41 protein-coding genes and 4 tRNA genes are annotated in these 43,904 nt (G+C 58.5%); 28 read left to right on the forward strand and 17 right to left on the reverse strand.

The features are described 5' to 3' along the window. The first annotated feature begins 225 nt into the window (after positions 1–225). The 17 genes from mltB (at position 226) to luxS (ending at position 13,771) form a co-directional block, all read left to right on the forward strand. Complete coding sequence (mltB, locus tag HX884_RS10935; RefSeq protein WP_178328146.1) at positions 226–1,326, forward strand: lytic murein transglycosylase B; 1,101 nt, start codon at positions 226–228, stop codon at positions 1,324–1,326. Positions 1,327–1,568: 242 nt separating this feature from the next. Next, on the forward strand, positions 1,569–2,222 hold the full coding sequence (locus HX884_RS10940; RefSeq protein ID WP_013098442.1) for a metal ABC transporter ATP-binding protein: 654 nt from the start codon (positions 1,569–1,571) through the stop codon (positions 2,220–2,222). Beyond that, a complete protein-coding gene (locus HX884_RS10945; RefSeq protein ID WP_178328147.1) occupies positions 2,219–3,079 on the forward strand; it encodes a metal ABC transporter permease in 861 nt (286 codons plus the stop codon). Before HX884_RS10940 ends, HX884_RS10945 begins: the two co-directional genes overlap by 4 nt. A 14-nt stretch (positions 3,080–3,093) precedes the next feature. After that, positions 3,094–3,972, forward strand: a complete 879-nt coding sequence (locus HX884_RS10950) for a metal ABC transporter substrate-binding protein (RefSeq protein ID WP_178328158.1) — start codon at positions 3,094–3,096, stop codon at positions 3,970–3,972. Positions 3,973–4,101: 129 nt separating this feature from the next. Continuing rightward, on the forward strand, positions 4,102–4,599 hold the full coding sequence (gene pncC / locus HX884_RS10955; RefSeq protein ID WP_013098439.1) for a nicotinamide-nucleotide amidase: 498 nt from the start codon (positions 4,102–4,104) through the stop codon (positions 4,597–4,599). Between the two features lie 89 nt (positions 4,600–4,688). Continuing rightward, complete coding sequence (gene recA / locus HX884_RS10960) at positions 4,689–5,747, forward strand: recombinase RecA (RefSeq protein ID WP_013098438.1); 1,059 nt, start codon at positions 4,689–4,691, stop codon at positions 5,745–5,747. A 68-nt stretch (positions 5,748–5,815) separates the two neighbouring features. After that, on the forward strand, positions 5,816–6,316 hold the full coding sequence (recX, locus tag HX884_RS10965) for a recombination regulator RecX (RefSeq protein ID WP_013098437.1): 501 nt from the start codon (positions 5,816–5,818) through the stop codon (positions 6,314–6,316). Between the two features lie 131 nt (positions 6,317–6,447). Then, on the forward strand, positions 6,448–9,075 hold the full coding sequence (alaS, locus tag HX884_RS10970; protein ID WP_047024439.1) for an alanine--tRNA ligase: 2,628 nt from the start codon (positions 6,448–6,450) through the stop codon (positions 9,073–9,075). 241 nt (positions 9,076–9,316) lie between these two features. Further along, positions 9,317–9,502: a carbon storage regulator CsrA gene (csrA, locus tag HX884_RS10975; protein WP_000906486.1), complete on the forward strand. Its 186-nt coding sequence runs from the start codon at positions 9,317–9,319 to the stop codon at positions 9,500–9,502. 343 nt (positions 9,503–9,845) lie between these two features. Next, positions 9,846–9,938: transfer RNA gene (locus HX884_RS10980), tRNA-Ser, on the forward strand. Positions 9,939–9,942: 4 nt separating this feature from the next. Further along, positions 9,943–10,021, forward strand: a tRNA-Arg gene (locus HX884_RS10985). A 29-nt stretch (positions 10,022–10,050) separates the two neighbouring features. Then, positions 10,051–10,127: transfer RNA gene (locus tag HX884_RS10990), tRNA-Arg, on the forward strand. A 161-nt stretch (positions 10,128–10,288) separates the two neighbouring features. After that, positions 10,289–10,365: transfer RNA gene (locus HX884_RS10995), tRNA-Arg, on the forward strand. Positions 10,366–10,482: 117 nt separating this feature from the next. Beyond that, positions 10,483–11,049 carry a fructose-1-phosphate/6-phosphogluconate phosphatase gene (gene yqaB, locus HX884_RS11000; protein WP_038420473.1) on the forward strand — a complete coding sequence of 189 codons (567 nt, stop codon included), beginning with the start codon at positions 10,483–10,485 and terminating at the stop codon, positions 11,047–11,049. Next, a complete protein-coding gene (locus HX884_RS11005; protein WP_014833021.1) occupies positions 11,046–11,474 on the forward strand; it encodes a YqaA family protein in 429 nt (142 codons plus the stop codon). Before yqaB ends, HX884_RS11005 begins: the two co-directional genes overlap by 4 nt. Before the next feature lie 83 nt (positions 11,475–11,557). Then, positions 11,558–13,102, forward strand: a complete 1,545-nt coding sequence (gene gshA, locus HX884_RS11010) for a glutamate--cysteine ligase (RefSeq protein ID WP_013098433.1) — start codon at positions 11,558–11,560, stop codon at positions 13,100–13,102. 153 nt (positions 13,103–13,255) lie between these two features. Continuing rightward, entirely contained in the window at positions 13,256–13,771 is a 516-nt protein-coding gene (luxS, locus tag HX884_RS11015) for an S-ribosylhomocysteine lyase (RefSeq protein ID WP_013098432.1), read from the forward strand. Positions 13,772–14,328: 557 nt separating this feature from the next. Here luxS and HX884_RS11020 read toward each other — a convergent pair. From HX884_RS11020 to HX884_RS11035, 4 genes are all read right to left on the reverse strand, one after another. Beyond that, positions 14,329–15,024, reverse strand: coding sequence for a helix-turn-helix transcriptional regulator (locus HX884_RS11020; protein ID WP_038418621.1), 696 nt, complete (start codon positions 15,022–15,024; stop codon positions 14,329–14,331). Further along, positions 14,996–15,394: a hypothetical protein gene (locus HX884_RS11025; protein ID WP_029882197.1), complete on the reverse strand. Its 399-nt coding sequence runs from the start codon at positions 15,392–15,394 to the stop codon at positions 14,996–14,998. Before HX884_RS11025 ends, HX884_RS11020 begins: the two co-directional genes overlap by 29 nt. Further along, entirely contained in the window at positions 15,387–15,710 is a 324-nt protein-coding gene (locus tag HX884_RS11030) for an antibiotic biosynthesis monooxygenase (protein ID WP_045295459.1), read from the reverse strand. Before HX884_RS11030 ends, HX884_RS11025 begins: the two co-directional genes overlap by 8 nt. 151 nt (positions 15,711–15,861) lie before the next feature. Further along, entirely contained in the window at positions 15,862–17,277 is a 1,416-nt protein-coding gene (locus HX884_RS11035; RefSeq protein ID WP_178328148.1) for an aldehyde dehydrogenase family protein, read from the reverse strand. Between the two features lie 100 nt (positions 17,278–17,377). Here HX884_RS11035 and HX884_RS11040 point away from each other — a divergent pair, with 100 nt between their 5' ends. After that, positions 17,378–18,280, forward strand: a complete 903-nt coding sequence (locus HX884_RS11040; RefSeq protein ID WP_023620661.1) for a LysR family transcriptional regulator — start codon at positions 17,378–17,380, stop codon at positions 18,278–18,280. Here HX884_RS11040 and HX884_RS11045 read toward each other — a convergent pair. Next, the gene (locus HX884_RS11045) at positions 18,267–18,746 is read right to left on the reverse strand and encodes a carboxymuconolactone decarboxylase family protein (protein ID WP_013095424.1); all 480 of its coding nucleotides are present in this window, start codon (positions 18,744–18,746) and stop codon (positions 18,267–18,269) included. The two genes, HX884_RS11040 and HX884_RS11045, sit on opposite strands and share 14 nt — an antisense overlap. 102 nt (positions 18,747–18,848) lie before the next feature. Here HX884_RS11045 and HX884_RS11050 point away from each other — a divergent pair, with 102 nt between their 5' ends. After that, on the forward strand, positions 18,849–20,237 hold the full coding sequence (locus HX884_RS11050; protein ID WP_023620662.1) for a PLP-dependent aminotransferase family protein: 1,389 nt from the start codon (positions 18,849–18,851) through the stop codon (positions 20,235–20,237). 86 nt (positions 20,238–20,323) lie between these two features. On the opposite strand, the gene HX884_RS11055 is transcribed toward HX884_RS11050, so the two are convergent. After that, positions 20,324–20,485 carry a DUF1127 domain-containing protein gene (locus HX884_RS11055; RefSeq protein WP_020687816.1) on the reverse strand — a complete coding sequence of 54 codons (162 nt, stop codon included), beginning with the start codon at positions 20,483–20,485 and terminating at the stop codon, positions 20,324–20,326. 176 nt (positions 20,486–20,661) lie between these two features. Here HX884_RS11055 and HX884_RS11060 point away from each other — a divergent pair, with 176 nt between their 5' ends. Beyond that, positions 20,662–22,080 carry a PLP-dependent aminotransferase family protein gene (locus tag HX884_RS11060; protein WP_038981738.1) on the forward strand — a complete coding sequence of 473 codons (1,419 nt, stop codon included), beginning with the start codon at positions 20,662–20,664 and terminating at the stop codon, positions 22,078–22,080. Positions 22,081–22,180: 100 nt separating this feature from the next. Here HX884_RS11060 and HX884_RS11065 read toward each other — a convergent pair whose 3' ends face one another. The 3 genes from HX884_RS11065 to HX884_RS11075 form a co-directional block, all read right to left on the reverse strand. Next, positions 22,181–23,302 (reverse strand): cupin domain-containing protein, encoded by a 1,122-nt coding sequence (locus tag HX884_RS11065; protein ID WP_013095420.1) that lies wholly within the window; start codon positions 23,300–23,302, stop codon positions 22,181–22,183. A 136-nt stretch (positions 23,303–23,438) separates the two neighbouring features. Next, the gene (locus HX884_RS11070; RefSeq protein ID WP_178328149.1) at positions 23,439–24,035 is read right to left on the reverse strand and encodes an ATP-dependent Clp protease proteolytic subunit; all 597 of its coding nucleotides are present in this window, start codon (positions 24,033–24,035) and stop codon (positions 23,439–23,441) included. Between the two features lie 63 nt (positions 24,036–24,098). Continuing rightward, complete coding sequence (locus HX884_RS11075; protein WP_178328150.1) at positions 24,099–24,869, reverse strand: DeoR/GlpR family DNA-binding transcription regulator; 771 nt, start codon at positions 24,867–24,869, stop codon at positions 24,099–24,101. An 81-nt stretch (positions 24,870–24,950) separates the two neighbouring features. Here HX884_RS11075 and HX884_RS11080 point away from each other — a divergent pair, with 81 nt between their 5' ends. Both HX884_RS11080 and HX884_RS11085 read left to right on the forward strand, forming a co-directional pair. After that, positions 24,951–25,337 (forward strand): VOC family protein, encoded by a 387-nt coding sequence (locus tag HX884_RS11080; protein ID WP_029882203.1) that lies wholly within the window; start codon positions 24,951–24,953, stop codon positions 25,335–25,337. A 179-nt stretch (positions 25,338–25,516) separates the two neighbouring features. After that, on the forward strand, positions 25,517–26,134 hold the full coding sequence (locus HX884_RS11085) for a response regulator transcription factor (RefSeq protein WP_023620669.1): 618 nt from the start codon (positions 25,517–25,519) through the stop codon (positions 26,132–26,134). Positions 26,135–26,137: 3 nt separating this feature from the next. On the opposite strand, the gene HX884_RS11090 is transcribed toward HX884_RS11085, so the two are convergent. Genes HX884_RS11090 through HX884_RS11110 form a run of 5 tightly spaced genes read right to left on the reverse strand, consistent with a single transcriptional unit; the run spans position 26,138 to position 33,349 of the window. Further along, on the reverse strand, positions 26,138–31,720 hold the full coding sequence (locus HX884_RS11090; protein WP_178328151.1) for an ATP-binding sensor histidine kinase: 5,583 nt from the start codon (positions 31,718–31,720) through the stop codon (positions 26,138–26,140). Between the two features lie 9 nt (positions 31,721–31,729). After that, on the reverse strand, positions 31,730–32,110 hold the full coding sequence (locus tag HX884_RS11095; RefSeq protein WP_013095414.1) for a response regulator transcription factor: 381 nt from the start codon (positions 32,108–32,110) through the stop codon (positions 31,730–31,732). 22 nt (positions 32,111–32,132) lie between these two features. Then, positions 32,133–32,393: a XapX domain-containing protein gene (locus HX884_RS11100; RefSeq protein ID WP_013095413.1), complete on the reverse strand. Its 261-nt coding sequence runs from the start codon at positions 32,391–32,393 to the stop codon at positions 32,133–32,135. Beyond that, the gene (locus HX884_RS11105; RefSeq protein WP_029882206.1) at positions 32,390–32,602 is read right to left on the reverse strand and encodes a DUF1427 family protein; all 213 of its coding nucleotides are present in this window, start codon (positions 32,600–32,602) and stop codon (positions 32,390–32,392) included. The genes HX884_RS11100 and HX884_RS11105 overlap by 4 nt, the downstream gene beginning before the upstream one ends. Positions 32,603–32,662: 60 nt before the next feature. Next, entirely contained in the window at positions 32,663–33,349 is a 687-nt protein-coding gene (locus HX884_RS11110; protein ID WP_013095411.1) for a hydrolase, read from the reverse strand. 217 nt (positions 33,350–33,566) lie between these two features. Here HX884_RS11110 and HX884_RS11115 point away from each other — a divergent pair, with 217 nt between their 5' ends. The 4 genes from HX884_RS11115 to HX884_RS11130 are packed head-to-tail and all read left to right on the forward strand — an operon-like array spanning position 33,567 to position 38,313. Continuing rightward, positions 33,567–35,438, forward strand: a complete 1,872-nt coding sequence (locus HX884_RS11115) for an amidohydrolase (protein ID WP_178328152.1) — start codon at positions 33,567–33,569, stop codon at positions 35,436–35,438. Next, a complete protein-coding gene (locus HX884_RS11120; RefSeq protein ID WP_020687449.1) occupies positions 35,438–35,845 on the forward strand; it encodes a DoxX family protein in 408 nt (135 codons plus the stop codon). Before HX884_RS11115 ends, HX884_RS11120 begins: the two co-directional genes overlap by 1 nt. Next, entirely contained in the window at positions 35,842–37,461 is a 1,620-nt protein-coding gene (locus HX884_RS11125; RefSeq protein WP_178328153.1) for an MFS transporter, read from the forward strand. The genes HX884_RS11120 and HX884_RS11125 overlap by 4 nt, the downstream gene beginning before the upstream one ends. Positions 37,462–37,491: 30 nt before the next feature. Beyond that, positions 37,492–38,313 carry an alpha/beta fold hydrolase gene (locus HX884_RS11130; protein WP_014830493.1) on the forward strand — a complete coding sequence of 274 codons (822 nt, stop codon included), beginning with the start codon at positions 37,492–37,494 and terminating at the stop codon, positions 38,311–38,313. Here the strand turns inward: HX884_RS11130 and HX884_RS11135 are convergent. After that, complete coding sequence (locus tag HX884_RS11135) at positions 38,276–39,697, reverse strand: MFS transporter (RefSeq protein WP_058679386.1); 1,422 nt, start codon at positions 39,695–39,697, stop codon at positions 38,276–38,278. The two genes, HX884_RS11130 and HX884_RS11135, sit on opposite strands and share 38 nt — an antisense overlap. A 50-nt stretch (positions 39,698–39,747) precedes the next feature. Continuing rightward, on the reverse strand, positions 39,748–40,836 hold the full coding sequence (locus tag HX884_RS11140; protein WP_178328154.1) for a cellulase family glycosylhydrolase: 1,089 nt from the start codon (positions 40,834–40,836) through the stop codon (positions 39,748–39,750). Positions 40,837–41,021: 185 nt separating this feature from the next. Here HX884_RS11140 and HX884_RS11145 point away from each other — a divergent pair, with 185 nt between their 5' ends. After that, positions 41,022–42,029, forward strand: coding sequence for a LacI family DNA-binding transcriptional regulator (locus HX884_RS11145; RefSeq protein WP_178328155.1), 1,008 nt, complete (start codon positions 41,022–41,024; stop codon positions 42,027–42,029). On the opposite strand, the gene fosA is transcribed toward HX884_RS11145, so the two are convergent. After that, on the reverse strand, positions 42,015–42,440 hold the full coding sequence (gene fosA / locus HX884_RS11150) for a FosA/FosA2 family fosfomycin resistance glutathione transferase (RefSeq protein WP_178328156.1): 426 nt from the start codon (positions 42,438–42,440) through the stop codon (positions 42,015–42,017). The two genes, HX884_RS11145 and fosA, sit on opposite strands and share 15 nt — an antisense overlap. Positions 42,441–42,639: 199 nt before the next feature. Here fosA and trpS point away from each other — a divergent pair, with 199 nt between their 5' ends. Next, complete coding sequence (gene trpS, locus HX884_RS11155; protein WP_178328157.1) at positions 42,640–43,641, forward strand: tryptophan--tRNA ligase; 1,002 nt, start codon at positions 42,640–42,642, stop codon at positions 43,639–43,641. Positions 43,642–43,904 lie beyond the last annotated feature (263 nt).

The raw sequence follows: 43,904 nt of genomic DNA on the forward strand, positions 1-43,904 counted from the left end.
TAATCACTTTGAAAGGTTTTAAAGTGTTAATTAGATCTCACAATGAAAGAAAAATGGGTTGTTTTGAAAGTTAATGGGTAGGGGAGACGCATTTTGGTTGAAAAAAGCGCAGATTTGCGTTGAGGAGCGTAAAGATTTGGTGGGTAAGGCGCGTACCGCTTCCTTGAGGTGTTGCGGATGCTTTACCATACAGGGTTCTTATCGAACCCGTTAAATGGATGTCCCATGTTCAAGCGTCGTTATGCAGCGTTGTTACCTGCGCTTATTCTGCTGTCCGCCTGTAGTAGTAAACCCAAGACTGAAGCCGCTGTGCAGACGGCTGGCGCGCCTTCAGGAGGATTCCTGCTGGAGCCGCAGCACAATATGATGCAGATGGGGGGCGACTTCGCGAATAACCCGGCGGCCGAACAGTTCATCGATAAAATGGTGAGCAAACACGGCTTTGACAGACAGCAACTGCATGAAATCTTGTCGCAGGCGAAACGTCTGGACTACGTGCTGCGCCTGATGGACAGGCAGGCACCGTCAGCGCAGGTGCCAACCGGGCCAAACGGTGCGTGGTTGCGCTATCGCAAACAGTTTATTACCCCGGACAACGTGCAAAATGGCGGGGTGTTCTGGAATCAGTATGAAGATGCCCTCAATCGCGCGTGGCAGGTCTACGGCGTGCCGCCTGAAATCATCGTCGGCATTATTGGCGTGGAAACGCGCTGGGGCCGCGTGATGGGCAAAACACGCATTCTTGATGCGCTGGCCACGCTCTCGTTTAACTATCCGCGTCGTGCCGAGTACTTCTCTTCCGAGCTGGAAACCTTCCTGCTGATGGCGCGTAACGAACAGGATGACCCGCTCGATCTGAAAGGGTCGTTTGCCGGAGCGATGGGCTACGGCCAGTTTATGCCCTCTTCCTACAAACAGTATGCCGTCGACTTTAACGGAGATGGTCACATCAACCTGTGGGATCCGGTGGATGCCATCGGCAGCGTGGCGAACTACTTCAAGGCACACGGCTGGACGCCGGGTGGGCAGGTTGCCGTGCAGGCTAACGGCGAAGCGTTTGGTCTGGAAAACGGCTTCAAAACCAAATACAGCGTTGCGCAGCTGACGGCGGCAGGTTTAACGCCAACGCAGCCGCTGGGTAATGTCGATCAGGTGAGCCTGCTGCGTCTGGATGTAGGAACCGGGTATCAGTACTGGTACGGTATGCCAAACTTCTACACCATTACCCGCTATAACCACAGCACGCACTATGCGATGGCCGTGTGGCAGCTGGGCCTGGCGGTATCGCAGGCGCGTGTCCCTGCGGCGTCACCGTTCAGTCAGTAAGTCGCTTTATTCCTCCCTCTCCCACGGGAGAGGGGAGTTTTACAGAAACATTTCGCCACACTCCCTTTGCAAACGCGCCATTTACATCTCAATCGCCTTTCATTATTGTTACGTTATAACATATAATGTGGTGTCAACATGTCAACATCCCTTTTCTCTTTGTCTGCGGCAGTTAGGTTTCTGCTGGCGCTGGTGATTGTCGTGTTTATCGGGCTGGCCGTGCGCTGGGCGGTGGCATTGCCATGATTGTCATGGATGAACTGGTTGCGGGTTACGACCGCATGCCCGTTACGCGCGCCTTGTCGGGCGTGATTGAACGCGGAAGTATGACCGCCATTATCGGGGCCAACGGATGTGGAAAATCCACGCTGCTCAAAACGCTCGCCGGGTTTATTCCGCCGGTGAGCGGCCGTTTTCGCTGGCAGGAGAAACGCCCGGTGATTGGCTGGCTGGCACAGCGTCACGCGCTGGAGGCGCAGTTTCCGCTGACGGTGCAGGATGTGGTGAGTATGGGCTGCTGGCCGCGTGTGTCGCTCTTTTCCGGCTTTCGTCGGGAAACACGCTCGCGCATTGCCAGCGCGCTGGAGCGTGTCGGGCTGGACGCCATGGCGTTATCTACCATCGATGCACTCTCCGGCGGCCAGTTTCAGCGCATGCTGTTTGCGCGGATCCTGGTGCAACAGGCGCCGCTGGTGATGCTGGATGAACCTTTTACCGGCGTCGATGAAGCTACCTGTAACGTGCTGATGGACCTGATGCTCGAGATGTACATGCAGGGCCAGACCCTGCTTGCGGTATTGCATGACAGCGAGCGCGTATCGCGTCATTTTCCGCAAACACTACGGCTGGATACGGCTATTCCGCACTGGAAAACCGAGCGGGTGAGGGTGGCATGATCTGGCATCTCTTCTTTCAGCCGTTTATCGAATACGGCTTTATGCGTCGCGCGCTGGTGGTGTGCCTTGCGTTGTCCGTCAGCACCACGGCACTGGGCGTATTTCTTCAGCTGCGCCGGATGAGCCTGATGGGCGATGCCCTTTCACACGCCATTTTACCCGGCGTTGCGGTGGGCTACCTGCTGAGCGGTATGTCACTGCTGGCGATGAGCATCGGCGGGTTTATCGCCGGGATCGCCGTGGCACTGGTGGCCGGGTTGGTCAGTCGACGTACGCCGCTCAAAGAGGATGCCAGTTTTGCCGGGTTCTATCTCGGCTCGCTGGCGCTGGGCGTGACGCTGGTGTCGCTGCGCGGTTCGAACGTCGATCTGCTGCACCTGCTGTTTGGCTCCATTCTGGCGGTGGATAACGACGCCGCGCTGTTTGTGGCTGGCGTATGCATCTTCACGCTGGTGACGCTGGCAGTTTTCTATCGTGGGCTGGTGAACGAGGCGTTCGATACCGCCTGGCTACAGGTTAACGCCCGCTGGCTGCCCGGCCTGTTGCACGGGCTGTTTCTGGCGCTGCTGGTGCTTAACCTGGTGGCCGGATTTCAGGTTCTCGGCACGCTTATGGCCGTCGGGCTGATGATGTTGCCGGCGGTGGCGGCACGCTGCTGGGTGCGCACCCTGCCAGGGTTGCTCTGCCTGGCGGGCATCAGCGGCGTTTTTTGCGCATGGCTGGGGTTAAGCCTCTCCTGGGCGGTAAGTTTACCCGCCGGGCCGTCCATCGTGCTGACCGCCAGCGCGCTGTTCTTTATTTCTGTTTTATTTGGCACACGAAGCCACCTGGCTGGCAGCCTGCGTGCGCTTTTTTAACGCAAGGGGAAATGATGAAACGTACAGGGTTAATAATGGCGTTCGCGCTCGGGATGTTGTCACAGGGCGTAATGGCGAAAACGCTTAATGTGGTCACCAGTTTTTCCATTCTGGGAGACATTACGCGTGAGGTAGGGGGCGACCGGGTCAATGTGACCACGCTGGTGGGGCCGGACGGCGATCCGCATACCTTTGAACCGTCGCCGAAAGACAGTGCGGCGCTCAGCAAGGCCGATGTAGTGGTGGTGAACGGTCTGGGGCTGGAGGGCTGGCTCGACCGTCTGGTGAAGGCCTCCGGATTTAAGGGCCAGCTGGTGGTGGCTTCGACCGGGGTGAAAACCCACACGCTTGAAGAGGACGGGAAAACCGTGACCGATCCGCATGCCTGGAACAGCGCGGCGAACGGGGCACTGTATGCGCAAAATATCCTTGCCGGTCTGGTAAAAGCCGATCCTGAAGATAAGGCGGCGCTGGAGGCCACCGGTCAACCCTATATCGCGCAGCTTATGCAACTGGACAGCTGGGCCAAAACGCAGTTCAGCCAGATCCCGCAGGTGAAACGTAAAGTCCTCACCAGCCATGACGCCTTCGGCTACTTCAGCCGCGCCTATGGCGTGACCTTTATTGCGCCGCAGGGCTTGTCGTCAGAGAGCGAAGCCAGCGCAGCGCAGGTGGCTGAGATTATCAATCAGATTAAAGCGGACGGGGTGAAAACCTGGTTTATGGAAAACCAGCTCGACCCGCGCCTGGTTAAACAAATTGCCACGGCCACCGGTGCGCAGCCGGGGGGCGAACTTTACCCGGAGGCGCTGTCGGCCAAAGGCGGCGTGGCGGATACCTACGTTAAGGCGTTTCGCCATAACGTAAATACCCTCGCCAGGAGCATGAAGTAACCTTTTCTTAGCCGGTGCATTCGCATCGGCTTTTTTCTGAACCCCCCTCGTAAAACATGATCCTCATCTCCATATCTGACGAGAAAGTGCTATCTTGTGCTGCACGTTTTTCTGATGCCCGGAGCGAGAATGACTGACCATGAATTGATGCAGCTTAGCGAAGTCGTAGGACTGGCGCTTAAGCAACGTGGCGCGACTATTACGACTGCCGAATCCTGTACCGGCGGCTGGGTTGCTAAAGCCATTACCGATATTGCAGGCAGTTCCGCCTGGTTTGAACGCGGCTTTGTGACCTACAGTAACGAAGCTAAAGCGCAAATGATTGGCGTGCATGAATCCACGCTTGAACAGCATGGCGCGGTCAGCGAACCGGTGGTGATTGAGATGGCAATTGGTGCGCTAAAAGCGGCGCGTGCAGATTATGCCATCTCTATTAGCGGTATCGCCGGCCCGGACGGCGGCAGTGACGTGAAGCCTGTCGGCACCGTCTGGTTTGGTTTTGCCACCTCTAAAGGTGAAGGGATCACGCGTCGCGAGTGCTTTAGCGGCGATCGTGAAAGCGTGCGTCGTCAGGCCACCGTTTATGCGTTAAAAACGCTCTGGCAACAATTTCTACAAAACACTTGATACTGTATGACCATACAGTATAATTGCACCAACAGAACAGAAATCCACGGTGAAGCACAGTCGCTTCTCCCGGCATGACAGGAGTAATAATGGCTATCGACGAAAACAAACAGAAAGCGTTGGCGGCAGCACTGGGCCAGATCGAAAAGCAATTCGGTAAAGGCTCCATCATGCGCCTGGGTGAAGACCGTACCATGGATGTGGAAACGATCTCCACCGGTTCGCTTTCTCTGGATATCGCGCTGGGCGCGGGCGGCCTGCCAATGGGCCGTATCGTAGAGATCTACGGGCCAGAATCCTCCGGTAAAACCACCCTGACGCTGCAGGTGATTGCCGCGGCGCAGCGCGAAGGTAAAACCTGTGCCTTTATCGATGCCGAGCACGCGCTGGACCCTGTTTATGCTCGTAAGCTGGGCGTGGATATCGATAACCTGCTGTGTTCTCAGCCAGATACAGGTGAACAGGCTCTGGAGATTTGTGACGCGCTGGCGCGTTCCGGTGCGGTTGACGTTATCGTGGTCGACTCCGTTGCTGCGCTGACGCCAAAAGCGGAAATCGAAGGCGAAATCGGCGACTCTCACATGGGCCTCGCGGCACGTATGATGAGCCAGGCAATGCGTAAGCTGGCCGGTAACCTGAAGCAGTCCAATACGCTGCTGATCTTCATCAACCAGATCCGTATGAAAATTGGCGTAATGTTCGGTAACCCGGAAACCACCACCGGTGGTAACGCGCTGAAATTCTATGCTTCTGTCCGTCTGGATATCCGCCGTATCGGCGCGGTGAAAGAGGGTGAGAACGTAGTGGGGAGTGAAACCCGCGTGAAGGTCGTGAAGAACAAGATCGCCGCGCCGTTCAAACAGGCTGAATTCCAGATCCTCTACGGTGAAGGTATCAACTTCTTCGGCGAACTGGTTGACCTGGGCGTGAAAGAGAAGCTGATCGAAAAAGCGGGCGCATGGTACAGCTACAACGGCGATAAAATTGGTCAGGGTAAAGCGAATGCGATCTCCTGGCTGAAAGAGAACCCGGCTGCAGCGAAAGAGATCGAGAAGAAAGTGCGTGAGCTTCTGCTGAACAACCAGGACTCTAAACCTGATTTTGTGGTTGATGGTGCGGATGCTGAAGAAACTAACGAAGACTTTTAAGGCTTTCGTTTAAAAATGAAGGGCTGCTGATGCGGCCCTTTTTGCATTTCTGAACCAGCAGGTTTTTTATGAGCGAATCCACAACGCGTCGACCCGCTTATGCGCGATTACTAGACCGCGCGGTGCGGATCCTTGCCGTGCGTGACCACAGTGAACAAGAGCTGCGGCGTAAACTGTCGGCCCCGGTGATGAGTAAAAATGGGCCGGAAGAGATTGATGCCACCGCGGAAGATTATGACCGGGTGATTGCCTGGTGCTATGAGCATCACTACCTGGATGACGACCGTTTTGCTTCCCGGTTCCTGGCCAGCCGTGGCCGCAAGGGATACGGTCCGGCGCGTATCCGTCAGGAGCTGAACCAGAAGGGCGTTGCCCGTGAGTCCATCGAAAAAGCGATGCGCGACTGTGACACCGACTGGTGTGCGCTGGCAAAAGAGCAGGCGATTCGTAAATACGGTGAACCGCTGCCGCGTGAATTTTCAGAAAAAGTCAAAATCCAGCGCTTTTTGCTCTACCGCGGCTTTCTGATGGAAGATATTCAGGATATCTGGCGTAATTTTGCCGATTGAACGCATGCGGGATTTTACTTCCCACCAAAGAAAACTTATCTTATTCCCACTTTTTCCAGTAGCAGGTCTGTCCAGGGGTTTACCGATACCGGCTTGCTACGACATTTCGTTAGCTTGATTTCAGGATAATTATGAGCAAGAGCACCGCTGAGATCCGTCAGGCGTTTCTCGATTTTTTCCATAGTAAGGGACACCAGGTTGTTGCCAGCAGCTCCCTGGTACCGAACAACGACCCAACTCTGCTGTTTACCAACGCCGGGATGAACCAGTTCAAGGATGTGTTCCTTGGTCTCGACAAGCGTAATTATTCCCGCGCCACAACCTCACAGCGTTGCGTGCGTGCGGGCGGTAAACACAACGACCTGGAAAACGTCGGTTACACCGCGCGCCACCATACCTTCTTCGAAATGCTGGGTAACTTCAGCTTCGGCGACTATTTCAAACATGATGCTATTCAATACGCGTGGGAACTGCTGACCGGTGAAAACTGGTTCAACCTGCCGAAAGAGCGTCTGTGGGTTACCGTCTATGAAACCGATGACGAGGCCTACGAAATCTGGGAAAAAGAAGTCGGTATCCCGCGCGAACGTATTATTCGCATCGGTGACAACAAAGGCGCACCGTACGCGTCTGACAACTTCTGGCAGATGGGTGATACCGGCCCTTGCGGTCCATGCACCGAGATCTTCTACGATCACGGCGACCACATCTGGGGTGGCCCTCCAGGCAGCCCGGAAGAAGACGGCGATCGCTACATTGAGATCTGGAACATCGTCTTCATGCAGTTCAACCGTCAGGCCGACGGCACCATGGAGCCGCTGCCAAAACCGTCCGTTGATACCGGTATGGGCCTGGAGCGTATTGCGGCTGTTCTGCAGCACGTTAACTCCAACTACGAAATTGATCTGTTCAGCACCCTGATCAAAGCCGTTGCAGAAGTGACTGGCGCGACCGATCTGAACAACAAATCACTGCGCGTAATCGCAGACCATATCCGTTCCTGTGCGTTCCTGATTGCTGACGGTGTTATTCCGTCGAATGAAAACCGTGGCTATGTGCTGCGTCGTATCATTCGTCGTGCTATCCGTCACGGCAACATGCTGGGCGCGAAGGACACCTTCTTCTATAAGCTCGTTGGGCCACTGGTTGGCGTAATGGGTTCAGCGGGTGATGAGCTGAAACGCCAGCAGGCGCAGGTTGAGCAAGTACTGAAAACTGAAGAAGAGCAGTTTGCCCGTACGCTGGAGCGTGGTCTGGCGCTGCTGGATGAAGAACTCGCTAAGCTTAAGGGCGACACGCTGGATGGCGAAACCGCCTTCCGCCTGTACGACACTTACGGCTTCCCGGTTGACCTGACGGCGGACGTTTGCCGTGAGCGCAACATCAAAGTGGACGAAGCGGGCTTCGAAGCAGCGATGGAAGAGCAGCGTCGTCGTGCGCGTGAGTCCAGCGGTTTTGGCGCAGACTACAACGCGATGATCCGCGTGGATAGCGCGTCTGAATTCAAAGGTTATGAAGCGCTGGAACTGACTGGCAAAGTGACCGCCCTGTTTGTTGACGGCAAAGCCGTAGACAGTATTAGTGCAGGTCAGGATGCAGTTGTCATTCTGGATAAAACCCCGTTCTATGCGGAATCCGGTGGTCAGGTTGGCGATAAAGGCGAACTGAAAGGCAACGGTTTCAGCTTCAGTGTGAACGACACTCAGAAATACGGCCAGGCGATTGGTCATCTGGGTAAACTGGTTTCAGGCTCCCTGAAAGTGGGCGAGGGCGTTCAGGCTAATGTTGACGAAGCGCGCCGCGCACGCATCCGTCTGAACCACTCGGCAACGCATCTGATGCACGCTGCACTGCGTGAGGTTCTGGGAACGCATGTTGCACAGAAAGGTTCTCTGGTTAACGACAAAGTGCTGCGTTTCGACTTCTCGCATTTTGAAGCGATGAAACCGTCTGAGATCCGTGCGGTGGAAGATCTGGTGAACGCGCAAATCCGTCGTAACCTGCCAATCGAAACCCACATTATGGATCTCGACGCGGCGAAGAAAAAAGGTGCGATGGCCCTGTTTGGTGAGAAATATGACGACCGTGTTCGCGTATTGAGCATGGGCGACTTCTCTACCGAGCTGTGCGGTGGTACACACGCATCGCGTACCGGTGATATCGGTCTGTTCCGCATCGTTTCTGAATCCGGTACGGCGGCAGGTGTGCGTCGTATTGAAGCGGTGACCGGTGAAGGCGCGATTGCCAGCCTGCATGCGCAGAGCGACCAGTTGCACGATATCGCGCAGCTGTTGAAAGGCGATACCCAGAATCTGGGCGAGAAAGTGCGTGTTGCGCTGGATCGTACTCGCCAACTGGAAAAAGAGCTGCAGCAGCTGAAAGAGCAGGCTGCGGCGCAGGAGAGTGCAAACCTCTCCAGCAAAGCTGTAGACATTAAGGGCGTCAAACTGCTTGTCAGCGATCTGGCAGGTGTAGAGCCTAAGATGCTGCGTACCATGGTCGACGATCTCAAGAACCAGCTTGGTTCGACGGTTATCGTACTGGCGACGGTAGCAGAAGGTAAGGTTTCTCTGATTGCGGGCGTCTCTAAGGATGTGACCGACCGCGTTAAAGCAGGGGAACTGATTGGCATGGTTGCCCAGCAGGTGGGTGGCAAAGGTGGCGGTCGTCCGGACATGGCGCAAGCCGGTGGTACGGATGCGGCGGCACTTCCTGCGGCATTGGCCAGCGTTGAAAGCTGGGTAAGCGCGAAACTGTAATAACTACAAAGCACAAACAGACGCCATAGCGGTAACGTTATGGCGTCTTGTTCACTGCACTATCGATAACGATAAAGTCAGGTTGAGTTTGTGTATATCGGCTAAACTTACGTTTAACAGAATGTGATGCCGTGACTGCTTACACTTTACGTGTTTGTCATCGCTTACTTTTTGGCGTTATATGATGGATAATGCCGGGATACAAGAGACCCGACTCTTTTAATCTTTCAAGGAGCAAAGAATGCTGATTCTGACTCGTCGAGTTGGTGAGACCCTCATGATTGGGGATGAGGTCACCGTGACAGTTTTAGGGGTAAAGGGTAACCAGGTACGTATTGGTGTTAACGCTCCTAAAGAAGTATCTGTCCACCGTGAAGAGATCTACCAGCGTATCCAGGCTGAAAAATCCCAGCAGTCCAGTTACTGATATTGTCGCGTCTCGCTGTCGGGCGAGACGCAACCCCTCCTGTTATTTTTCCTGCTTAAAGTTACCGTTCGATTTCAATCGCTCTGTTTTTAACCACTCTCGCCAGCTTATCTCGTCCAAACCACACGCTTCTCTTCATAGATTTCTGTGAGGATACCTGCAAAATCCGCTTATAAAACACTCTCTTTGCGGCTTTTACATGCGAATTGTCTGTGATTTGTGCAAACGATAAAAGCTTTTGGAAAATTGTTTGACTTATAAGTCCCAGAAAGTAATATATGCGCCACGCAGCGACGAGAAGCTCTTAACGAGTGGCTCGAAGCACTCGAAAGAGGCGTTGTGTGGTGAGGTGGCCGAGAGGCTGAAGGCGCTCCCCTGCTAAGGGAGTATGCGGTCAAAAGCTGCATCCGGGGTTCGAATCCCCGCCTCACCGCCAATTTGCATCCGTAGCTCAGCTGGATAGAGAGTACTCGGCTACGAACCGAGCGGTCGGAGGTTCGAATCCTCCCGGATGCACCATTTACTATTTCTGAAAGCAGTACCCTGATGCATCCGTAGCTCAGCTGGATAGAGTACTCGGCTACGAACCGAGCGGTCGGAGGTTCGAATCCTCCCGGATGCACCATATTCTCCGAGATAACAGCGATACTGTTGTTACAAGGTCTGCGAGTTAATCGCAAGCACCAGGGAGGATAACGTTGCTTTAGCAACGGCCCGAAGGGCGAGGCGCAGCCGAGTAATCCTCCCGGATGCACCATTTACTGTTTCTAAAAGCATTTCCCCGATGCATCCGTAGCTCAGCTGGATAGAGTACTCGGCTACGAACCGGGCGGTCGGAGGTTCGAATCCTCCCGGATGCACCATCTTCTCCTGGTTTGTTTATTCCTTCGACGTTCCGTCAGCAATCACACTCTCTGTCAGCGACAAAAACGCCCGTTTACGATAAAGTAACCCTTTGTTAATCGGTTAGCGAGAGCATGATGTACGCACAGTATGACGGTTTGATCTTCGATATGGATGGCACGCTTCTGGATACCGAACCCACGCATCGCCAGGCCTGGACGGACGTTCTTGGACGTTACGGTATGCGCTTCGATCTCCAGGCGATGATAGCCCTCAACGGATCTCCTACCTGGCGTATCGCACAGGCCGTGATTGAACTTAATCAGGCCGATCTCGATCCGCACCAGCTCGCGCGTGAAAAAACCGATGCAGTCAAAGCTATCCTGCTGGATACCGTGCGTCCTCTGCCGCTTATTGACGTGGTAAAAGAGTGGCACGGACGTCGCCCGATGTCGGTCGGCACGGGCAGCGAAAGCGCCATCGCCGAAGCGCTGCTCAATCATCTTGGCCTGCGCCACTATTTTTCTGCTGTGGTTGCCGCCGACCATGTTAACAATCACAAACCCGCACCGGACACCTTCCTGCTTTGTGCAGAACGAATGGGTGTGCCGGCGGCAAAATGCGTTGTCTTTGAAGATGCCGACTTTGGCATTCAGGCCGCGCGTGCTGCCGGAATGGATGCGGTGGATGTTCGCTTACTGTGAGTGACGCGCTGTCACTTTTATCATTATTCGCCAGCAGTTTTTTAAGTGCTACGCTCTTACCGGGTAATTCGGAAGTGGTGCTGGTGGCGATGCTGTTGTCTGGCGTGAGTCAGCCCTGGTTGCTTGTGTTAATAGCAACAATGGGTAATAGCCTTGGAGGGCTGACTAACGTTATTCTTGGGCGTTTCTTTCCGCTGCGTGAAAAATCGCGCTGGCAGGAAAAGGCAGTCGGCTGGCTAAAACGCTATGGCGCTGCCACGCTGTTATTAAGCTGGATGCCTGTAATAGGCGATTTACTGTGTCTGCTGGCGGGATGGATGCGCATCTCCTGGGGGCCGGTGCTCTTTTTTTTGTGCCTTGGCAAGGCGTTGCGCTATGTTCTTGTGGCGTGGGCAACACTACAGGGTATGACGTGGTGGCACTAATTGGTGGAATGAATACGCGACCTTCAATCGTCAACCATTACAATTATGCTGAGTAACATTACTTTGACAGGCGGGAGGTCAATTTGATCCCGGACGTATCACAGGCGCTGGCCTGGCTGGAAAACCACCCTCAGGCACTGAAGGGTATTCAGCGTGGCCTTGAGCGTGAAACGCTGCGCGTAAACGCGGATGGTAGCTTAGCGACGACGGGTCACCCGAAGACGTTAGGCTCGGCGCTGACACATAAATGGATCACTACCGATTTCGCTGAAGCACTGCTGGAGTTTATCACTCCGGTGGACGGTGATATTGATCATATGCTGACGATCTTGCGCGACATCCATCGCTACACCGCCCGAAATATGGGCGATGAGCGTATGTGGCCGCTCAGCATGCCCTGCTATATCGAGCAGGGGCAGGAGATTGAACTGGCGCAATACGGCACGTCGAATATCGGTCGACTGAAAACGCTGTATCGCGAGGGGCTGAAAAACCGCTACGGCGCGTTGATGCAGACGATCTCAGGCGTACATTACAACTTCTCTTTGCCGATGGCTTTCTGGCAGGCGAAATGCGGTGAAACGGATAAGGACGCGATCTCCGCGGGTTACTTCCGCCTGATCCGCAACTATTACCGTTTTGGCTGGGTTATTCCTTACCTGTTTGGTGCGTCTCCGGCTATATGCTCCTCGTTCCTGCAGGGGAAACCGACGACGCTGCCGTTCGAGAAGACCGCGTGCGGAATGTACTACCTGCCGTATGCCACCTCGCTGCGTCTGAGCGACCTTGGCTATACCAATAAATCGCAAAGCAATCTCGGTATTACGTTTAACGAATTGCACGAATATGTGGCAGGATTGAAGCGGGCGATCAAAACCCCGTCGGAAGAGTACGAGAAAATCGGCCTCGAAAAAGACGGCAAACGTCTGCAAATCAACAGCAATGTGCTGCAGATTGAAAACGAACTGTACGCACCGATTCGTCCGAAGCGCGTGACGCGCAGCGGTGAAACCCCGTCGGATGCGCTGCAGCGCGGCGGGATCGAATACATTGAAGTGCGCTCACTGGATATCAACCCGTTCTCACCGGTCGGTGTTGATGAGCAGCAGGTTCGCTTCCTGGATCTGTTTATGGTCTGGTGTGTGCTGGCCGATGCGCCGGAAATGAGTTCAGACGAACTGCTCTGTACCCGCACTAACTGGAACCGCGTGATCCTGGAAGGGCGCAAACCGGGCCTGACGCTGGGTATCGGCTGTGAAACGGCGCAGTTCCCGCTGCCGAAAGTGGGTAAAGATCTCTTCCGCGACCTGAAGCGCGTTGCCCAGACAATGGACAGCCTTTACGGTGGCGAAGCGTATCAACAGGTCTGCGACCAGTTAGTGGAATGCTTTGATAACCCGGAACTGACATTCTCGGCGCGTATTCTGCGTTCTATGATTGATCAGGGCATCGGCGGAACAGGGCGTGCACTCTCCGCGGAGTACCGTGAAATGCTGATGCAGGAGCCTTTAGAGATCCTGAGCGAAGCGGATTTTGCGGCGGAGCGCGATGCGTCTGTCGTACGTCAGAAAGAGGTCGAAGCGGCGGATACGGAGTCGTTTGAGGCGTTTCTGGCGAAGCAGGCTTAAGCAGAAAAGAAAAAGGCCACATCGCTGTGGCCAAAATATACATCTCTGAATTCAGGGATGATGATAACAAATGCGCGTCTTTCATATACTCAGACGTGCATTCTGTAGAAGAGTTCAGTTTATTTTAAAAAAAATCACTATCGGAGGTGACGTATGCCGTTATTAGATAGCTTTACTGTCGACCATACCCGTATGGAAGCACCTGCAGTCCGCGTGGCGAAGACCATGAACACCCCGCACGGCGACACGATCACCGTTTTCGATCTGCGCTTCTGCGTGCCGAATAAAGAAGTGATGCCGGAGAAAGGCATTCATACGCTGGAACACCTGTTTGCTGGTTTTATGCGTGACCACCTGAACGGTAACGGCGTGGAGATTATCGATATTTCTCCGATGGGCTGCCGTACCGGTTTTTACATGAGCCTGATCGGCCAGCCTGAAGAGAAGCGTGTTGCTGATGCCTGGAAAGCGGCCATGCAGGACGTGCTGAAGGTAAAAGAGCAGAACCAGATCCCCGAGCTGAACGTCTACCAGTGCGGCACATACCAGATGCACTCTCTGGAAGAAGCCCAGGAGATCGCGCGTCACATCATCGAGCGTGATGTTCGCGTCAACAGCAACGAAGAGCTGGCCCTGCCAAAAGAAAAACTGCAGGAACTGCACATCTAGTGCACCTTTTCCCTCTCCCGACGGGCTGAGGGTTCCCCAGTAATTTTTTAACCATAAGCGATAACGCTGCTCTCAGAATGACTGAGAACATTCAGCGATGCCCTGGTCCGGCTGTAAATCGCTGAGGCGTTTCCTGCAGGCCGGGGCGAGGCGCATGGATGCGCCGAGAGGGCGGCTTTACAGGGACGTTACATCCGCCCGTCCCCGATAAGCCGGAAGGAATAAGCCGAAGACAAAATTGCCGGGAGCAATTTTGGACAGCGCTTGCGCTGGCCCCAAAGGGGTGAGCCCCAGGGATGGGGCGAACAATCCGCGGAGCGGCGATTTACCGCCGGGAGCCCGGGTCGCCAGGGTGGTGGCGACTGAGCCACCCTGGCACGTTCACAAGTCATGCCGTTACAGAGTAGCAAGGAACATAAAGTGAACGGAATGACCTCCACAGCCGTATGTTCCCCCTCACCCCCGCCCTCTCCCAAAGGGAGAGGGGGCCGTCTGTGCAGGCATTATTTATGGGGATCCCTCAGCCCGGCGGGAGAGGGCACAGCCCGCAGCGGAGTTTAGCGGCTAAAATGTCGGGTAATGGCGCCCTTCCCCGAAGCCGTAAGCACCACTTCCCGATACCCCGCTACCCGCTGGATCCAGCCCTTGCTTTCCAGATGCATGAGCAGCGCCGCACCGGCTTCACCGCCCAGATGAAACCGCCGCTCGCTCCAGTCCAGACAGGCGCAACAGGCCTTTCGCCGGGGATGGGTGCTTAACGGGATACCGAGTTTTAGAAACTGCTCCCGGCCATACAGCGTCAATGCTGAACCGTCTGGCTCCAGCCAACTTTCGGCCTGCATGAAATCGTAGATCTGCACCGCCACCGCGCCCGCCAGATGGTCGTAGCAGGTGCGGGCTTCACGCAGGGCTTTTGGCGCGCTGGTTTCCGGCGGAGAAATGCGGTGCCACGACAGCCCCATCATCTGCTCCACCAGCTCCGCTACGTCATGCCCTGCCAGGCGATAATAGCGATGGCGCCCCTGCGACAGGCAGGTAATGAGCTTTCCGTCCAGCAGTCGCGCAAGGTGCCCGCTGGCGGTAGACGGCGCCACATCCGCCGCCGCACTCAGCTCGGTGGCCGTCCACGCCCGCCCGTCCATCAGCGCACAAAGCATTTTCACGCGCGACGGATCGGCCATTGCGGCTGCTACTGCGGCAATGGCCTGCTCCAGCGCTGCGCTGTTATCTGGCGGTAAGCTCGTCTTTAACATAGGTTGCCCAGGGTTCGGTGATTGCTGCGGCCAGCTTATCATTATCCGTCAGCAGAATGAGGTGATTCGCGTGGTCGCTGTACTGGGTAAGAATAGACACCCCGCGAGCCGCCAGTGCAGCAGCTATCTCCCCCAGTTCGCCGGGGCGTTCCTGCCGCAGTTTTCTGATGATGGGCCGACGAACCGCTTTCAGGTTAAATCCGGCCTCAAGCAGAACATGGCGGGCTTTTTCGCCGTCTTCCACCAGAAAATGTGCCTCAACGCCGAATACACCACCGCCTTCCAGCCCAATCCCCTTACTGCCCAACAGCTGACCAAAGCGTGCCAGTTCACCCGGCGTATCGTTAAAAATCACATGAACATCATACATCCGCGTGCCCTCCGTTTTCGGTGCTGTATTCCCGCACCAGCTGTGCCACCCGAATGCGGTAGTACGTAAAAATCGACTCCCGCCCCTCGGCCTGCGCGGCCTGATGAAAAACGTTCTGCTTCCAGTTGCGGATAGCCTCTTCGTCCCGCCACCAGGAGAGCGAGAGAATTTTGCCGTCGGTGGTCAGGCTCTGGAAACGTTCGATATCGATAAAACCGTCAATATCCGCCAGCAGGGGTTTAAGTTCGGCCGCGAGCTGCAGGTAGCGCGCCTGATGCGCCGGCGCGGCTTTGGCTTCGAAAATGACTGCGATCATGAAGGTCTCTCCGTTGTGATGGTGTGAAGAGAATGCAGGACAGATGACAAGGATGCTTCGGTATGGAGCGAAGTGTTGTGCCGGATGGCGCTGCGCTTATCCGGCCTACGGTTTTTGTAGGCCCGGTAAGCGTAGCGCCACCGGGCAGGGTTTAACCCACAATCGACTTCGGCTCCATAAACGCCCCAATTCCCCATTCGCCCATCTCGCGTCCCACGCCGGAGTGTTTAAACCCGCCAAACGGGGCTTTTGGCTCATGCGCGAGGGTGTTTACCAGCACGCGCCCGGAAACAATCTGCTGCGCCACGCGACGCGCACGCCCGGTGTCACGCCCCAGCACCATCGCGCTCAGGCCGTACTCGGTATCGTTGGCAATCGCGACAGCCTCCGCCTCGTCCTGATAAGGAATAATGCACAGCACCGGGCCAAAAATTTCCTCACGCGCGATGGTCATCTGGTTGTTCACATCAGTAAACAGCGTCGGGCGCACAAACCAACCGTCCCGCGTCCCGTCCGGTCGCCCTTCGCCGCCCGCCAGCAGTCGCGCGCCTTCGTCGAGCCCTTTGCGAATATGTCCCTGCACCCGCAGCCACTGCTTTTCGCTGACCATCGGGCCAATCTCTGTCGCGCTTTCGCGCGGGTCGCCGGATTTCACCGCCGCCACCGCCTGCGCCAGGGCGATTTCCATCTCGGCCTTGCGCGACTGCGGCACCAGAATACGCGTGCCGGCCACGCACGCCTGACCGCTGTTCATAAACCCGGCCTGAATCACCAGCGGGATCGCCCTTGCAAGATCGACATCATCCAGCAAAATCGTCGGCGATTTACCGCCTAACTCCAGCGTGACGCGCTTAAAACCCTCCGCTGCGTTACGCAGGATCGCTTTGCCGGTATTCGTCGACCCCGTAAACGAGATTTTTGCCACGTCCGGGTGGCGGCTAATGGTCTCCCCCACCGTCTCGCCGCGCCCGGTGATGATATTAAACACGCCCGCTGGCAATGCGGCATCACGCAGCGCCTCGGTAATAATCTGCGTTTGCAGGGCGCTCATTTCACTGGGTTTGATCACCGCCGTGCAGCCCGCCGCGAGCGCCGCCGCCAGTTTGCCGCAGATAAACCCCGCATCGCTGTTCCACGGCGTGATCAGGCCCGCTACGCCTAGCGGCGTCATCTGCACCGATGCCGCCCCCGCTGAAAATGAAAATTCAAACGCCTCCAGGGCCTCAATCGCCTGGGCAATGACATCGGCCGGATAACTGGCCATCCACGCCGAACGTGCGGCCGGTGCGCCGTACTCTTCGATTATCGCCTCCAGCAGCTGATCATGACGGGCGGCAACAGCGGCATGCATATGTGTTAACGCAGCAATCCGTTCCTGTTTTGTGGTTTGCGACCACGCCGGAAACGCCGCTTTGGCGGCCGCAATGGCGCGTTCAGCGTCGACCTCATCTGCCAGACGCACCTGCCCTATGACCTGTGCCGTCGCCGGGTTGTATAAATCAAAACGCTCGGTGCCGTGCGGGGTAACAAATTCGCCGTTGATAAAAATCTGTTCGATGTGGTGCATATAAACCTCCTCAGGCTGTGTGGACACAGTCTGGCACGACTACTCCGTTGCGATAATCCACGCTATGCTACAAGGGTTGTTTCGATTTTCAGGATAATCTATGCATCGTTCAGGTTTGACAGAGCTGGAAGTGGTGATGGCGGTGGTACGACGCGGCAGCTTTCGCGGTGCCGCCCAGGAGCTGGGCATGTCTGCCACGGCGGTGAGTAACGCCATCGCCGGGCTGGAGAGCCGCCTCGAGACGCGTCTTTTTAACCGCACTACCCGCAGCGTGGCGCTCACCGACGCCGGGCAGCGTTATGTGGCGCGCATCGGTCCGGCGCTGCAGGAAATTCGTCAGGCCGGGGAAGAGATCCACAGCGACACCGGCGAACCCGCAGGCACCCTGCGCCTGAACGTGCCGAACAATATTGGCTCCCTGTTTCTGGACCAGCTGCTGATCGACTTTATGATCCGCTATCCGAAAATGCGTGTTGAAACGGTGAGCGAGGCGCGAATGATCGATATCGTCGCCGAAGGCTACGACGCCGGGATCCGCCTTGAAGAAGCGGTGCCGCAGGATATGATCGCCGTACCGCTGACCGGAGAGATCCGCCAGCTCGTGACCGCCACACCGGACTATTTTGCCCGCCACGGTATCCCGCAAACGCCGGAGGATCTGCTGTTGCATCAGGGGATCGGGATGCGCATGGCCCACGGGGGGATCTACCGCTGGGAGCTGGCCCGTCGGGGAGTGCAGTATGCGCTGGCCGTGCCGCCGCGTTTTGCGACATCCGATCTTTTTGCCTCGATCCGCGCGGTCAAAGCAGGGCTGGGGATTGGCTTTTTGCCGGAACTCTATATCCGTGACGAGCTGAAAAGCGGGGAACTGGTGAGCGTGTTAAACGACTGGACGCAGCCGTTTGCCGGGCTGCGTCTTTACTATCCAGGCCATCGCCACGTCCCGCCGGGGTTGCGGGCGCTGGTGGCGATGATCCGCGAGCGCGGGATTATTCCAGGTTAGCCTTGTTCAGTCCGTAAGCTGCGTCCAGCGAGCCGGGGGCCATGCGCGAGGTAATGCCTAAACGGTTCCAGGCGTTGATCGCCACGATGGCGAAGTTCAGCTCTGAAATCTCCACGTCAGAAAAGTGTTCCGCCACGCTACGGTACAGCGCGTCGCTCACCCCGTGAACGCCAATCTGGGTCAACGCTTCGGCGAAGGCCAGCGCCGCTTTCTCGCGAGCGCTGAACAGCGGAGATTCGCGCCAGGCCGCCAGGTGGTAAAGGCGCAGTTCGCGCTCCCCGGCAATTTTGGCCTCTTTGGAGTGCATATCCAGACAGAAGGTACAGCCGTTCAGCTGGGAAACGCGAATGTCGATCAGGTGCTTCAGCGCCGGGTCGATGGAGGTTTTCGCCACTTCCATGCTCAGGGCGGACAGCGCGTTGGCAAGGGCTGGAGTGACTTTATGGTGGTTTACGCGAGTGCTCATTGTCTTTCCTCTTATTTACACGGTATGTGTCATGCGATGAGGACAATCTACGCGGGTCATGACATAGTAAAAAGATACAAAAAACATAAAATGAGGTAGGACATGAAGCCGGGCTATCACGACATTTACACCCGCTATCGCGACAACATTACGCGCGGCGTGCTGAAGCCTGGCGATAAGGTGCCCGCCATTCGCGTACTGGCCGAAGAGCTCAAGGTAGCGCGCAAAACCGTCGAAACGGCGTATGCCATTTTAATCGGCGAAGGGTACCTGGTGAGCCAGGGCGCGCGCGGCACGCGGGTCAATCCCGATCTCTTGCTGCCCGCGACGCCGGCTCCAGCGGATCACACCACCGGTACACTCCCGGCATCGCTTATCAGCCAGCGTGAACGAGCGGGTTTTCTGCGCCCCGGCATTCCCTCCCTCGACAGCTTCCCCTATAAAAAATGGTTACTGCTGGCAGGCCAGGCGACGCGCTCGATGCGCCCGGAAGAGATGCTCAACCCGCCGGTGCTGGGCTGGTATCCCCTGCGCCAGGCCATCGCCCGCTATCTGAATATCTCCCGCGGGCTCTCGTGTACCGCCGAACAGGTGCTGATCACCAGCGGCTACAGCGGCAGCCTGCGCCTGATCCTCGATACGCTCGCCAGCCGCAGCGACAAAGTGGTGTTTGAAGATCCGGGCTATTTTATGGGCCAGCAGCTGCTTAAGCGGATTGTGCCACGTCTGCACACCGTGCCGGTCGATCGCTGCGGCGTCGACACGGAGTATCTGTTGCATCATCACCGCGACGCCCGTTTTGCTATCGTGACGCCCTCTCACCAGAGCCCACTGGCGGTAACGCTCTCTCTGCCGCGTAAACAGCAGCTTCTCGACTGGGCGAGCCAGAACGGGGCGTGGATTATTGAAGATGATTACGACGGAGAATTTCACTATACCCGCAAGGTGCTGCCGTCGCTGAAAAGCCTCGATCGCCATGATCGGGTGATCTTTATGGGCACTTTCAGTAAAACCATTATGCCCTCCTTACGCATGGGCTACATCGTGATGCCCGCCAGCACGGTTGAGGCATTTACCGACTGTGCGGACATCGTCGCCAGCGGCCAGCCGGTATTGACGCAAAAAATCCTCACCACCTTTCTCAACGAGGGCCATTTTTTCCGTCATCTCAAGAAGATGCGCGCCCTGTACCAGACCCGCCGGGAGTGGATGATTGCCGCCCTGCGTGAGGTATATGGCGATCTGTTTTTCACCGAGCAGAACGACGGCGGAATGCATATCGTGGCGTTTCTGGCGAAAGGCAGCAACGATCGGGAGGTGGCGTGCTGCTGGCAAGCGCAGCAGCTGCAGGTGAATGCCCTTTCAGAGTGGTATCGCGGGTCGGGCAAACGTTACGGGCTGGTGATGGGCTATAACAACGTGCGGTCATATCAGGAGGCGGTGGATTTGCTGGAAAGACCGAAGCGGCAGACGCTTGCGCTGTTGAGCTAAACATCGCCCGGTGGCGCTACGCTTACCGGGCCTACGGGATCGAGTAGGCCGGGTAAGGCGCAGCCGCCACCCGGCGGCGACGTGTCTCACACATCATACCGCGACAATCCAACGTCCTTGAGCTGCTCGTCGCTCATCTGGCTCAGAATGCGGCGGGTACGGTTGACGCGATACCAGTTACGCAGCGTTTTCGCTACCCACACAAACGCGATAAACGGACGTTTTGAACGATTTTCGTAGAATTCCATGATGCTCTCCTCACCGTGTCAGTGGGGCTATGATCGTGGAAAACGGCTTTAGCAATACAGACTCAAAAACAACTTTTGTTTAACATACAGATCCGCTAAAACGGTATCTGCATGCCGTTTTTTGCGGCAATCTGTACTGGTTTTGTAATCTGTATGGTGACAACAAAGGATACAGCATGACGCGCTACCAACATCTGGCCAATCTACTGGCAGAACGCATTGAACAAGGGCTGTATCGCAGCGGTGAACGTCTGCCGTCGGTACGCGCGCTGAGCCAGGAGCACGGCGTGAGCATCAGCACCATACAGCAGGCCTATCAGATCCTCGAAAACCTGCAGCTCATCACTCCCCAGCCGCGTTCCGGCTATTTTGTGTCTAAGCGCAAGGCCCTGCCGCCGGTGCCGGCCATGACGCGCCCGGTGCAGCGCCCGGTGGACGTCACCCAGTGGGATGAGGTGATGATGCTGCTGGATGCCCGCGCCGACAAAGAGATGATCTCCTTTGGCGGCGGTTCGCCAGACGTTAACCAGCCGAGCCTGAAGCCCTTGTGGCGTGAGATGAGCCGCATCGCACAGCACAACCCCGCCGAAATGCTGAGCTATGACGTACTCGACGGGCGCCTTGAGCTGCGCGAGCAGATCGCCCGGCTGATGCTCGACGGGGGCTCCACCGTGGCGGCGAACGAGATTGTTATCACCAACGGCTGCCACGGCGCGCTCTCCATCGCCCTGCTGTCAGTCTGTAAACCAGGAGACATTGTGGCGGTCGAGTCGCCGTCGTTCCACGGCACCATGCAGATGCTGCGCGGGTTTGACATCAAGGCGATAGAAATTCCGACCGATTCGCAAACCGGGATCAGCATTGAGGCATTAGAGCTGGCGCTGGAGCAGTGGCCCATCAAAGCGGTCATCCTGGTGCCCAACTGCAATAATCCGCTTGGATTTATCATGCCGGAGTCGCGTAAGAAGCAGGTGCTGGCCCTGGCCCAGCGGCACGATATCGTGATCGTCGAGGATGATATCTACGGCGAGCTGGCGGCGGAATACCCGCGCCCGCGGACCATTCACTCCATGGATATTGATGGCCGCGTGATCCTCTGCAGTTCGTTTACCAAAACCGTGGCGCCAGGGTTACGCGTCGGCTGGATTGTGCCGGGACGCTACTACGACCGGGTGATGCACATGAAATACGCCGCGGGCGGGTTTAACGTGCCGGGCACGCAGATGGCGGTGGCGGCGTTTATCCGCGACGGCCATTATCATCGCCACGTGCGCCGTATGCGCCAGATTTATCAGCAGAATATGGAAACCTATACCTGCTGGGTACGGCAATATTTTCCGGCAGACATATGCGTGACGCGCCCGCAGGGCAGTTTTTTGCTGTGGGTGGAGCTACCGGAGAAGGTCGACATGGTCTGCGTCAGCAAGCAGCTGTGCCGCCTGAAGATCCAGGCGGCGGCCGGGTCGCTGTTTTCCGCCTCCGGGAAGTACCGCAACTGCCTGCGGATTAACGTGGCATTACCGCCGACGGATAAGCATCGCGAGGCATTGAAGAAGATGGGTGAAGCGATTGTGATTGCGATGGAGGAGGGCTAGTGCGGCCTGATGCCCTCACCCCGGCCCTCTCCCACAGGGAGAGGGAGAAAACCGCCGTTGTAGGCCCGGTAAGCGCAGCGCCACCGGGCAACAGGCCGCACTACTCGTCGAAGTACCAGTACCCCTGGTTAATCAGCCCGGTGAGCTCCTCGACAAACGCCGGGTTGTTCAGCGCATCGCCCAGCTCGGCCTGGCCCAGCTCAGTGTAGCGGCACAGCGCGTCCGCCGCCTTCGCGTCGACTGTCTCGAGCTGTTCACTGTTGATAAAGAAACTGCCGTTAATATTCAGCACGCGCAGGCCGCTCAGGCGAGACAATCTCTCACCGCCCTGCAGCGCGTCCAGCACCTCCTCGGGCGCATACGGCGGCTCGGCGGCGGCGATATCCAGCTCGTGACGCGGCGTGGAGACAAAGCTGCCGAACCATTTTGTGAAATCATCCGGCTTACCGATCATGTCGATCATCATCTGGCGAATGCGATCGAGCTCGTACTGCTCAATGCGCCCAGGGTGTTCGCGGCAGGTCAGATCCGGATCGCTGTAATGCTCCCCGCCCAGATCGTTTTCCAGCGCGTAATCGGCAAAGCTGCTGATCAGATCGCGGCCGTTTGGCCCCCGGAAACCCACAGAGTAGTTCAGCGCGGTTTCATGGGTGAAGCCGTCGTGCGGGAATCCAGGTGGAATGTAGAGAATATCGCCCGGCGCCAGATCTTCGTCGATGATCGGTTCAAACGGATCCACGTGCAGCAGCGCCGGATGTGGGCAGAACTGACGCATCGGCAGCTTGTCACCCACGCGCCAGCGACGGCTGCCCATCCCCTGAATGATGAACACATCGTACTGATCGATATGCGGGCCCACGCCGCCACCCGGCACGGAGAAGGAGATCATGAGATCATCCAGACGCCAGTCCGGCAGCACGCGGAACGGGCGCACCAGCTCCGCCGCCGGCATGTGCCAGTGGTTCACCGCCTGCGCCAGCAGCGACCAGCCGGTTTCACCCAGGCCGTCAAAGTGCTCAAACGGACCATTGCTGGCCTGCCATTTGCCGTTGAAATGGCTCACCAGGCGGCTATCGACCTCCGGCTCCATCGCCAGGCCTGCCAGCTCGTCCGGGGTAATCGGGTCGACAAAATTCGGGAAGGCATTTTTCAGCACAACGGGTTTTTTTTGCCAGTATTTCTCAAGAAATTCCGGCCAGTTCAGGTTCAGTTGATACGCCATGGATAGCACCAGTGAGAGGGGAAACAGGCGCGATTATAGGCAAGAAGGCAGAGGGGGAACTTGTCATGGGTCAAACCAGCACGCGTAGGTCGGGTAAGGCGTAGCCGCCACCCGACACGTACATGGTGTTAAAAACTTAATCCAGCTTCAGATCGTCATAATGGGTAATCAGTTTACCCACAATGCCGTAATCCAGCGCTTCGGCCGGAGACATCCAGAAGTTGCGGTCGGTGTCTTTTTTCACTTTTTCCAGCGGCTGGCCGGTGGCATCAGCGATCAGCTTGTTCACGCGGTCCAGCATGCGGATGATCTCGCGCGCTTCAATCTCAATATCCGTCGCCTGACCGCGCACGCCGCCCAGCGGCTGGTGGATCATAAAGTGGGTGTTTGGCAGCGAGTAGCGATGCTCTTTTTTCGCCGCCAAGAAGATGGTGATCCCGGCGCTCGCCACCCAGCCGGTACCGATCACGTGCACGTCCGGGCGGATGAACTTGATGAAGTCGTGAATGGTATCACCGGCTTCCACGTGACCGCCCTGGCTGTTGATGTACAGTTTGATCGGATCGTTGCTCACGCTTTGCAGCAGGATCAGCTGGGTGATGACTTTCTCTGCCAGCGCCTGGTTGATTTCACCGGAGATAACAATCGAGCGGGATTCCAGCAGCTTCTGCTGCAGTGCGCTCTGTGTCCCTTCCGCTTTATCCTTATCGCCGTCTTTCAGTGTGTAGTGCATTGTTATGTCCTCAGCATTTAGCGCTCAAAACCAGAGTGTAGCCTGTTTTACCCGTGAAAGTCCTCAGGCGCACACAATGCGAATGTCCTGGGCCGCAAACGCGTCGACAACGCCCTGTTCCAGCGCCTCTTCTACCACCAGCACATCAATGTCCTGACACGTCGCCACCACAAAGCGCGCCACGCCGGGAAGTTTGTCTGCCGTCAGGGCCACGATGGTCTGGTTGCTCTGGGCGATAACCGCCTTTTTGAATTCGCAGTCGGCAAAGTCAAAGCCGGTGAGCCCCATCTGCGGATCCATCGCGCAGCCGCCAATAAAGGCCTGATCGAAGATAATGCCCTGGATCTGACCCGCGGCCGTGGCGCCCACCGACCCGCCGGATGCCCGCTGGATCTGACCGCCGGTGATGATCACCTCGCACAGGGGATGGCGCAGCAGTTCCGTGGCGATGGCCGGGGAGTTGGTCACCACCGTGACGTTGAGATCCGCCGGGAGGGCTTTCGCCAGCGCCAGGTTTGTTGTTCCCGCGTCGATAAAAATGCACCCGCCCGCCTGAACCAGCGTTGCTTCTTTCTGCGCGATTGTGTGCTTTTCTGCACTTATTTTCTGCTCGCGGCTTAAAAAATTACCCGCATCCGGAAGCTGAAGCACCGCGCCGCCGTAGACCTTTTTGCAATACCCGTCTTTGCTAAGTTCATGTAAATCACGGCGAATCGTGTGCTCGGATACGTTCATCTGGCTCGCCAGCTCGGTACAGACCACCCTTCCGCTCTTCTGAAGGATCTGGCGGATCCGCGCTTGTCGCTGTTCAGGAAAAGCTGCATAATCGAGCATTGAAAGTCCTTTAATAATTCTAATCGAGTATCAATGCGCATAATGTTGCATAACCGCGCAACACAAACAACGAGGGTTACAATGAATATTGCACATGTCGCACTCTGGACCCGCAGCCTTAACGCCCAGGTTCAGTTCTGGGAAACGGTGTTTAATGGCCGCAGCAACGCACGCTACGTCAGTAAAAATCGTCCGGGTTTTGAATCCCATTTTATTACCCTTGACGAGGGGCCGACGATTGAGCTGATGACCATTCCGGACCTGCCCGACGCGCCCGCCCACCCGGAATTTATAGGCTGGGCGCATATCGCCATCAACGTCGGCGGAAAAGCACAGGTGGACAGCATGGCGGCACAGGCCAGGGCAAACGGCACGCTGCTTAGCGCCCCGCGGATGACCGGGGACGGCTTCTATGAAGCGGTAATTGCGGACCCGGACGGCAATCGCATTGAGCTTGTCGGTGCATAAAAACAGCGTTTCGTTCCTTCACCGCCCCTGCTCCGGCTCGCTATACTTCATATGGTTATCATATTGTTAAATGATAATGATATTTAATGTGTTAAGATGAAAGTCAGCATAAACAGTCTCTTACGTAACCAAAGGGACGGTTTGCATCCTCGACATTTAAATCAGCACCGGGGCGGTGAATGGAACACATTGTGTATGTGGTTGATGACGATGACGCCGTCAGGCAGTCCGTGACCGGGCTACTGGAATCGGCAGACCTGAACGCTATCGGCTTTTCATCGGCAGAAGCGTTTCTTCAGCACCGCTTCGAGGATCTGCCTTCGTGCGTGATCCTCGATATGCAAATGCCCACCATCTCCGGTTTTGAGGTGGCTGATGCCCTCAGGGACAGCGGGCGTGAGATCCCGATTATTTTCCTCACCGGCCACGGCACCATCCCGATGTCGGTTCGCGCCATCAAAGGCGGGGCCTACGAGTTTCTGACCAAACCGGTTGAATCCGCCGCGCTTATCGACGCCATTGAATCCGCACTCCGGCTGGCGGAAAACAACGCCGTGCGTAACAAAGAGCACTACGCCCTGAAGCAGCGCCATATGTCTCTTACCCCGCGCGAACATGAAGTGCTCCAGCTGGCGATAAGCGGCCTGCTGAACAAGCAGATCGCCGCCGAGCTTGGGGTGAGCGAAATCACGGTAAAAGTCCATCGCCGCCGCGTGATGGAGAAGATGCAGGTGCGCTCCGTGGCAGAGCTGGTCAGGGTCGTGGAACGCCTGAGCAAAAGTCTGCCAACGGAATAACCGTTACCCTTCCTGTGCCGCAAGCGGCAGCGCAAAGGCAAAGACGGTGCCGTGCGGCTCCCGGCGGCGCGCGCTCAGTTTCCCGCAGTGCCGCTCAATGATGCTGGCGCTGATGGTCAGCCCCATTCCCATACCCTGCGCTTTGGTGGAATAGAACGAGTCAAAAATCTTCTCCAGCCGCTCAGGCTCTATGCCGCTGCCGGTATCGGCTATCTCCACCAGCACTCTCCCTTCTGCATTGCTGGTGCTGATGGTGATGGTGCAAGAGCGATCTTTCACCTCGGCCATCGCCTCTACCGCGTTCATCACCAGGTTGAGCAGCACCTGCTGGATCTGCACGCTGTCGCCAGTGATAAAGCTATCCTGCGCCTGCAAAAGGTAATCGACGCTAATGTGTCGCTGCTCAAGCTCGCTGCGCGACAGCGCGATGATATGGTGGACCAGGTAGTGCAGATCGATGCGTGAGAAGGTCGGATCCTGCTTGCGCGTCAGGGACTGAATGCTGCGGATGATCTCCCCCGCCCGCGCCCCTTCAGCGGCGATCTCCTCCAGCCCTTCACGCACTTTATCCAGCCGGGCTGGCTCCCGGTTGAGCCAACGCAGGCTCGCCCCGGCGTTGGAGACGATCGACATCAGCGGCTGGTTGATCTCATGGGCAATGGAAGAGGTCAATTGCCCGACGGTGGTTGCCCGGGAAACGCGCGCCAGATCTGCCTGCGCCACCCGCATCGCATCTTCCGCCGCCCGCTGGCTGGTAATGTCGGTGATGATGCCGTAATACTCGTTCACCTCGCTGCCCACGCCCACCGGATCGCCAATCCCGAGAATATAGCGGGTTGAGCCATCGGTACGGTTAATGCGGAACTCCGCCCGCATGGAGAGCCCTTCGCGTACGCTTTGGGTGACGATGGTACTGATCCGGGCGTAATCGTCCTGATGCACAAAGGTCAAAAACTCCGCCATGGAGATCTTCTTTTGCTGTTCAGGCAGGCCGAGGATGCGGGCGTACTCTTCGGAGATAAACATCAGATCCTGCTCCAGCTCCCAGCGCCAGCTGCCGGTGTGGCTGATCTGCTCGCCCAGCATCAGCGAGGTCTGGCTGGAACGCAGCTCTTTCTCCACGCGACGACGCTGGATGTTTTCCGCCAGCAGCTCGGCATACAGGCGCGCCGTCTCCAGCGAGACCGCCGCCTGCGCCCCCAGCAGGCTCACCACGCGGGAGTGCTCGGCGGTAAAGACCTCCGGCATCAGGCGATTTTCCAGGTAGAGCACGCCCACCAGCCGCGCCTGTTTGAACATCGGGACGCACATCACGGCCGCCCCCGAGGTCACGAGATAAGGATCCTGGCTAAAGGGGTGGAACTCTTCCGGCTTGCCGGTGCGGATCTCCTGCCCGGTGCGGATCACCGCCGCCAACACCGACAGCGGCATATCGGTCGCCATCGGGACCTCTTTCAGGATCCGCACCCGCACGCCGTCGGTACTGGTCCACGCGCTGGCCTCGATCTCCGGGATATGGTTGTCGCTCACACGCAGCAGCAGACCGCGCTGCGCCCCGGCTCTTTCAAGCAGCAGCGTCATCAGGTTTTCGATCAACCGCTCAAGGTTAATTTCTTCAGACAGCGCGCGTGACGCCTTGATCACGCTTTGCAGATCGCGAATCACTTCATTCTGCGCGAAAGCCACCGTGTCGTACGCGCTGGCCTGGGCGGAGCTCAGAAGATGCGGGAAATCCTGCTCAAGCTGGCGCACTTTTGCCTGTGCACCGGCGCGGCCCCAGGCGGCGATCGCCCCGCGGAAATGGGCGTCCGATGCGGTCGGATAGCCGCAGGCAAGGGCAAAGCGCCCTGCCAGCTCGTGGGCCAGCGCGTTCAGCGGATTAAAACCGCCCTCCCGCGAGAGGCGCACCGCTTTCTCATACTGCTCAAGCGCAATGCTGTTCATCCCGTCCAGACGCACGATTTCGGCGTAAATCAGCGCCTCTTTGTCGGCAAACGTGCCCGGATTAATCCGCGCCCAGAGGGCGATTTTGTCGTAGTGGGCGTGAATGCTGCGACGGTGATTCGCCGAGAAGGTCTCCGGCGTCAGCTGTCTGGAAAGCGACAGGGCGCTGTAGAGATGGTAATCCAGCAGGTGAATGTGGCCGGGCGCAGACCATGCGAACCAGCCCGCCTGCTCCAGCTCCGCCTGCGCGGCGGCATACTCCCCGCAGGTAAAGTGCGCCATCCCACGGTACAGCCAGTACCAGAACAGCATGGTCGAGGTCTGCTCCGGGGCCTGCTCAGGCGCCGCTGGCAGCATCGCTTCAGGCAGCACCTGCGCGGCGCTCCAGGTGCCGATGACCGGCGTACGCAGAAACTCAACGTAGCCGCGCTGGAGCATCAAAATCGTTTCGATGTCCTGGAAGTGGGTTTTACGGACAAAGGCCAGACCGCGATCGATGCTGGTCAGCACCCCGTCCAGATGATCGCCCCGCGAGAGGAAGTTGATCACCTGATGGCAGGCCGCAAAGCAGGCCACCGTCATATCACCGTGAGTGACGGCGGCGGTAAAGCAGGCTTTGGCGCACTCGATGGTGAACGACAGCGGCTGGGTCCAGACGCTGAGCTGATCGAGCGGCAGCAGGGTTTTGGCTTCAAAGGCATCGTAGCCGTGACGGTTTACCAGCTCGCGGGCCAGCGTGCCGTACTGGAAACCAAGGCGATACTCGGCGTAGCGTTGGCCAATCAATACGCCAAACCAGGCCATCGCCGTGGTGGAGGCGCCGGTGATACCGTGGTCGAGGGTCAGATGCATCATGCGACAGAGCAGCAAAAAGTGCAGGCGCGGACAGATAAAGCTGGCGCAAATGCTGGCGCTATACAGCAGGTTCATCACCGCTTCGGTTTGCGGGTTGTCCATTTGCGAGAGCTGGACAAATTGCTGTTGCGGCGCGTCACCCACGCGGTTGCAGAAGTGTTTCCAGGCTTCGTCGCACTCACTGTCTTCCGGGTAGTGGCTGATCTGGATACCAAAAATCCCCAGCCAGCACAGCGCCGCCTCCAGCGCCAGACGGCTGTCGGACTGGCGAATGTAGACTTCCACCAGCAGGTTAGCCGCCAGCGCTTTTTCAGTCAGCCCGCCGGGGCAGCCGAGGATCGCGTCACACAGCTCGCGGGTTCGCTCCAGGTGGCCGAGCGCAAATTCACAGCCCGCCTCTTCGATGTCGAGCATAAAGTCAGACACCGCCCCGGCATTGCCCAGCGCTCTGGCGGTTTGAATGTAGCTCAGCGCCGAATGATAATCGCCGGTGCGCTTCGCCCGCCGTGCGGCCAGCAGGCTGAGCTCACGGAACATCTGGCGCTGCGGCGCAGGCTGAATGCTGTCCAGCGCGGCCATCACGTGGTGCACGGCGCGGAACAGCAGTTCGTTCCCCGCCGCCTGACGCGCGGCCTCGGCCAGCAGGCTGGCGGTGGTCAGGTGCAGGTGGCTCCTCTCACGCTGATCCAGCAGTGCGAAAGCAGCCTCCTGCACCCTGTCGTGGGTAAAGGCATACGCTTTTTCCGTCAGCACAATCAGCTGCGCCATCACCGCCGGGTGCAGCGCATAACGGATTTCCGCCACCGACATCCCGACCACGCGGCACAGCATCTCCAGCTCGCCCGTGCCGCCAAGACAGGCAATGCTGCCCAGCAGACGACACGTCTCGTCGGGCATCTCTTCGAGCTTTTCCAGCACCAGGGTGACGACGTTTTCAGTGTAATGCCGGGCGCGGATCGCCTGCAGATCGTACTGCCATTTGTCCTGATACTTGTTATGCACCACCAGCCCGTCATCAACAATGCGGCGGAAAAACTCATGCACGAACAGCGGGTTGCCGCCGGTTTTCTCGTGGATAAGCGTGGCGAGGTCGGTTGTTGTGGCGCTGCGCACGCGAAACAGCGTGCCCAGCCAGCGTGCTACCGCCTTCACCGTCAGCGGCTGCGGGATAATCTCGATGGCGTGCTGCGCCGACGCCGGCAGGCTCGCGAGCTGCTGCTGTAACGCGGGATCGGACAACGAGGCGATGTCCCGGTGCGCCACCACCAGCAATAGCGGAATGGCACCGCAGGTCGCCAGCAGGTGCTTCAACGTTTGCAGGCTGGCGGCGTCGCTCCACTGCAGATCGTCAAGCAGCAAGACCAGCGGACAGCCCTGCGAGGCAAAGGTTTTAACCAGCGCCAGCACCATATGGCTGAAGCGGGCCCGGGCATCAATGGAAAATGTATCTGCCGAGAAGCGAGGTTTACTCTCCAGCAGCAACCCCAGCTCGGGCACCAGGCTGACGGCCAGCTCTTCATATCCTTCCAGGGCGCGCGCGAGGCGGATTTTCCACTTCGCCACCTCTTCCGCAGGCAGCCCGAGCAGGTGCAGCGTCAGGGTGCGAAACGCCGAGCTTAATACGCCGTAGGGTAACGTCGGCGAAAACTGATCGACCTTGCCCACCGCCAGCAGCACCCTGCGCTGCTGCAACGTTTTTAACGCCGTGGCGATAATCGAGGATTTACCGATCCCCGACGGCCCGCCGATCGTCACCAGCTCCGGCACAATGTTTTGCCCCACCCGCTCAAACGCGGCGATGACGTCGTTTGCCTGCGGATGCGCCGCAAACAGGGAGTCCGCCAGATGGATCGCCGGCGTCCGGTCCTGCTGGCCGGGCGTAAAGGCGACGATCTCGCCTTCGGAGGTTAACGTCGCCTGACAGCGTCGAAGATCGGCAATCAGCCCGTCGACGGTCTGGTAGCGGTTATCGGGTTGCTTCTCCAGCAGCTTGAGAATGATGGTCGACAGCATGTCGGGCACATCCGGGCGCAACACGGCGGGAGAGAGTGGCTCAGAGGCAATGTGATAATGCGCCCAGTTGGTCTGCTCGCTCTCGCCCAGATCAAACGGCAGGCGTCCGGTCAGGAGCTCATAAAGCACAATGCCGAGGCTGTAGAGATCGCTGCGGCAATCGACGGCCCGCTGTGTGCGGGTGGTGTGCTCCGGGGACATATAGGCGGGCGTACCGCCAGAGACGGCCAGCCGTGTCTGGGAAAAGGCCCCGGAGATACTGCATGACAGGCCAAAGCTGCCCAGACGGCAGGTTGAATCGTGATGAACAAAGATATTGCCGGGCTTGATATCGCCGTGGATCAGGTTCTGCAGATGCATCTGACGCAGCGGCGTGCAGATCTGGATCGCCAGCTCGATAAACCGGGCGATCCCCGAGATCGCCCTGCCCGCGCGTCGCGCCAGCAGCTCAAACGAAAATGGCGCGTACACCAGTGCAAAACGCCCCCGGTACTGGGTGGAGGCCACGGCGCGAATGGCCCAGCTGTCCTGAAGGTGATCGCGCAACGCAAACTCATTTTTGAGCAGCCGGGTGGCCCGCTCTTCCTCTTCGTCGCTGACCGCGGTGGCAATGATAAAGGAGCCGCCAGAATGGGGATGTCGGGCGTTCATCCAGGAGATCCCGCCCTCCTGCGCCAGCACGGTAAAAATGACATCCTCTTTAAGGACAAAAACCCGCCCATCATGGAGATTTCCCTGGGCGGGCCAGAATGCAGGCAGCTCGTTTTCGTTCATCCGCGATCCTTATTGTCGGCGGGCCAGCTCCCGCTGAATATGATCCAGCAGAATATCGATGTTAATAGGCTTACGCAAAAATGCAGCGGCGCCCAAATCAAGAGCGTACCGCTGCATATTTTCATCAGCATGACCGGAGATAAAGAGTACGGGGGGAGGCGGGGCAGCCAACAGCCGCAGCTTTTCAAACAGCTCCAGGCCGTTCATGCCCCGCAGCTTGATATCGGTGATCACCAGCGCCGCGCCGGACAGGGCGAACGGGTGGCTCAGAAACACCTCTGCCGAATCAAACGTGTCGGTCGCATACCCTTCCGACTCCAGGAGGTTACTCAGCCCGCTGCGGACAGAACGTTCGTCATCAATGATGGCAATGCGCCACGGCAGCGTCATGCTGTTATTCCTCAAAAAATCATTAAACGTCGCGGTTTTCCTTCACGGGCGCGGGAGGCGCCGTGCCGCTGATTTTCGGCACACACTCGTGACGAAACCAGGCCAGAGTCAGCGGTTCGCGATTCAGTATGCGACGTCCCACCGGGATCAGCTGTTCGCCCACCAGCATACCAAACAGGCCAAGCAGGGCGACAACCGGCGGTGCCGGAGAGTGGACGTTGAGCAGAGCGTAAATTACCCCAGCCAGCACGCCGCACACCAGCGAAATTATCCAGGCCTTCATGATGACTCTCCTGCCGGATGGTGAACCACTGCCGGAACGCTGGCCACGCTGTCGCGGGCTAACAGATGGCGCGTCGCCTGCTCCCCGGCCAGCATCCCCAGCAGGCCAATCAGCGCCAGCGCGGGCGGCGCGGGGGAGCGTACCTTCAGCGCGGCGTACATCAGGCCGATCAACACGCCTGCCGCAAGGGATATCAACCCTGTACTCATAGAGAACTCCAGAAAGCAGTCAGTGGCAGGCCGGATGAGGGACCAGCCTGCCGCCGGGACTTAGCGGGCCGGGACCGGCGCTAAGGTACGGTGCTCGCTCTTCTGGCGAGACGGCGCTTTGTGCACCATGGTGTAAGCGTAATCCACGCCCATGCCGTACGCGCCGGAGTGCTCGCGCACGATATCCATCACCGCGGTGTAGGTTTCTTTACGCGCCCAGTCGCGCTGCCACTCCAGCATCACCTGCTGCCAGGTCACCGGGATCACGCCCGCCTGGATCATGCGCTGCATGGCAAAGTCGTGGGCTTCTTTGGTGGTACCGCCGGACGCGTCCGCCACCATATAAATTTCGTAGTCGCCTTCCAGCATTGCGCACAGGGCAAAGCTGTTGTTGCACACTTCGGTCCACAGACCGGCAACCACCACCTTCTTCTTGCCGTTGGCTTTCAGCGCGTCGCGCACCTTCTGGTCATCCCAGGAGTTCATGGAGGTACGCTCCAGAATGTCCTGGCCCGGGAACACGTCCAGCAGCTCCGGGTAGGTGTTACCGGAGAAGCTTTCAGTCTCTACGGTGGTGATGATGGTCGGGATGTTGAACACTTTGGCCGCTTTCGCCAGCGCCACGGTGTTGTTTTTCAGCACCTGGCGGTCAATAGACTGCACGCCAAACGCCATCTGTGGCTGATGGTCGATGAAAATAATCTGACAGTTCGCAGGGGTTAATACTTCGAGCTTTGAAGAGGTCATAGCATTTTCCAGTGGTTAAGGGTGAAATCGCCGTGAGTGCCACGCCGATAAAGTCGCCCCCATCCTGCGGCCTTCTGCGCCTGTGCGTAATTATCTCTTCGTATAGTTAACCTTAGGTATAGTTATACTTTGGTATACCTATCCTATTGTATAACTGGATCTTTGCCGAAACCGGTTCCCATAATCCTGACCATTCCCCTCTCAGTCAGGAGCAGTTATGGTTACCCTTGGAAAAGCCGATCTCATTCTGGTTAACGGCCAGTTTCACACCGTCGATCGCGAGAATCCTGTGGCGGAAGCCGTCGCCGTGCGCGACGGAAAATTTCTGGAAGTGGGTACCGTCGCCGAGGTGATGCAACACCACTGCGACGGCACTAAAGTGGTGGATTTAAAAGGCCACACCGCCATCCCCGGCCTGAACGACTCCCACCTGCACCTCATTCGCGGCGGGCTGAACTACAACCTCGAGCTGCGCTGGGAAGGCGTGCCGTCTCTGGCCGATGCCCTGCGGATGCTGAAAGAACAAGCCCTGCGCACGCCATCGCCCCAGTGGGTGCGCGTGGTGGGCGGCTGGAGCGAGTTCCAGTTTGCCGAACGCCGCATGCCAACCCTGGATGAAATTAACGACGCCGCGCCGGATACCCCGGTCTTTATCCTGCACCTCTACGACCGCGCCCTGCTCAACCGCGCCGCGCTGAAGGTGGTTGGCTACACCAAAGACACGCCAAACCCGCCGGGCGGCGAGATCCAGCGCGACGCCAACGGCAACCCGACCGGGATGCTGATCGCCCGTCCGAACGCCATGATCCTCTACGCCACGCTGGCCAAAGGGCCGAAGCTGCCGCTGGAGCAGCAGGTTAACTCCACCCGCCAGTTTATGCGCGAGCTGAACCGTCTGGGGCTGACCAGCGCCATCGACGCGGGCGGCGGCTTCCAGAACTACCCGGAAGATTACGAGGTGATTGCCGAGCTGCACGAGAAGAAGCAGATGACCGTCCGCATCGCCTACAACCTCTTTACCCAGCGTCCGGGCCACAAGCTGGAAGACTTTGAGAAATGGACCGACATGCTCACGCCGGGCCAGGGCAGCGACTTCTTCCGCCATAACGGCGCGGGCGAGATGCTGGTCTTCTCCGCCGCCGATTTTGAAGATTTCCTCGAACCGCGTCCTGACCTCGCGCCGGGTATGGAGGATGAGCTGGAGCGCGTGGTGCGCCATCTGGTAGAGCACCGCTGGCCGTTCCGCCTGCACGCCACCTACAACGAGTCCATCAGCCGCATGCTGGACGTGTTCGAAAAAGTTAACCGCGATATTCCGTTTAACGGCCTGCACTGGTTCTTCGACCATGCAGAGACCGTCACCCAGGCCAACATCGACCGCATCAAAGCGCTCGGCGGCGGCATTGCCGTGCAGCACCGCATGGCCTTCCAGGGCGAATACTTTGCCGAGCGCTACGGCATTGAAGCCACCCGCCATACGCCACCGGTGGCAAAAATGCTGGAGACCGGCGTACCGGTGGGCTTAGGCACCGATGCCACCCGCGTGGCGAGCTACAACCCGTGGACCGCCCTCTACTGGCTGGTCTCCGGCCGCACCGTCGGCGGGATGCAGATGTACGATCACAGCGCCCGTCTGGATCGCGACACCGCCCTGATGCTCTGGACCCAGGGCAGCGCGTGGTTCTCCAGCGAACAAAACCAGAAGGGGCAGATCAAAGTCGGCCAGCTCGCCGACCTGGCGGTGCTGAGCAAAGACTACTTCCGCGTGCCGGAAGAGGAGATCAAGGGCATCGAATCCGTCCTGACGGTGGTCAACGGCGATATCGTCTACGCCGCAGGCAGCTTTGGCCCGCTGGCCCCGCCTGCCATTCCGGTCCTGCCCGAGTGGTCCCCGGTGGTGAAGGTGCCGGGCCACTACCGCAGCGCGCCGCCGCAGGCCACACGCGTGGGTATGAACGCCGTCCACCACTGCAGCGGCCCGTGCGGGGTGCACAGCCACCAGCATGATTTTGCGCGCACGTCAGAGATACCGGTGTCGGACGATAACGCATTCTGGGGGGCGCTGGGCTGCAGCTGCTTTGCATTCTGATGAAAAACACCTTTGCTCCGCCCCGGGTCGACCTGGGGCTGTTTTTCCTGCGCCTGACAGGCAGCCTGCTGTTGCTGTACGTGCACGGCCTGCCGAAGGTGCTGCACTTCAGCGAAGAGCTGACGCGCATTGAAGATCCGTTCGGCTTCGGGCCCTGGGCGAGCCTGATCCCGGCGATTGTCGCCGAGGTGATCTGCCCGCTGTTTATCATTGCGGGCGTCTACACCCGCCTGGCGTGCCTGCCGATTATTGCCGTGCTGCTGGTGGCGATGCTGGCGGTTCACCCCAACTGGTCGATTGCCGAAGGGCAGTTTGGCTGGCTGCTGCTGATTATCTTCACCACCCTTGCCCTGACCGGGCCGGGCCAGTGGCGGCTGCAGCGTAAGGTAACGGAGAAATTTGCATGACCCAGGTTAACGACGTTCGTGACGCCCACGTCGAAACGACGCCCGCACCGACGGTTTCGCCCTGGCAGCCGCTGAGCCAGCCGGTATTCCGCATACTGTGGATCGCCACGGTGGTCTCTAACGTCGGCTCATGGATGAGCGACGTCGGTATTAACTGGAGCATGCTGAGCCTGAGCGCCGATCCGCTGGATATCGCGCTGGTACAGGCGGCCAGCAGCCTGCCGATGTTCCTCTTCGCCCTGCCCTCAGGGGTGATGGCGGACATCGTCGACCGACGTAAATACCTACTTTTCTCCCAGCTGTGGGTGTTCATCGCCGCCGCCGGGCTGGCGGTGCTCTCCTTCACCGGCCACGTCACGCCTGCGGTTCTGCTGGTGACGACGTTTCTGCTGAGCGTGGGGGCGGCGATGAGCTCGCCGCCGTTCCAGGCGGTGGTGCCCGACCTGGTGAGCAAGCCGGAGCTGGGTGCCGCCGTGGCGCTCAACTCACTCGGAGTGAACATCAGCCGGGCAATCGGCCCTGCGCTGGGCGGTTTTCTGCTGTCGCTGGCCGGGCCGTGGATGGTGTTTGCCCTGAATGCGCTCTCCGTGGTCGGCGTGGCGTGGGTGCTGTGGCGCTGGCGTCCCGCACCGACAGTGCAGCGTCTGCCGCCGGAGCACTTCTTCTCGGCGGTGCGCTCTGGCATCCGTTACGTGCACGCCGCGCCGGTGCTGCGCAACGTGCTGGTGCGCACGGTGGCCTTCTTCGTTTTTGGCAGCGCGGGCTGGGCCCTGCTGCCGCTGGTGGCGCGCCGCGAGCTGGGTTTAGGCCCGGCGGGCTACGGCGTGATGCTGGCGTGCATTGGCCTGGGGGCGATCGCCGGGGCCATCCTGCTCCCGCGACTGCGCCAGCGGCTGAACGCCGACCGCCTGATGGTGGCCGCCAGCCTGACGTTTGCCCTCACCATGCTGGCGCTGGCGTTCGTGCGCCACTTCTGGCTGCTGAACCTGTTTGAGTTCTTCACCGGCTTCGCGTGGATTGCGGTGCTCTCTACCCTCAATCTCGGCGCGCAGCGCAGTGCGGCACGCTGGGTGAAAGCCCGCGCGCTGGCGGTTTATCTGACGGTGTTCTTCGGCTCGATGACCGCCGGCAGCGCCCTCTGGGGACAGATCGCTTCGCAGTTTGGCACCCCGACTTCGCTGGTGGTCGCCACGCTGGGAATGGTGCTGGCGAGCGCGACGGTGTTCCGCTGGAAGCTGGAGAAAGATCCGGACCTGAACCTCGACCTCAGCGGCCAGCCGCTGGACGGCGTAGAAATTGACCTGCCGAACGAGCGCGGCCCGGTGCTGGTGTCGCACGAATACATCATCGACCCGCACAACGCGAAAGCGTTTTTGCAGGCAGTGCACGAGCTGCGCCGGGTGCGCCGCCGCGCCGGGGCGATGAGCTGGGCGGTATACGAGGATATCGAGCGCCCCGGACTGTTTATCGAGACCTTCCTGATGGGCTCCTGGATTGAGCATCTGCGCCAGCAGGAGCGCCACACCATGAATGACCTCCTGCTGCAGAGCCGCGTTCTGGCTTTTCATCAGGGCACAACATCACCGGCTATTCGCTACCTGGTCGCGCCGGTATAACCATAACCATCACCTGTACAGGAACACACTATGGCAACGTTTAAGGCAAAAGACGGCACGCAGATTTACTACAAAGATTGCGGCGCGGGTAAACCGGTTCTCTTCAGCCACGGCTGGCCGCTGGACGGCGACATGTGGGACAGCCAGCTGAACTACCTGGCCGAGCGCGGATTCCGCGCCATCGCCTTTGACCGTCGCGGCTTTGGCCGCTCGGATCAGCCGTGGAACGGCTACGACTACGACACCTTTGCGTCCGATATCAACGACCTGATTACCACCCTGGACCTGCAGGACGTGACGCTGGTGGGCTTCTCCATGGGCGGCGGCGATGTGACCCGCTACATCAATAACTACGGCAGCGCACGCGTGGCCGGTCTGGCGCTGCTGGGCGCGGTCACGCCGATCTTCGGTAAATCAGATACCTTCCCGCAGGGTGTGGATCAGAGCGTGTTCGACGGTATTCGCGACGGCCTGCGTAAAGATCGCGCCCAGTTCATCAGCGACTTCGCCACCCCGTTCTACGGCATCAATGCCGGGCAGACCGTCTCTGCCGGTGCCCTGACCCAGACGCTGAACATCGCCCTGCTGGCGTCACTGAAGGGCACCATCGACTGCGTGACCGCGTTCGGCGAAACCGACTTCCGCCCGGATATGGCGAAAATCGACGTGCCGACGCTGGTGATCCACGGCAGCAACGACCAGATCGTGCCGTTTGAAAGCACCGGCAAGCTGGCGGCAGAGATGATCAAAAACGCCACGCTGAAGGTGTACGACAACGCGCCGCACGGCTTCGCGCTGACCCACCAGGACCAGCTCAACGAAGATCTGCTGGCGTTTGTGAAGTCGCTGTAATTTTCTGTAGGCCGGGTAAGGCGCAGCCGCCACCCGGCGCTTTCGCAGACGCGTTCCGCTCCGCCAGCAGCCGACAAATCTCCGCATGCTTCTCCTCGGTAAAGGTAAAGCGCGACATAAAGCCCATGCGGATCAACGAGCCAATCGCCGGTAACAAACAAATCCCGAAGAACAGCCCCGACAGCACGCCTTCGCTCTGAAGTTGCGCCTGCGGCACGTAGCCGATCATCGTCAGAAACACGCCGATTAACCCACCGCCCACCGCCACCGACATCTTGCCGGTAAAGGTCTGCCCGGAGAAGGTGATCGCCGCGCAGCGCTTGTGGGTGTGGTACTCCGCGTACTCAATGGTGTCGGCAATCATCGACGAGGTGAGGATGTTGGTCATCATCACGAACAGCGTGCTCAGGCCGAGCAGAATGAACAGCATCGTCACTTGCTGATAGCCGATGAACCACATCACCACGCGTACCGCCACGTCCAGCCCGCAGAGGATCATAAACAGCTTCCGCTTCTGCATCCGGCGCGTCAGCATCGGGGCGACCAGGCACAACACCGCCGCCACAATCCCCATCACGCCAATCGCCATCTGCAGGCTGCCGTCGCCCAGATTATTGATAAAGAAGTAGATATACAGCCCGCCCGCCACGTTGTGGAACACGCAGAAAAAGAACGACAGCAGGACAATAAACAGCGGCTTGTTCTGACGCAGGTTGTGGAAGGTGTCGCGGATGGTCACCTTTTCCGGGCTCGGCGGCACGCGCTCTTTGATCTGCATAAAGCCGTTAAGCATCAGCGGCAGGCCCACCAGCATCATCACCAGCGCCGCCATAAAGTAGCCTTTGTCATTGCTGTACTGGGCGAAGAACGCCGCCAGCTTCGGGAAGAAGATGTTGGCGCAGGCAATCCCCGCGTTCACCCCGAGCATCGCCGCCGTCACCGCTCGGGTGCGCTGGGCGGAGTCGTTGGTCATCACCGACGACATCGACCAGAACGGGATATCGGAGATGGCATACAGCGTCCCCCACAGGATATACGTCACCCCGGCGTAGAGGATTTTGGTGGTCATGTCTGCTTCGATTTTATAGAACGACAGCAGCGTGACGCCGGTGATCAGCAGCGGCGCAATCAGCAAAAAGTGGCGAAACTTGCCGAACCGGCTGTTAATGGTATCCATGATGCTGGCAAACAGCGGATCGTGAACCGCGTCCCACGCGCGGGCAATCAGGAAGATGGTACTGGCCGCCAGCGCCGAGATCCCCAGCACGTCGGTGTAAAAATAGTTAATAAACGAACCTACTAAACCAAAGCTAAAACACTGACCTAAACCATAGCCAAAATAAGACCACAACTCGCGAGACGGTATTTTCATTGTCATTGCCATTGTTATATGCCTGCCTGGTTGCCCGGCGGTCGGCCGCCGGGTCAATATTATTAGCCCTGGACTTTCGGGGCGATCTTGCGCAACTGCTGCATTAATGCGATTTCACGGCGTGAGAACGGAATGCCGTTCTCCTCAAACACGTCGTGGAACCAGAGGCGGCAGTAGTCCGTGGACTCCTTCATCACCACCGGCCACGGCAGCCACGTCTGGGTTTTGCCGCGCACCAGCCCCCACTGATACGGCGCGACCTTCGCCGCGTACATCAGCGGGAGCTGCTCCTCGATGGTGCTGCCCACGTGGCGCGCCAGCCATTCGGTGCAGAACAGCGGTCGACCAAGCTTTTGCAGTTGCTGAATAATCGCCGTCATGCGGCCAGTGTGGGTGTAGGCGTGGAAGCTCACCACGTCCGAGAGCGCCAGTGCGGTCTGGTCCAGCGGATGCTGGAAGAACGTCTCGCCCTCCTCTTCCGGCGGCAGACGCCACGCGCAGACGGTGAGCGGCTGGGTTGGGTCTTCTTCACGCACCCACTTGAACGCCAGCTTCATCAACTCGTGCGCGCAGGTCTCCAGCTTCGCGTCGTACTGCACCTCCTGCGTGCCGGTCGCGAAAATGCCGCGGTTGCCCGGCTCGTTATAGAGATCCCACAGCAGCACGCGCTTATCGTCGCGGAACTGGCGGACAACGTCGCGGATATAGCGCTCAATCTGCGGCCAGCAGTCGGGATCGCACACCTTGTCGCGCCCCGGACTCGCCGCCGCCTGACTGTTGTGCTTGCCCGGTACCGGCGGCTTTTGCGGGCCGAGGTACGGCTCGTCGCCGGAGAAACCGCAGTCGTCCATCAGGGTCAGCATGGTGCTGAAGCCGCGACCGTCAGCAATCGTCAAAAAGCGGTCGATGCGCGCCATCAGCCCGTCGCGGTCGTGCTCCCAGACGATAAACGGCAGGTTGATGCGCAGGGTGTTGTAGCCCGCCTCCGCCGCCCAGCCCAGCTCGCGCTCGATGGTGGCGGCATCGAAGGTCTCTTCCTGCCAGATATCGGTCCAGTTCACCGCCGTCGACGGCAGGTAATTAAACCCGCACAGCCAGCCTTTTTGCTGATACCACGCCTGTGCCTGCTCCCTGCTCCACTGCTCTTTCATTACGCATCCTCTTACTGATAATATTTAGCTAATAAATATTAGTTGCAGGATAAATGCGCAAATCACGGCGTTTAGAAAAGCGACGGTACTCACAAAGTTCACGCTTCGATGAATGAGAAACGTGATCGACGGCGCTAAAGCGTGCGGTTAGGGTATGATGCGAAATCGCGAAAGGGAGAGGACGGATGAAGCGAAAAACGAAAGTGACGATGAACGATATTGCGCGGGCGGCAGGGGTGTCGCAGGCGACGGTATCGCTGGTGCTTAACCAGTCCCGCAACATCAAGCTCAGCGACGACACCCGCCAGCGGGTGATTAACGTGGCCACTGAGCTCGGCTACGACCGCCTCCCCGCCGTTCACGCCCCGCGCAACCAGGAAGAGATCGCCCTGCTGGTGAGCTCCATGCAGAGCTTCGACCCGTTTATCGACGCCATCAGCCAGGCACGGGAAGCCGCGTGGCGCAACGAGACCCTGCTCACCGTCTACGACTACGGCGACGACATCGAGCTGGCGCTGAACATCATCCGCCAGTTGGAGAAGCGCAACTGCATCGGGATTATTCTCGCCTCCCCGGTCACCACGCTGGTGGACATGACGGCGTTCCAGGACTGCACCCGCATCCCGCTGGTGCTGCTTAACCAGCGCGACCCCGGCTCGCCGCTGCTGCCGTCGTTTATCCCGGACGACTACGCCAACGCCTTCCAGGTGACGAAACACCTTATCGCCTGCGGGGCTACCCGCATCGCCCACATCACCGGCGAGAGCTGGATGGAGGCCTCCCGCCAGCGTCTGGCAGGCTACCAGGCGGCGCTGCAGCAGGCCGGACTCGCGTGCGACGACAGCCTGGTGCGCCAGACCAACTGGCAGTTCAGCGAATCCTTTACCGCGACAGCTTCCCTGCTGGAACTGGCCGAGCGCCCGGACGCCATCTTCTGCGCCAGCGACTGGCTGGCGATTGGCTGCTATCAGGCTCTGGCGGTGAACGGCGTGCGCATCCCGCAGGACATGCTGCTGGCGGGCTACGACGACCAGAAGATCTCCGAGCAGCTCACACCGCCGCTGACCAGTATCCAGCTGCCCTACAGCGAGCTGGGACGGCTGGCGGTGGAGTACCTGTGCAATCAGGAAGATGCCGCCACGCACGTGACGCTGGCGGGCAGGCTGAAGGCGCGCGCCTCAAGCCTCGTCTGAGGTAAACACCATGCCCGCATAGGGCTTCTCGCGACACGCCGCCAGCCGCGCGGCGAGGCTGCCCACATGCAGCTCCAGCTTGTGCCCGTCCGGGTCGAGAAAATAGAACGACGCCCCCTCGCTTTTGTTCTGCCTCCAGACGGTGACGCCCGCCTGCTCGAGCCTTTGCGAGAACGGTTCAAAATCTTCTTCCGCCACGGTAAACGCGTAGTGGGTGTAGTCGCTCTCCTGCGGCGGCACATACTGGCGCGCCTCGTCGTACGACAGGCAGACCCACAGATCGCCGCAGGTGAGATAGGCCCCGGTATTCCAGCGGGCATGCAGCGCTAGCCCCAGCAGCTCGTGCCAGAAGGTGACGCTTTTTTGCAGGTCGCTGACCGCGAGGGTCAGGTGGTTGAGTGATTGCAGCATGACGTGCCCTTTTGTTTTTTGCGCCGGACGTGATACGGTAAAAGCATGAACATAAACCACGCCGTGCTCACCGTAAACCGCTGGTGGCTGCCTTCTTAAAGGCGGCACGGAGTAGTTTTCCCCATTTTCTGATAGCCGCCGAAAGGCGGCTTTCTCACATCTCAGACCCCTTTCGGCAATTGCACATTAAGGAGTCTTTATGAACCCGCAAACCATCCTCACCGGCGATCGCCCAACCGGCCCGCTGCACCTTGGCCACTTCGTCGGATCGCTGCGCCAGCGCGTGGCGTTGCAGCAGACGCACAACCAGTTTGTGCTGATTGCCGACCTGCAGGGGCTGACCGACAACGGCAGCAACCCGCAGAAGATCCGCGACAACATCCCCGAAGTGCTGGCCGACTATCTCGCCGCCGGCATCGACCCGAACCTGACTACCATCTGCCTGCAGTCCGCCCTGCCCGCCCTCGCCGAGCTGACGATGCTGTACATGAACATCGTCACCGTCGCCCGTGTGGAGCGTAACCCGACGGTGAAAAACGAGATTGTGCAGAAGGGCTTCGCCCGCTCGCTGCCGGTCGGGTTTATGGCCTACCCCATCAGCCAGGCGGCGGACATCACCGCGTTTAAGGCCGAGTGCGTGCCCGTCGGCGACGACCAGCTGCCGATGATTGAGCAGACCAACGAGATTGTGCACAAGATGAACAGCCTGCTGCCCGCTCCGGTGCTGCGCCACTGTAAGGCGATGCTGAGCGACACCAGCCGCCTGCCCGGCATCGACGGCAGCGCCAAAATGTCGAAATCGCTGGGCAACACGCTGCACCTTTCGGCCAGCGAAGAGACCATTCACCGTGCGGTCAGCGCCATGTACACCGACCCGAACCACCTGAAGGTGAGCGACCCGGGGCAGATTGAGGGGAACGTGGTGTTTACGTACCTCGACGCGTTTCATCCGGACAAAGCCAAAGTGGCGGCGATGAAGACGCACTATCAGGCAGGCGGGTTGGGCGACCGGGTTTGTAAGAACGAGCTGGAGGGGTGTTTGCAGGAGCTGATTGCGCCGATGCGGGAGCGCAGGGCGATGTATATGCAGTATAAGGGCGAGCTGATGGCGATGCTGAAGCGCGGGACCGAACGGGCGCAGGGGGTGACGCAAGAGACGTTGAGGGAGGTGAAGGTTGGGCTGGGGGTGCCGGTGTTTTAAAATAACGTCATGCAGCGTATGTATTCAAATATTACATGCGCTGCATAATATTATTTATCGGCAATTCAGCGAATATTACATTTATTATTAACAGGAACCATTACTATCCCTTCTTTAAAAGATGACCAATATCAATCTGGATATTTATTTAGGAATTTAGCCCGACTTATTAACCACTTTATGTATATTCACCTTACAGTCTAAAACCTAGGGAAGGTGCGAATAAGCAGGTCATTTCTTCCCAAGCTGACTCGCTGATTAAA

This window comes from Enterobacter sp. SECR19-1250 (assembly GCF_013391025.1).
Lineage (GTDB): Bacteria > Pseudomonadota > Gammaproteobacteria > Enterobacterales > Enterobacteriaceae > Enterobacter > Enterobacter cloacae.

Coding starts and splice junctions, on each gene's coding strand:
- mltB (WP_178328146.1), top strand. CDS start 226: ATGTTCAAGCGTCGTTATGCAGCGTTGTTACCTGCGCTTATTCTGCTG.
- HX884_RS10940 (WP_013098442.1), top strand. CDS start 1,569: ATGATTGTCATGGATGAACTGGTTGCGGGTTACGACCGCATGCCCGTT.
- HX884_RS10945 (WP_178328147.1), top strand. CDS start 2,219: ATGATCTGGCATCTCTTCTTTCAGCCGTTTATCGAATACGGCTTTATG.
- HX884_RS10950 (WP_178328158.1), top strand. CDS start 3,094: ATGAAACGTACAGGGTTAATAATGGCGTTCGCGCTCGGGATGTTGTCA.
- pncC (WP_013098439.1), top strand. CDS start 4,102: ATGACTGACCATGAATTGATGCAGCTTAGCGAAGTCGTAGGACTGGCG.
- recA (WP_013098438.1), top strand. CDS start 4,689: ATGGCTATCGACGAAAACAAACAGAAAGCGTTGGCGGCAGCACTGGGC.
- recX (WP_013098437.1), top strand. CDS start 5,816: ATGAGCGAATCCACAACGCGTCGACCCGCTTATGCGCGATTACTAGAC.
- alaS (WP_047024439.1), top strand. CDS start 6,448: ATGAGCAAGAGCACCGCTGAGATCCGTCAGGCGTTTCTCGATTTTTTC.
- csrA (WP_000906486.1), top strand. CDS start 9,317: ATGCTGATTCTGACTCGTCGAGTTGGTGAGACCCTCATGATTGGGGAT.
- yqaB (WP_038420473.1), top strand. CDS start 10,483: ATGTACGCACAGTATGACGGTTTGATCTTCGATATGGATGGCACGCTT.
- luxS (WP_013098432.1), top strand. CDS start 13,256: ATGCCGTTATTAGATAGCTTTACTGTCGACCATACCCGTATGGAAGCA.
- HX884_RS11020 (WP_038418621.1), bottom strand. CDS start 15,024: ATGTTAAAGACGAGCTTACCGCCAGATAACAGCGCAGCGCTGGAGCAG.
- HX884_RS11025 (WP_029882197.1), bottom strand. CDS start 15,394: ATGTATGATGTTCATGTGATTTTTAACGATACGCCGGGTGAACTGGCA.
- HX884_RS11030 (WP_045295459.1), bottom strand. CDS start 15,710: ATGATCGCAGTCATTTTCGAAGCCAAAGCCGCGCCGGCGCATCAGGCG.
- HX884_RS11035 (WP_178328148.1), bottom strand. CDS start 17,277: ATGCACCACATCGAACAGATTTTTATCAACGGCGAATTTGTTACCCCG.
- HX884_RS11040 (WP_023620661.1), top strand. CDS start 17,378: ATGCATCGTTCAGGTTTGACAGAGCTGGAAGTGGTGATGGCGGTGGTA.
- HX884_RS11045 (WP_013095424.1), bottom strand. CDS start 18,746: ATGAGCACTCGCGTAAACCACCATAAAGTCACTCCAGCCCTTGCCAAC.
- HX884_RS11050 (WP_023620662.1), top strand. CDS start 18,849: ATGAAGCCGGGCTATCACGACATTTACACCCGCTATCGCGACAACATT.
- HX884_RS11055 (WP_020687816.1), bottom strand. CDS start 20,485: ATGGAATTCTACGAAAATCGTTCAAAACGTCCGTTTATCGCGTTTGTG.
- HX884_RS11060 (WP_038981738.1), top strand. CDS start 20,662: ATGACGCGCTACCAACATCTGGCCAATCTACTGGCAGAACGCATTGAA.
- HX884_RS11065 (WP_013095420.1), bottom strand. CDS start 23,302: ATGGCGTATCAACTGAACCTGAACTGGCCGGAATTTCTTGAGAAATAC.
- HX884_RS11070 (WP_178328149.1), bottom strand. CDS start 24,035: ATGCACTACACACTGAAAGACGGCGATAAGGATAAAGCGGAAGGGACA.
- HX884_RS11075 (WP_178328150.1), bottom strand. CDS start 24,869: ATGCTCGATTATGCAGCTTTTCCTGAACAGCGACAAGCGCGGATCCGC.
- HX884_RS11080 (WP_029882203.1), top strand. CDS start 24,951: ATGAATATTGCACATGTCGCACTCTGGACCCGCAGCCTTAACGCCCAG.
- HX884_RS11085 (WP_023620669.1), top strand. CDS start 25,517: ATGGAACACATTGTGTATGTGGTTGATGACGATGACGCCGTCAGGCAG.
- HX884_RS11090 (WP_178328151.1), bottom strand. CDS start 31,720: ATGAACGAAAACGAGCTGCCTGCATTCTGGCCCGCCCAGGGAAATCTC.
- HX884_RS11095 (WP_013095414.1), bottom strand. CDS start 32,110: ATGACGCTGCCGTGGCGCATTGCCATCATTGATGACGAACGTTCTGTC.
- HX884_RS11100 (WP_013095413.1), bottom strand. CDS start 32,393: ATGAAGGCCTGGATAATTTCGCTGGTGTGCGGCGTGCTGGCTGGGGTA.
- HX884_RS11105 (WP_029882206.1), bottom strand. CDS start 32,602: ATGAGTACAGGGTTGATATCCCTTGCGGCAGGCGTGTTGATCGGCCTG.
- HX884_RS11110 (WP_013095411.1), bottom strand. CDS start 33,349: ATGACCTCTTCAAAGCTCGAAGTATTAACCCCTGCGAACTGTCAGATT.
- HX884_RS11115 (WP_178328152.1), top strand. CDS start 33,567: ATGGTTACCCTTGGAAAAGCCGATCTCATTCTGGTTAACGGCCAGTTT.
- HX884_RS11120 (WP_020687449.1), top strand. CDS start 35,438: ATGAAAAACACCTTTGCTCCGCCCCGGGTCGACCTGGGGCTGTTTTTC.
- HX884_RS11125 (WP_178328153.1), top strand. CDS start 35,842: ATGACCCAGGTTAACGACGTTCGTGACGCCCACGTCGAAACGACGCCC.
- HX884_RS11130 (WP_014830493.1), top strand. CDS start 37,492: ATGGCAACGTTTAAGGCAAAAGACGGCACGCAGATTTACTACAAAGAT.
- HX884_RS11135 (WP_058679386.1), bottom strand. CDS start 39,697: ATGGCAATGACAATGAAAATACCGTCTCGCGAGTTGTGGTCTTATTTT.
- HX884_RS11140 (WP_178328154.1), bottom strand. CDS start 40,836: ATGAAAGAGCAGTGGAGCAGGGAGCAGGCACAGGCGTGGTATCAGCAA.
- HX884_RS11145 (WP_178328155.1), top strand. CDS start 41,022: ATGAAGCGAAAAACGAAAGTGACGATGAACGATATTGCGCGGGCGGCA.
- fosA (WP_178328156.1), bottom strand. CDS start 42,440: ATGCTGCAATCACTCAACCACCTGACCCTCGCGGTCAGCGACCTGCAA.
- trpS (WP_178328157.1), top strand. CDS start 42,640: ATGAACCCGCAAACCATCCTCACCGGCGATCGCCCAACCGGCCCGCTG.